Genomic DNA, 55,678 nt, shown 5'->3' with positions numbered 1-55,678 from the left:
TGCTGAGCGGGCAGAGCGGCAAGGTGATCCTGGACTGGGAGGCGGGGGCGTAGAAGTTGCTATGCTGACCCCCATGAGCGTGCAGAACGTGTGGTGGTGGCCCGGAAGTTGACCGGGTCATTGCCTCGTTCCTGCCCGCAGGCCGCGCCCGGAGTGATCTGGGCGCCTTTTCTTTTTTCCCTTTCGGAGGACATCATGACCAAGCCGCGCATCCTGACGGGCGACCGCCCCACCGGCCCCCTCCACATCGGACACTACGTCGGTTCGTTGCGAAACCGGGTCGCCTTGCAGCACGAGTACGAAACCTATGTTCTGCTCGCGGACGTACAGGCGTTGACCGACAATTTCGAGCATCCCCAGAAGGTGCGCGACAACGTGCTGGAGGTGGCGCTGGATTACCTCGCCGTCGGCCTGGACCCACGGGTGGCGACCTTCGTCATTCAGTCCCAGGTGCCCGAGATCGCCGAGCTGACCGTCTTCTACCTCAACCTCGTCACCGTGTCGCACCTGCGGCAGAACCCGACCGTCAAGACCGAGATCGCGCAGAAGGGGTACGGGGAGGCCGTTCCTGCCGGATTCTTCGTGTATCCCGTGTCGCAGGCGGCCGACATCACCGCGTTCGGGGCCAACCTCGTCCCTGTGGGAGACGATCAACTCCCGATGATCGAGCAGACGCGCGAGATCGTGCGCCGCTTCAATTACCTCTATGCCCCGGTACTCGTCGAGCCGCAGGCGTTAGTGGGGGAGACCGCGCGCCTGCCCGGACTGGATGGCCGTGCCAAGATGAGCAAGTCGCTCGGCAACGCGATCTTTCTCTCCGACAGCGCCGATGAGGTGGCCCGCAAGGTGCGCGGCATGTACACCGACCCGAACCACCTGCGGGTGGAGGACCCCGGCACGGTGGAGGGGAATCCCGTTTTCGCCTATCTCGACGCCTTCGACCCGGACAGGGAGCGGGTACAGGCGTTGAAGGAGCATTATCAACGGGGCGGCCTGGGTGACGTGAAGGTCAAGCGGCACCTGCTGGAGGTGCTGGAGGCGACCCTCGCGCCCATCCGTGCTCGCCGGGCCGAGTTCGCGCGGAACCGGGGAGCCGTAGAAGCCATGGTCCGGGAGGGCACTGGGCGGGGCCGGGAGGTAGCGGCCGCAACCATGCGGGCGGTGCGGCAGGCGATGCACCTGGACTACTTCACCCAGGCGCCCGGGCTTTCCCCCACCCCACCCGCCACAGCCTAGATGCACCCACGTTTCTTGAGTCCGGTCGTGTTAACCTGAGCGGTGGAGGTCGGGCCGCGCCCGCCGAACACGTCACCTATGGATTACTACGAACTGTTAAGTGTCTCGCGCACCGCGAGCGCCGAAGAGATCAAGAGTTCCTACCGCAAGCTGGCCCTGAAATTCCACCCCGACCGCAACAAGGAGCCGGGGGCCGCTGAGCAGTTCGCGCGCATCAACGAGGCGTACGCGGTCCTCAGCGACCCCGAGAAGCGTGCCCACTACGACCGCTTCGGCAGCGCGCCGGGCGCGGGGATGCCGGGGGGCGACCCCTTCGGCGGGATGGGCGGCGTGGGCTTCGACCCGATGGACATCTTCGAACAGCTCTTCGGTGGGCTGGGCGGGGCGCGCGGGGGTCGTCGGGGTCCGGCGCGCGGCGACGACATCGAGACCGAGGCGCGCGTGACGCTTCTCCAGGCCCGCGCGGGCGAGGAGATCGAGGTCGAGGTGGACCGCCTGACGACCTGCGAGCACTGCCACGGCAGCCGCACGGAGCCGGGCGGGAAGCCGCCCAAGACCTGCCCGACCTGTGGCGGCATGGGAGCGGTGCGCGCCCAGGCCCGCACGATCTTCGGCGTCGTGGAGACCCAGCAGCCCTGCCCGACCTGCCGTGGCGAGGGTCAGACCATCGAGGACCCCTGCACGGTCTGCAAGGGCCGGGGCCGCACGCTGAAGGCCGAGCGGGTCAGCGTCAAGCTCCCGCGTGGCATCGACGAGGGGTACCGCATCCGGGTGGCGGGCAAGGGGAACGAGGGGCCGGGCGGCAACGGCGACCTGTACGTGCATATCGAGATGGAGCCGCACCCCGACCTGCGCCGTGAGCAGGAACACCTGATTCACACGGCGAAGATAGGATTTGCCAAGGCCACATTAGGTGGCGAGGTCACGGTGCCCACCCTCGACGGCCCCCAGACGGTCGAGGTCAAACCCGGCACCCAGCATGGCGAACTCCACCGCCTGCGCGGCCAGGGCCTGCCCCGATTGCAGGGCGCCGGAGTGGGCGACCTGATCGTCGAGTACGAGATCGCGGTCCCCAAGCCCGGCCAGCTCACCCCCGAGGCCCGCGAGGCCCTGCACGCCTACGCCCGCGCCGTCGGTGACGAGGTGAACGAGCACCGCGAGGGCTTCCTGGGCAAGGTGGGCAAGATTTTCCGCGGCGAGTAAGGCGTTGAGAGGGGAGGGGGCGTGGCGAGGTGGGCCGCGCCCCCTCTTCCTTTAAAACCTCCGGACCAGCACGATCCCCACCACCACCAACGCGAGCCCCAATACCCGCCCCGGCGTCAGGGCGTGGTGCGGCAGACCCAGCCAGCCGAAATGTTCCATCACCCCCGCCGCCAGCAGTTGCCCCAGCACGGTCAGGCTGAACAGCGTGGCGGTGCCCAGGCGCGGGGCCAGCGCAGCGAGGCCCACCAGGTAGATCATCCCGAAGGCCCCGCCAATCCAGGTCCACCACGGCAGCCGCGCGCCCGCAAGCGCCGAGACGTGGCCGGGGCGCACGAGCAGGACGAAGGTGGTCAGCAGCAGCAGCGTGAGGATGACGCTGATCAGGGCGGCCCAGGTGGGATGCCCGGCCGCCAGCGCAAGGCGCGAGTTGGCGGCGGTCTGGAGGGGGACCGCGGTGCCCACGAGGATCGCCAGGAGCAGGAGAAGCCAGGCCACGGGTCATGCTACCTGTTCCCGGGCCCGGCGCTTCTGTCCCCACGCCGGAGACGGACGCACCCTTCAGCGCCGTGACAGTGACTCGCCGGGCCGGGTATGCTGCGGTGCGTTCGCCCCAGCGCGAGAAGTTCCACGCTCCCCTTTCCCGGAGGTTTCCCACCGTGACCGTGTCCCCCCGCCCCCAATTAGAGCGGCTGGCTCAGAGCCGCCGCCAGCCGCTGCTCGTGTTTGCCGGGCAGAGCAACCGCCCGCTCGCGCAGGCGATCTGCGACAACCTCGGCGTTTCCCTGGGCCACAGCAAGACTGAGAAGTTCACCAACGACAACCTGATCGTGCATTACGAGCAGTCGCTGCGCGAGGGCGACGTGTTCATCGTGCAGACCTTCTCCACGCCCGTCAGTGACGCGATCATGGAGCTGCTGCTGATGATCGACGCGGCCAAGAGCGCGTCGGCGGGGCGGGTCACGGCCGTTATCCCGTACTACTCGTACGCCCGCAGCGACAAGAAGGACAGCCCGCGCATCTCCATCGCCGCGCGCCTGGTCGCCGACCTCCTGCAGGAGGCGGGGGCCGACCGTGTCCTCACCATGACCCTGCATTCGCCGCAGGTCCACGGCTACTTCAAGGTGCCTGTCGATCACCTCTCGGCCGACCGGGTGCTCAGCCAGCACTTCAAGTCCTGTGTGCCGAACGCGCACGAGGGTGTGGTGCTCGCCCCCGACGCGGGCAGCATCAAGCGCGCCAGCCAGATCGCCCGCCGCCTCGACTCCGGCCTCGCGATGATCGACAAGGAACGGCTCTCGGACACCGAGGTTCGTCCCCGCGCCCTGATCGGTGAGGTGGAGGGCAAGACGGTCTTCATCGTGGACGACGAGATCAGCACCGCCGGGAGCCTCGTCGAGACGGTGAACATCGCCCGCAGCATGGGCGCCAAGGACGTGTATGTGGCCGTCACCCACGGCGTCTACACCGGCCCCGCCATCGAGCGTATCGCGACGCTGGACGTGACCCAGGTCGCCAGCACGAACACCGTGTACGTGCCACCCGAGAAGATCGCCGCCTCAAACGGCAAGCTCGCCGTCCTCGACGTGGCACCGCTCTTCGCCAACGCCATCGCCAACATCCACACGGGGGAAAGCGTCAGCACCCTGTTCGAGTAAGCGGGAGGCGGAAGGGGGAGGGCCGGAGCTGCACCCTCCCCCTCGTCGTTCTCTGGCCTCAGCGCAGCAATTTCAGCACGCCGCCATACAGGGCGATGAACTGACTGTCGTTCAGGGTGCGGGCGGCGTTCCAGGTCGCGCTGACGCAGTAGGTCTTCCCGGCCCTGTTCGTGAGCTGGGTCGTGAGGTTCAGCACCCCGCCCTCGCTGCCGCCCTTGTAGCTCACCCGGGCGAAGTCGGCGGGACTCGCCACACCGGGGTTCAGGGTCGTCTCGGGCAGGGCCGCCACGTCTGCCATCAGGGCGCAGAGCCGCTCGGTGCTCACGAACCATTCCACGTCGCGCGCCACCGGACCCTGGGCGAAGAGCGCGACGTTCGGGAGCGGTGCCGCGCCCGCCTGCGCGAGGACCCTCCTCCGCGCCTCCCGGTCCAGACCTGCCGAGCGGTAGGCGTGCAGCAGGCCAGGTTAGCGGGGTTTTTCAGGGCGAAGGCCTCGCGGGTGCTGGGCATCGCGGTCTGCCCCAGCTGCGCCTCCACCCCAGGGCGGCCCACCACACGGAGCAGCAGGTCGGTGGCGGTGTTGTCGCTATCCCGAATCATCCGCGCGGCGAGGTTCCGCAGGGTGTAGCGGCTGCCCACGGGGGCGTCCTGCAACGTGCCGCTGGGCAGGCTCCGGTCCGCGTCCGTCAGGGTCACCTCGTCCGTCCAGCGCCGCTCGCCGCGCCCCACCTGCGCCTGCAACTCGCCCAGGATCGCCAGCTTGAAGGTCGAGCCCACGGCCAGGGGTCGGGACGGGTTCAGGGCGGCCAGGGTCCGGCCCGTGTCCACCTCGCGCACGAGCAGGCTGACCTGGCCCGGTAGCGCGGCGAAGGCGGCCCGCGCCTCTTCCAGTGAGGAGAAGGTGACCTCCGGCGTGATGGTGAGCGCCGTGACGCGTCCCTGGGCATCCACCCGCAGCGACGTGACATTAAGGGCGCCGCGCTCGTAGATCACCTTCGGCACGTTCCCCGTCAGGTCCACCCGCACGAGGGCGCCGAACTGCTCCCGAATCGCCGAGAACTGCTCCCGGAGCTGCGCCTCGGGCACCGCCGCCAGGAACTCGGGGGCGAAGAGGGCGGGGTCCACCGTCTCCGGCTGGAATACCCGGGTCAGGGTCTGGAGGATGGTATCGCGTTCGGCCGGGCTGGGAGTCGTCCCCTGCGGAGCTGGACCCGGCACGGCCCCGAAGCCGGTCAGCCGTCCCTGAGCATCAAGCGAGGCCACCGTGATCAGCAGCGTCCCGCGCTCGTACACGGCGAGCGGGCGGCCCTCCAGCGTGTCCAGCCGCACTAAGGCGCCGTACGATTGACGGATGCCCGCGAGCTGCGCGGCGATGGTCGCAAAAGGCACTTGCGCGAGGAACTCGGGAGCGAACCACTCCGCCTGGGGCTGCTCGGCCCCCAGCAGGCGAGTGAGGGCCTCGGCCTGGGTGCGTACCTCACCGCTCTGAGCCGAGGCCGTGGCAAGCAGGGTCAGCGTCAGGGCAGTCAGCGGGTGGGCGCTCATACCCGACCGTATCAGAGAAAGGCTCGGAGGGAATCCGGGGACACGCGCCAGATCAAGTCGCCCGCCTCCCGACCGCCACGAACCCCTCCCGCGTCAGGAACAGGCCCCCCAGCGTGACCGCCGCCAGCAGCGTGAGCAGCAACCCCGCATGCCCGACGGCCAGGAACGTGAGCGGCACGAGGGCGGTCACGGCGAGGGGGAAGAGGTACGCGCGCCCCAGGACTATAACGCCGAAGGCCGCGCCGAGCAGTGCCCCGAGCGGGACGGCCACGACCGGGGGCAGATAGGCGGTCAGCACACCCCCGAGCGCGAACCCGACGCTCAACCCCAACACCGCGCCCGCCAGCCGCAGCGGGGGCAGGGGCAGGCGGCGCCGCCCCGCCCACAGCACGGCGAGCAGCGCGGCCAGCACGAGCGCGGGTGGCTGCACCAGGCCGATCTTGGCGAGCATCTCGCGCACGCTGCCCTGGGCAAACACGACCGCCACGTTCTGTGCGGTGATCACGTCCTGAAGCTGCCAGTGCAGGGTCTGTGGACCGCCGAACGCGGCGCGCTCCGTCGACGTTGGATACAGGCTGTACCGCTCGAACTTGGCGGGCCGGTTGGCCGTCACGGTGAGGTCGAGATTCCGCAGCGGCTCCCGGCGGTCGGCGAGGCGGTAGCTCCAGCCGCGCGAGCCCTGGTGCTGGTAGGTCACGTTCACGCGCACGGTCTGCCCGGCACCCACCACGCCCTCCCACACGCTGCCGCCCTGCAGGTCGCTCGCGCGGTAGGCCCGGCCGTTAACGGTCAGCCGAAAGCCGCTCAGGGTGCCGCTGCCGTACGGGAGGGGAAATACGAAGCGCACGGGGCTCGCCTTCTCGCGCGGGTTGGTGAAGGTGTAGTCGGCGGTGAAGGTCGCGTTGTAGTACGTGCCGCGCCCGCCCGCCGGGTTCACGAAGCGCAGGTCGGCGTGGGCGCGGGTGGTATCCAGCCCCAGGGGTTCTTCCGTTTGCAGGGTGAGGTCGCGGGTATAGACCAGATTGCGGCCCCGCCGCGTGAAGCCCTCGCGCAGGTCCTGCACGCTCTGGCCTCCGGCGCCGCTGAGATACGGCAGCAGCGTCTCCCAGCCGCCATTCAGGTTGAGCCGGGCATACACGTCGGCGGGGAGAACCAGCGTGCGCGTGTACGTCCGCGTCGTCAGCAGCGAGACGTGCGGCGCCGTCTGCACCGTCTCCCCGCCCGCCGGGTCCGCCGCATTGGCGTAGCGGGCGTTCAATTGCGCCCCCATCCGGGCGTCCACCGCCCGGCGCGTCACATAGGTAGCGAGCGCCCCCGCACCGACTGCGAGCGCCACCAATCCCCAACGGGTCAGGAAGGGCAGTCGGGCCCCCGCCCAGTTCAGCCCCGCCCGGAAGCGTTCGCGGTCCAGCAGGCCGACGAGCAGGAGCGCCAGCAGCAGCGCTCCCAGCGTGACGGCCAGCGGCACCGCCAGGGCCGCCAGCTGGAAGAGGGCGTCATACAGGGCATGGAGTGCGGTCTGAACCATAGAGACCTCCGGGAAGAGCAGCATTGAAGAGGTTGGTACTGATTAGAGTATGTACCTCAAAGGAGGTTCTTGCTCATCCACCTTTGGGTGGAGCGGATTCTGAGCGGGCACACGGCCCTATAGTAGATGGGATTATCAATCAATTGATTTTTTAAAGTATTTAGCGCAAAATGAGGCATGGCCTCCGCGCGCCCCGTCCTCTCCGCGTCCACCCACATCGGCCCGGTCACGCTCCTCGCCCGCGACCTGCCGCGACTGTCCACGTTCTATGCCCGGTTGCTGGGCCTCACCCTCATCTCGGAGGGAGAAGACCGCGTCACGCTGGGGGCGCACGGCACGCCGCTGCTGCACCTGGTTGCCCGACCGGACCTTCCCGCGCCCGCCGTGAGCCGTCCCGGCCTCTACCACATCGCCTTCCTGCTGCCGACCCGCGCCGACCTGGGGCGCTGGCTGACGCACGCGGCCACGCTGGGCCTGCGGCTGGGGACGGGCGACCACCTCGTCAGCGAGGCGATCTACCTGAATGATCCCGAGGGCAACGGCGTCGAGGTCTACCGCGACCGCCCCCGGAACGAGTGGACCTGGGAAAACGGCCTGGTGCGGATGGACACCCTGCCGGTGGACGTTCGGGGGGTGATGGCGGAGGCGGAGGGAACCCCGTTTGAGGGTGCACCCGCCGGAACCGCTGTCGGCCACGTTCACCTGAAGGTGGGGGACGCTGGCGAGGCCGCCCGCTTCTACTCGGACGCGCTCGGGCTGGACGTGGTATCGCACTTTCCGGGTGCGGCGTTCCTGTCCTGGGGCGGTTACCACCATCACCTCGGGCTGAACGAGTGGCACTCGCGCGGGCAGGGGTGGCCCACGTCTCAAGCGGCGGGCCTGGGCGGCATTGAGCTCATCACGCCTGAGCTGGAGCCGCTGCGGACACACCTCGCCGTCCGCGGCCTGTCCGTGGAGGATGGCGGTAATGCCCTCTCCTTCAATGACCCCTGGGGAAACCGGGTGACCGTCCGGGCGGGGGACTGACCCCTCTCACCCGCGCGGGCAGGGGTGGGCTGAAACTGGCCGTATGGTTCGCCCGTCCCTGTCCGCCCTGGCCCTGCTGGCCTGCGCCTCGCTGGCGGCGCCCGCTCCCGCCCCTCTGCGGCCCGCGCTGGTGCTGCTTCCCGGCGAGACGAGGCCGATCCTGCTGGGAGCGTGGGACGGCGGGCGGTGGCTTTCCCCGGCGGCCACAGTTCCGCGCCTGGGTGCCGACGACCGCTACCGAGTACAGGACCTGCGGGGTCAGGCGACCACAGTACGCGGCACTCGGGCGGCCTCCCTCGGCGTCCCCTGCGAGGACAGCTTTGATCTGGGGTTGAACCCCGCTACGGCTAGCCCCGCCTTCCGGGTCGTCACGACCGCCGCCACGAACACCCGCCCGCGCCCGGTCACCGTCCTCCCGACCTCCAACCAGGCTTACCGGGGGCTCGTCCGTGATGAACTGGTGCGCCGGGGTCTGAAGAATCCCCAGGTGGACCTGCTCGGCCTCACCCGCGCCGACCTCGACGGCGACGGGACGGATGAGGTGATTGTGGAGGCCGCTTATTACACCGGGCGGTCCGGCCTGTATCCCCCACCCGTCGGAGAGCCCGGCGACTACAGCCTGCTCCTGCTGCGCTCGGTGCGAAATGGGAAGGTCAAAACCACAGTCCTGGGCGCGTCGCTTGCCCCCCGCCTGCCCTACGACCCGGGGAGCGGCGCCCCCATGCCGATGGCGAGCTTCTACCGTCTGGCGGGGCTGGCCGACCTGAACGGCGACGGCCGAATGGAGGTTCTCACCTTCAGCTCGTACTACGAGGGCTTCAGCGTGACGGTGGGCGAGTGGACGCCGCAGGGGGGGCTGCGGCTGCGGCTGGAGACGGGGTGCGGGGCTTAGCCCTGCTGGGAACGGGAGGGAGGCGTACGCTGCGGCATGTTTCGGTGTGTCCTCCTGCCCGGCCTCCTCCTGGCGACGGTTGCCACTTTTGCTGAAAGAACGGCGTTCACGGTCTGGAAGGCGAATTGGGGCGAGGTCAGGGTATCGGGAGCAGGCGTGCGGACGTTGGGTGGTCTGGCACTTGACGGTGGAGTGCAGAGGTTGATGCCGCCCACTTCGTCCGTCTGGAGTCGGATGAGCACTGGGAAAAATTCACGCTGGCGGTCATGAAGGGCACGGGGCAGATTGAGGCTCAGCGGAGCTTACCCGGACCCTCCCCAACCGTCTGGGGCACGGTGCGTAGTCCCTGTGTGCAGCAAGTGCGGCTAACTTGCTACGCACTCGATTTGAAGACCGTCTGGGCGAGTCTCCCCGGTCTCTTCACACTCGTCACGCGAGATGCCTGCACGGCTTTTATAGCAGCAAAGCCCTCGCGCGAGATATGGCTGAACGTCATACGGGTTGACCTCAGGAGTGGGAAGCGGGTGATCTGGCCCATCTCCACCCTCGCTCCTGGGGAAACTGCGGAGGGGCGCAAGAACCTCTTCTACGACGGAAATTTCGAGGCGAGCACTCCGCATGAGCTTCCCGGCAATCGCATTCTGGCCGCTGTGGCATTCTCGTTCTTCGGATGGGCGCCCCGGTACGATGTGCTGGATGCCCGCACCGGTAGACGCCTCACGTCTCTGGACGCACAGAGCCTCAACACGCAGCACATGAGTTTTCCTGAAGTCAGCCGCGCGGGCATGTACCTCGCCGCTTACGGTAACAGCCTCCACATGTGGGAAACAGCCAGCGGGCGCAGATTGCTCTCACTGCAAGACCCCGCTTGGGCCAAAACGTTGCCACCGGGTAAGTGGACTGGCCCCTTCAACGTGTTGTTTGCCCCGGACGAGAAACAGATCGTGGTGCTGGTGGAGGACACACGCACGTCCCGGCAACGCGCCTTCGTCTACGCTCTCCCTACCGGGCGGCGCGTCACGTCCTTTCCCCTCACGGCCCGCTAGACTCGCCCTCATGAGCGAGGCGGTCGGGGTCGAGCGGGTGCGGGTGGGGGCGGAGGCGGAACTGCCCGAGGGCAGTCAGACGGCGGTGACAGTGGGCGGCGTGAGCGTGGTCGTCATCCGGTACGAGGGCCAGTTCTACGCGCTGCGAAACAACTGCACCCACAAGGATTACCCCCTCCTGGGAGGTGAGGTGAGCCTGGGCCGCATCACCTGCGAGAAGCACGGCGCCAAATTTGAGCTGGCGACCGGCAAGGCCAAGACCCTCCCCGCCGTGAAACCGGTGAGGATTTACCGAACGCTCGTCGAGGACGGCGAGGTCTACGTCCTGCCGCTTTGAACGGGCATATTCCGCTCAACCTGCCGCGGACCCGGGCCAGAACAAGGGGACGACCCCTATTTCCCCCTCTTTGTCAGCCGCCAGAGCGTCACGCCGTTGGAGATCAGCAGGAGGGCGCACAGGAGGGCAAAGGGAACGTTCCCCTGCTGCACGAAGCGGATGGTCAGAATGCCCCACCCGCACATCAGCGCGACCACCAGCCAGATGCGCCACGCGGGGGCGTTCACGGGTTCCTCCAGGTCTTCATGGGGCTAGCGTAGCGTTCCGGTGGGGGCGGAGGGTCCCGGGGAGGTCAGCACGGCCCGCACCGCCGCCTCCGCATTCAGGGTGCCCCGTCCACAGAGCTTGCGCGGGTCGGAGTCGCAGCGGCCAGTGGGAAAGGGAGTCGCCGTGCGGGTCAGCAGGTCACGCACCTGTGCGGGCGTCAGCGTGGGCTTCAGGCCGAAGAGCAGGCTCGCCACGCCCGCCGCGTGGGGGGCGGCGAAGCTCGTGCCGTTCGGGGACCGCTCCCCGCCCGGGCCGCTCACGCTGCTCGCCGGAATGCCGTGGCCGGGCTCGCCCCCTGGTGCGGCCAGCGCGACGCTCGTGCCCCAGTTCGCGTAGCTCGGGCGCTGTCCGCCCTGGGTCACGCTGGTCACCGTCAGCACGTTGCGGCACCCGGCAGGCGAGTAGCCCCGGGCGTCGGCCCCGTCATTCGCTGCCCCGGCCACCACAAGCGCCCCTCGTGCTGTCACCGCGTCCACCGCCGCCTGAATCCGCGTATCGCAACCTGTCAGCGGGATAAAGTCCGCGAACAGGCTGAGGTTGAGGACCCGCGCCGGGTTGAGGTTGAGGGGTGTGCCCGGCACGCTCAGCCCCGCCGCCCAGCGCAGCCCGTCCGCGAGGTCCTGCGGATCGACCATGCCGTCCGTGCCCGCCACCCGCACCTGCACCACCCGCGCCTGGGGGTTGATGCCCGCCATACCCCGCCCGTCGTGCGCCGCCCCGATCAGGTTCCCGATGACCTCCGCGTGGTAGGCGAACTCGCCCACGCCGCTCGCGTCGCGGTCGCGCCCATTCCCGTCCCCTGCCCGCGCCGGGTCGGAGACGAAGTCGTACCCGTTCACCACCCGGCCCGCCAGCTCCGGCGAATTGACGAAGCCGGTGTCCAGGACGGCGACCGTGACCCGCGCGCCCCGGCCCGTCCCCGCCAGTTGCGCCCACGCCCCCGGGGCCCGGATCGCCTGGAGGTTCCACTGCCGGGCGAAGAGGGGATCGGAGGGCCGGTAGCTCGTGGACGGTGTGCTGGGCGAGGGCGAGAGGGGCACGAGCGGCGGCAGCGGTGCGGATCGGGTGGGCAGGGGGGCCAGTTCGGGCAGGGGCGTTCCCGACGACGGGGGCAGCGCCGGGACGGGGATGATCTGCGGGGCGGCAAAGGCCCCCGCACCCACGAGGGCGGCGGTGAGGAGGACGGACGGCAGCGCCTTCATCACCGCAGTCTCGCGTGCCCGCCTGACGGGCGGCTGAGGAGGGGTTGGGGAAAGAGGACGGCTCTCCCACCGTTTAGCATGGGCGCCATGACTTCCCTTCCAACCAAACCGCGCACGGTGATCCTCACGGGTGCGTCAAGCGGCATTGGGCGGGCGGCGGCCCATGAACTCGCATCCAGAGGGTATCGGCTGGTGTTGGCGGCCCGCCGTGAGGCCGAACTCGCCGCCCTCGCGCGCGAACTCGACCCGTCCGGCTCGCGCGTGATCGCCGTCCCGACCGACGTGACGGACGACGCCTCTCGCCGCGCGCTCGTGGACGCGGCCCGCGAGCATTTCGGCCCTACCGACGTGCTGATCAACAACGCGGGCATCACGGTTGAGCGCGGCTGGTGGTGGGACGACCCCGATCCTCTGCGCGTGCTACGGGTGAACCTGGAGGCGCCGGTCGAACTCACGCGTCTGGTGCTGCCGGGGATGCGCTCACGTCGCGCGGGGCACATCGTCAACATTGGCTCGGTGGCGGGGCGGGCAGCCACTCACGGCATGTACTCGGCGAGCAAGTTCGGTCTGCGCGGCTTCTCGCTGGGCCTGCGCCGCGAGCTCCAGGGCAGCGGGGTGGAGGTCAGCCTCATTGCGCCCGGCTTCGTGAGGAGCGAGATGACCGCCTCGGCCCGCCTCCCCATGCCGGGGCCTGAGGTCGTCGCCCACGCGATTGCCGACGTGCTGGAGCATCCGCGCCGGGAGGTGATCGTGCCGCGCTTCTACGCGCTGCTCGCCGCACTGGAGCACCTGCTGCCCAGCCTGGGGGACCGGGTGGCCGCCCGGATCATCCGCCGCCGCTACGACCACCGGTAGGACGGACCAGGCGCCCCGAACCTGGCCGCTCTCCATCTCTCAGCGTTCGCTTCAGGCGGGCGGGCTGCCTCCCCCGGCCCGACTTCCGTAGACTGGACCGCAGATGAACGCGGCCAAGATCGGCTTCAAGGCGGTGCAACCCGCGCTGGAACGGGCGTTGCGGGCGGTAGACCACGCGGTCAGTGGGTACGTGCAGCCCCGGCGCGCCCGCGGCAAGCTGATCCTGCAACCCTACGTGGGCTGGGGCACGCCACAGTTCGTGGAGCTGACCGGCCGCGTGCTGCTGCCCCGCGCGCTCGCCCCGGCGAAAAAGGGCGACCCGCGCTGGCGCAATTTCCGCTCCATCCTGCGCCGCCTGCTCTCGCGTGAGGTGGGCGGGGTCAAAGTGACCGGCACGCTGGGGAGCGTCACGGCCAGCGGCGTCAGCGACAGCGACGGCTACTTCACCCTGACGTTCGCGCCGGGTGAAGGCGGTACACCCTTCGCGGGCGGCTGGCACGAGGCGAGCCTGACCATCGGGGGCCGCGAGGGCATCACCCGGGCGCGGGTGCAAGTGGTGGCCGGGGCGCGCTTCGGCATCATCAGCGACCTGGACGACACGGTGCTCCAGTCGGACGTGACCAGCTTGCCGCGCATGCTGGTGACCAGCCTGACCGGCAACGCCCGCACCCGGCTGCCCTTTCCGGGCGTGGGCGCGCTCTACCGGGCGATGGTCCGGGACGGCGAGCTTCGCAACCCGATCTTCTACGTCTCCAGCAGCCCCTGGAACTTCTTCGACCTGCTGTGGCAGTTCCTGGACTACCGCCGCATCCCGCTGGGTCCGCTCTTTTTACGAAACTGGGGCTTCGACCTGCTGGGCGGGCACGGCGGGTACAAGCACGGCGTTATCGAGCGCATCTTCACCCGTTTCCCCGACCTGAAGTTCGTCCTGGTCGGCGACAGCGGCGAGAAGGACCCCGAGATTTACGCCGAGGTCGTTCACCGCCACCCGGGCCGGGTGCTCGCCGTCTACATCCGCGACGTGGCGGGGGCTGCGCGCGACGAGGGTGTCCTTAAGCTCCGCGAGGAAGTCCGCAAGGCCGGTGTGGACCTCGTTCTGGCGGCGGACAGCCTGAACGCCGCCAGCCACGCAATGGCGATGGGGCTGATCACACCGGGCGAGTTGCGCAGCGTGCTGACGAGCGTGGCGCGGGCATACGCGACGTAAGGTTCAAGAGGCGTGGCCCTTTCTAAGGAACCAGGCTGGGGATAAAGAGGCGTTTGGTTTCCCTGCCATCCATGTTGTGGCTACTTACCCCTGGCCTCATCCTGCCCGGAGCTGTTAGGCCACATGACCCATCCTGAACACCCCCGGGGGCTGATAGAACGCCTCCTATGGTAAATAGGGCTGCCCTCGCCTCACCCGCGAGCTTGACCACCGCCCGCCTGCGGCTCGTTCCCTTGAATATTGAACATCTCGAGCACGTGATGGACGGACTGAGGCACGAAGTATTTATGCGTCTGACTGGAACCCACGGGAAGTTTACCCGTGACGACGTCGCGCGCTTCTTGGGCCGTGTGGTGGAGTCGGATGATCGCGCCGACTGGGCCATTCTCCGGACGTCAGACGGTACGTACCTTGGCGAAGTGGTGCTCAACGCTCTGGATCAGAACAACAGCAGCATGAGTTTCCGCATCGCGTTGAATGACCCAGCCCAGGTGGGCCAGGGCTACGGCATCGAGGCGACTCGCGCCGCCGTTCAGTACGGCTTTGGCATGGTGGGTTTGCACCGCATCAGCCTGGGCGTATACGCCTTTAATCCTCGTGCTCGGCACGTGTACGAAAAATGCGGTTTTGTCCATGAGGGTATTGAGCGCGACGCCCTGTACTGGCAGGGCGAATGGGTGGATCAACACCGCATGTCGATACTGAGTACCGATCCCCGCCCGCAAGAAGGATAGTTCAAAGATAACGCCGCCCCTCCATTCTTAGGACGATTTCCAATGGAGCCGGGCTCGGGTAGTGCGCAACACCTGTTGTTGCAGGAGCTTCGGATTTTACAAATAACATCATCAATGTGGTGATCGATGAAATGCGGTGGGGTTGGCATGGGTGACGGTGGACGCCCAAGGAAGATCAGAAGAAACTCCGACAATTGAAGAGGCGGGCCAGAGGTTTCCCCCTGACCCGCCCCACTCGTGTCTGCTTTACCCCTGCGAGCCGTTGCCGTTCCCCCGGCGCCCGCGACGACGGCGGCGGCGCTTGGCGTCCGCGTCACCCCCCTGGCCGCCGTCCGTCTGGGCCGGAGCCTGGGCGGCCTGCGGGGCGCGGGGAGCACGGTTCCCGCCCTGACGCCCGTTCAGGTCCCGCACAGCGCCCCGGTCGTTCCCGCCGCGCGAGAAGCCCTGGCCACGGCCACCCCGGTCACTGCCACCGCGGCCATCCCGCCCGAAGCCGCGCCCGCCCCGGTCGCCGCCCTGGCCTTCCTCGGGGGGCATGTTGTCCACGGTCCAGTCGCCGAAGTACATGCGCTGCACGGTGATGTTCACCGGGCGCAGGTGTTCGTTGCGGGGCCGTTCGAGGGTGATGACGCGCCGCTTATAGCCGCCACCCTGGGGCCGCGCCGGGCCACGCCCCTCCTGGCCGCGTCCGTCCTGTCTGGGGCTGGAGCCACGTCCACCACGTTCCTGCCCTGCCGGACGGGGCGAACCGGGCGCGGCGACGGGCGCCGGGTCGTCCAGCGTGAACTTCCGGGGCGCGGCGGTGCTCACGCTCTGGAGCTTCTCGCGCCGTTCGGCCTCGCGGTCCTCGCGGCGCCGAGCGCGCGGCCGGGTCGTGTTGTCGTTGCCGTCCATGTCGTTCTCCTGCGTGAAATCGATTTGCCGCGCCAGCGGGTTGACCTGGCTGATCGTCACGGTCACTGGGTCGCCCAGGCGGAAGGTGCGCCCATTCGAGCGGCCCCGCAGCATCTGCGCGTCCTCCAGGTAGATGTAGTAGTCGTCGTCGAGGTTGGAGATGTGCAGCTTGCCCTCCACCCCGTTGTCAAGCGCCACGAAAAGCCCGCTCGACACCACGCCCGACACGTTCCCCGGGAAGGTCTCGCCCAGGTGTTCCTGCGCCCACTTCGCCTGGTAGTACTTCGTGAGGTCGCGCTCGGCCTCGGCGGCGGCCCGCTCCCGGTCGGAGGTGTGGTCGCCCATGCCGGGCAACTTCGCCCGCAGGTCGTTCACCAACCGGCCGTTCGCCCGCAGGTCGCCCGACAGCACACCCTTGAGGACCCGGTGGACGAGCAAATCGGGGTAACGCCGGATCGGCGAGGTGAAGTGCAGGTACTCCTCGAACGCAAGGCCGAAGTGCCCCAGGTTCTCGCCCGCGTACTTCGCCTGCTGCATCGAGCGCAGGAGCAGCGTGTTCACCACGCTCTCGCGCGGAGTGCCTCTGACGCCCTTCAGGACGGCCTGATATGCCTTTGGTGTCGGCTCCCCGCCGGGGAAGGACAGCCCCAGCCGGGCAATCGCGTTCGACGCCTCCTGGAACTTCTGGAGGGTGGGTTCCTCGTGGATGCGGAAGAGGGCCGGAATCTCGCGCTCGATCAGGTAGTGCGCGACCACCTTGTTGGCGAGCAGCATCAGGTCCTCAATCATCCCGCGCGCGGTCTCCTCGCGGATGGGGATGAGCTCCATGCGGCCGTTCGGCCCCACGTCCACCTTGACCTCGCGCAGCTTGAAGTCCAGCGAGCCCTCGCGCAGCCTCTTTTGCCGCAGCTTGGAGGTGATCTTCAGGAGGAGGTGGAGGTCGCCCTCCAGGTGCCGGGCGTGGTCGGGCAGCGTGGCGAGTGCCTCCGAGTACGCCTGCACCTCGTCGTAGGTCAGCCGCGCCTTGGAGCGGATCACGCTGGGCGCAAGCTTCACGTCGAGGATGTCACCCTCGGCGGAGAGTTGGACCATTGCCGTCATCGTCAGGCGGTCCTCGTACGGCACCAGGCTGCACACCCCGTTGCTGAGGTGCTCGGGGAGCATCGGCAGCACGCGGCCCGGCAGGTACACGCTCGTCGCGCGGGCGTACGCCTCCTTGTCGAGCGGCGAGGCTTCCGTGACGTAGTGGCTCACGTCGGCAATGTGAACGCCCACCACGAACGTTCCTTCCGGCGTGGGCTGGATGTGGATCGCGTCGTCGAAGTCCTTCGCGTCACGCCCGTCCACGGTGAAGATGTTGAACTCGCGCAGGTCGAGCCTTCCCACCAGGGCTTCTGCCGGAATCTGGGTGGGGATCGCGTTCGCCTGCTCCAGCACGTCCACCGGGAAGTCGCCGCGCAGGCCGTACTTGACGATGACGGCCTCGGTCTCGGTCTCGGGGTCGTCCTGCTCGCCCAGCACGCGGGTGACCTGGCCGAAGACCTCGTCCTCGCCGGTCTGCTCGGGCCAGAACAGCTCGACCACGACGCGGGCACCGCTCTCCAGCCCCTCCAGCCCCTCGGGGAGGAGCAGGATACGGTGGCGGGCACGGGGATCGTCCGGCTTCAGGATGGGGTGGCCCTTGCTGAATTCCAGCGTGCCCACGAGCTGCTTGTACGCGCGCTGCACGATGCGGGCGACCGAGGCACGGGGGCTGCCGTCGCCGCGCTGGCCCCGGCGGGGACCACTGCTCCGGCCATCCCGGCCTCCATCGCCCCGGCCCTCCATGCGGACCAGAACGGTGTCGCCGTTCCAGGCTTCCATTGTGTGCTCGGGCGCGACGTAGAAGTCCTCGCCGCCCGAATCGGGCACCACGAAGCCGAAGCCCGCCGCCGACGCCTGGAAGCGCCCGCGCACCAGGCTCATCGCCTCCGGCAGGCCGTAGGTGCGGCGCCGGGTGCGGATGACCTCGCCCGTGCGGGTCAGGTCGTCCAGCAGCGCCTCCAGGTCACGCCAGTTGCCCAGGCGGTCGAGCATCTGCCGGGTAAAGGTGCGCTCCAGGTCGCGCACGTGGATGGGTCGCCCCAGCTTGCGAAGCTGCGCGACGACGAGGGCGCGGGCCGGGTCGTCCTCGCCCTGACCGGCGTCCTCTCCGGCTTGTTCGGTCGCCCCGGGTTCGTCTTGGGCGAGCGTGGCGGGGGTATCTGCCGTCTGCTCGGCTTCCGGCTCCGCCCCTCGCCTGGACCTGCGATTACGGCGAGGCGTCGGCGCAGGCACGTCGTCTCCCGGCTCGACAAGCAGGGTGTCTACCACGGGATCGGGCGTGTCGGCCTGAGCATCCCCCGTGACGGTGATGGTCGCCTCGGCCAGGGGCATCGGCTCCTCGACCTCCACGGGCTCCACGCCGCCCAGAACAGCGTCCAGAGGCACGTCCTGGGCGATTGAGGTGGGCTCGACCACCGCCTCGGGTTCGGGTGCTTTTGCCTTCCGCCCCCGCCGCTTCTTGGGGACTTCCAGCAGGAGCGGGCCGGTCAGCTCGGCGACGGGCGGGATGACCTCCGGGATCGGGGCGGCCTCAGCCTCGGCCTTGGGCTTCCGGTTCCGCCGCGTCCTGGCCGGGGCAGGCTGCTCCTCGGCGGTCAGGGCGGTCTCCGCCATCACCGGCTCAGGAGCAGTCGGAGTGGGTTCCGCGACGGCCTGTTCCGTCTGAGTTTTCGCCTGACGCCCACGACGTGCGGGGCGGGGCGCGGCTTCCGGCGCGGGTGCCTGCTCAACGGGCGCCTCTTGGTCAGGCTGAGCCTTCGCCTTACGCCCGCGACGGGGTTTGGGGGCGGCTTCCGCGTCCGGCTGCTCCGTGTTCGCGGGAAGCTCGGCCACAGCGTTCTGTGCCGCGTTCCCGGCGGCTTTCGGCGTGCGAGAGGGGCGCTTACGTTGGGCGGCGCCCTGCTTAACGGCCGCGCTCGCCGGGGAAAGGGTTTCGTTGGTCTCGCTCGGGGCGGAAGTGGGGGCGGCATCGGTGCGCCCGCGCCTCGCCCGGCTGGCGGTCTTCGGTTGTTCCTGGGAGGGTGGCTGGACCTGTGAAACGTCCTGCTCCACGCGCTCCTTTTTCGCTCTCGGCATTCCTCACCTGTCAGGACACCCGTGGAGTGTTCTCGTAGAGGACGCGGCGGGCCACCTTCTGCACATGCACTCTGACTGGCATGGTCGTGGCCCTAAGGCGTGCCTCTCACCCACGGGGTAGAGGGGTCGCTTGTCTCGGGCCGCGCCCGGTCTGCCCATAGGGGGCGGTGTGGGGACGCTGTCCTGTTGCCCGGCAGCGAGGTCAGTCTATCACGTGTTCCCGGTTCCCGTTCCTGTGTAAATCCGTATTCATCTGTTGGGGGAGGTCAGTCCGCTCAGGTCCACTGTCCCCGTCAGCGGCGCATGATCGCTGAGGCGCACGTCCCGGTCCACCCGCAGGTCTCTCACCGGGACTCCGGCCGCCAGCAGGTAATCAATCCGCCAGCCCACGTCGTTCGCGTAGGCGTTCCCGCGGCTACTCCACCACGTGTACTCGGCGCGCTCGCCCAGGTGGGCGCGGTGCGTGTCCGTCAGGCCCGAGGCGAGGTGACCCGTCATCCACTCGCGTTCGTGGGGCAGGAAACCACTGTTCTTCACGTTGCCGCGCCAGTTCTTCAGATCCACCTCGTGGTGCGCCACGTTGTAGTCGCCGCCGATCACCAGCGGCAGGCCCTCGGCGAGCGTGGCGACCGTCCAGGTGTGGTAGTTGCCCAGCACGCGGTCCTTGAACGCCTGCCGCTCCGGGCCACTGGAGCCGCTGGGAAGGTACACGCTCGCAAAGCGCACTCCCCGCACCACGGCGCTCAGCACCCGGCCCTCGCCGTCCATCTCCGCGTGCCCCATGCCCACCCGCACGCCCTCCAAGGGATGACGGCTGAGCAGCGCGACCCCGCTGTAGCCCGCCTTCTGGGCCGGGAACCACACACCCGCGTAGCCCAGGTGGGCCAGCGCTTCCGGCATGGGGTCGGACCGCACCTCCTGAAGGAGCAGCACGTCGGGCTCCGTGCGCGCGGCCCAGTCCACCAGGCCTTTACGCAACCCACTCCGCAGGCCGTTCACATTCAGGGTGGTGACCTTCAGGGTGGACGGGGCAGACACTTTCGGGAGGATAGCGTGCCCGCCCGGTCACCGCTCAAGGAACCCTCAGCCGATTTGTGTGCGGGCCCATCCGGCGTCCGGTACGCTGACTCTACTATGGTTGACATCCAGTTCCGCGATGAGAAGGACGGCAGCGAATTCCAGATGACTCACCCCCGGGCGGGCCGCGTCCTCGCCGACGTGCGCGCCTGGGCGGACCAGAACGGCTTTACTCACCTCACCTTCTGGCGCGACCGCGAGGACATGCACAAGCTCTGGGTGCAGCTCGGCGACAACCGCCTGAACTACTGGATTCACGACAGCACCTTCATCGAGGGCAAGCACGAGTCGGTGGAGATGCAGCTCGACTACGCCCGGGGCGCCCAGCGCCGCAGCGCCGCCGGATACGACAAGTTCGACAAGTAAACGCAGAGGGACGGGCTGGGGCGACCTCAAGTGCCAAGGGGACTATTAGTTGACCTCGACAACGAGATGCAGGCAGTCGTGGATGGGAAAGCCCTTCCCCTCGCCGTCTACAACCAAGCCGTAACTCTTCGCAAGGATGCCCGCTTCCGCCGCTGAGACGATCACGGGGACGCGGAGGTGTCTGGCGTCCGGCTGAGGGCTGGACCGCACCGCCTCCTCCTTCCCAGTCAGCACTCGCCACGTTTCCCGCAGGTGGTCCGGCCCGTGCGCCGCCACCACGAGTTGCCCGGCCGGCCGGAGGACCCGCCGCGCCTCGGCCAGCGCCGTCATCGGGTTTGCCAAGTGGGCGAGAACCCGGATGAGCAGCACGGCATCGAACGAGGCATCCGGGAAGGGGAGAGCCTCCGCCGTTCCTGCGACAAGGCCCGGGCCTGGTGCCGGGTCCATCCCGACGCGTCGCCCCCGGTGGCCCCGCTCCCGCAACAGCGAGAGGAGTCGGCCGTCGCCTGCCCCAATGTCGAGAACATCGGCTCCAGGCGGCAGCTCAAGCGTGTCCAGCAGGAGTCCAAAAGGCCAGCTCACTCCGGAGAGGCGGGAGAGAAGCGTGTCCCGGTGGCGGAGAGTCATGGGGACAGCCTAAGTTCCTCTGGCAAGGCGGTGAATTGGTCTCCGTCGGGGAAGGAGAAAGGCGTCGTCAACGCCGCAACGCACGCTTTTTGCCCTTCTGAAGCCCCGACTCACCGTTCCGTAGCCAAGCCTCCACGCAACCTTTACAACGGGGCCGGGGTTACGTTTCAGCCCTGCTGGGCGGGACAGAGTTGGCCTGTGTCGGTTCAGGGGAGTTCGGTCCGCCCACAATGGTGTTCCCCGTTCGCCCCACGTTTATAGGCCCCTTTTTTAAGGAAGCAGGTGCTCTATGAAACTCTCGAACATCATGTATGTCCTCGGCTTCGTCTCCATCCTGGCCTCGGCGGCCAGCTTTGCCGGTGGTAAGGCTGAAGGTGGTCCTGGCAATAAGGGTGGTGAGGAGAAGCAGCGCAGCGGCCTCTTTGTCGGCTTCTGGCCCCCCACGTTCTTCATCCTGGGCAAGATCATCGAGGACCGTGAGAACGCGGGCAAGAGCATCATCACTGGCGAGTAAAGCAAATACAAGAGAAGGGGGTGTGGTGTGAAAGCCATACCCCTTCTCTTTGCCGATCTTCTCAGCGGTGCAACCCTGTAATGTTGAACGAAGCAAAGCATCTCCAGGACCGCCGGAGACCCTTCACTTCGTTCAGGGTGACACGTCTTTTTTGTTAACTGTTTACACTTCCAGCCGCGTCTTCAGGAAGTTCGTCATCACGGCGCCCCGCTTGTAAAAGGGGTTGTCCATGATCTTGACGTAGAGCGGGATAGTCGTCTTGGGGCCGTGGACCACGGTCTCTTCGAGCGCCCGTTTCATCCGCGCGATGGCTTCCTCACGCGTGTCGTGGTGGACGATCAGCTTGCCGATCAGCGAGTCGTAGTGGGGCGGGATGACGTAACCCGCGTAGGCGTGGCTGTCTACCCGAACCCCAGGACCACCCGCGAAATGCACATCGTCGATCTTGCCCGCCGCCGGGCGGAAGTCCTTGTCGGGGTCCTCGGCATTGATGCGGCACTCGATGGAATGACCGCGCAATTTCACGTCCTCCTGCCGGAGGTGCAGCCCCTCGCCCGCCGCGATCTGGAGTTGCAGCTTCACGAAGTCCAAACCGGAGATCATCTCGGAAACGCAGTGCTCGACCTGGATGCGGGTGTTCATCTCCATGAAGTAGTAGTTGCCGTCGCGGTCCACGATGAACTCCAGCGTGCCCGCGCCCGCGTAGTTCACGTGTTTGGCGAGCCGCACGCCCGCGTCCAGAATCTCCTGCCGCAGCGACTCGGGGAGCGTCGAGGGCGCCTCCTCGATCAGCTTCTGGTTACGCCGCTGGATGGAGCAGTCGCGCTCGCCGATGTGGATCACGTGGCCCTGGCCGTCACCCATGACCTGCACCTCGACGTGCCGGAACTCCTCCAGGAACTTCTCCATGATGATCGCGGGGTCGCCGAAGTACAGCCGCGCCTCCTCCTGCGCCTGCCCGAAGGCCGACCGCAGTTCCTCCTGCGTCCGCACGACCTTCTGCCCGCGCCCGCCGCCGCCCGCCGACGCCTTGAGCAGCACCGGGTAGCCGATCTGCTTGGCGGCCAGCAGCGCGGCGTCCACGTCCTCCAGCACGCCCGTGCCGGGAACAACGGGCACCTTGCTCTGGGTGGCGATGTCACGCCCGCCCGCCTTGGAGCCCAGCGCCCGCATGGATTCCGGCGTCGGCCCGATGAAGAGGATGCCGTGCTCGCGGCACATCTCGGCGAAGTCGGGGTTTTCGGCCATGAAGCCGTAGCCGGGGTGGATGGCCTCCGCGCCCGTCATCAGCGCCGCGGAGAGGATGTTGGGGATATTGAGATACGAGGCGTTGGAGGCGGGCGGCCCCACGCACACCGACTCGTCGGCGAGCAGCACGGGGAGGCTCTTCTCGTCGGCGGTGGAGTACACCACGACCGTCTTCACGCCCATCTCGCGCGCGGTGCGGATGACGCGCAGGGCGATCTCACCCCGGTTGGCGATCAGGATTTTCTTGAACACAGCTTTCAGCCCTCAGCTTTCAATGTTCAGCGGGAGCGGGAGCCTCAGCCCTTGCATCTGACGGCTGACCGCTCACTCGATGATGAATAGCGTCTGTCCGTACTCCACCGGCTCGGCGTTCTTCACCAGAACCTCGCGCACGGTGCCGCCCACCTCGGCCTCGATCTCGTTCATCAGCTTCATCGCTTCGATGATGCACAGCACCTGGCCGGGCTGCACCTGGTCCCCCACCTTGACGTAAGCCGGGGCGTCTGGCGAGGACGCCGAGTAGAAGGTGCCCACGATGGGCGCCTTGACGGGCGTTCCGGCGCTGGCGCTCTTCGTTGGGGCAGCGGGTGCGGGGTCGGCGGCGGGAGTCGGCGTGGGAGCGGCCTCACTGACGACCGGCGACTGAACGCTGGCGGCTTCCGGGCTTACCGCGGACGGTTGGAAGCTGGGGGTTGGGGCGGACATCGGCACGGCGGGCGCACTCAGCGCGAAGGCCGGGCCGCTCACGGCCTGCGGCCCCCGCTTGAGGTCTAGGGCGAAGCTGCCGGTCTTCAGGCTGAACTCGCGCACGTCGGCGACGCTGAGGGCGTCGAGAATCTTCTTGAGGTCGTCTGGGTTCATGGCCCCTCCTGTAACTGGAAATCTGCTGCGCCCATCATGACCCGCATTCGGCGGGCGAGGCTGTCACCCATATCCGAACGGTCGTTAGGCTGGACCGAGTCTAACCGCAAAGGGAAGCGCCGCCCCCATTGCGGCGGGAGCGGCGGCTTCGGTGAGCATCAGGCGCGGCTGAGGTACTGGCCGGTGCGGGTGTCGACGCGCACGTCCGTGCCCTGCTCGACGAAGAGCGGCACCTGCACGACGGCGCCCGTCTCCAGCGTGGCGGGCTTGGTGCCGCCCGAGACCGTGTCTCCGCGCACGCCGGGGTCGGTCTGCGTGATCTTGAGGATCACCTGGTTGGGCAGCGTGATGCTCAGCGGCTTGTCGCCGTACATCGCCACCTCGACCTCGGTGTTCTCCTTCATGAATTTGGGGGCGTCGCCCAGGAGAGCGGGGGGCAGGTGGACCTGGTCGTAGGTGTCGAGGTCCATGAACACGAAGTCGCTCCCATCCTTGTAGAGGTACTGCATCTTCTTGCCCTCCACGTAGATGTCCTGGAGCTTTTCACCGCTGTTGAAGGTGCGGTCCACGATGGAGCCCGTCTCCATGTTGCGGAACTTGGTGACGACCTTGGCGCCGCCGCGCCCCATCTTCAGGTGGGAATACTCCAGGCACTCCCACAGTCCGCCGTCCATCTCCACCTTCGTGCCGTTACGCAGTTCAGTCACGCTGATCATGTGTACTTCTCCTTTTGGTTCGGTCCGGGGCGCTCGCCCCACTGGGGCAGGGGGTCGGCCGCGCGGCAACAGGCAAGATTCTAGCAGAGCCCCCCGGGCGGCGGAACCCACACCCGGCGGAAGTTTTGCTACACTGCCAGGGTTGCTTGGCCCCCGCCCCCGATTCCCATACGGACGCGGCGCGAAAGAGGCGGCCAAAGCCTTCCCGGAGGAAAAGCGCACATGGAACTGAGAGCAACCGCCCGCACGAGCCAGGAGAAGCTGGCGCCCGGCATGATCCCCGCCGTCGCCTACAACAAGGAGCACAACGTCTCGTTCGCCATCGAGCGCAAGGCCTTTGACCGCGCCTTCCGTCAGCAGGGCACCACGGGCCTGTTCGACATCACCATTGAGGGCGGCGAGACCTTCCCCGCGCTCGTGAAGACCGTGCAGATGGACAAGCGCCGCCGCGAGGCCATCCACGCCGACTTCTACATGGTGACCTACGGTCAGCCCATCGAGGTCAGCGTGCCCGTCCATACCACGGGCAAGAGCCAGGGTGAGATTCAGGGCGGCCTGGTGGACACCGTCGTCCACAACCTCGCCGTGATCGCCCCCGGCCCGCGCCGCATCCCGCAGGAGATCACGGTCGACGTGACTCGCCTGAACATCGGTGATCACGTCACCGCCGGGCAGATCAAGCTCCCCGAGGGCGTGAAGCTCGCCGCCGACGCCGACCTCGTGGTGCTCAGCGTGCTGCCGCCCCGCCTCAGCGCCGAGGAGCTGGAAGCCGAGCAGCAGGCCGCCCAGGTCGCCGGTCTGGTCGCTGCGGGTGCCCTGTCCGAGGAGGCCGCCGCCGCCGTGCTGGAGGGCGACGCCACCATCGAGGAGGTCAAGGCGGACGCCGTCGAGTCCCAGGACCAGGGCAACACCGACGTCGAAGACCTCACCAACACCCCCGAGGGCGACAAGCAGTAAGCCCGCGTGGACAGGGAGGGCCGGAATTCCCGAGAGGGTTTCCGGCCCTCTTCCTTTGGCACAGCGTTACCGTGAGGCATGACACCCGAGCTGATAACTTTCCGCGGGGTGGCCCAGTGCCCAACAACGTCCTGCCCGTTCACCTCTCCCGCGCCGCCTTGAGAGGCCGCACGCCCGCCCAGATCGAACAGCATCTCGCCGAATGCGGCTGGACGAACGCCTGGCGAAACGGCATCTACCGCTTTCATCACTACCACTCCACGGCCCATGAAGTGCTCGTCATCGCCTGCGGCCAGGCCCATCTCACCCTCGGCGGCGAGGGCGGTTCGCGGATGCAGGTGGGGGAGGGGGACGTGCTGCTCCTGCCCGCCGGAACGGGGCACAGGAACGACGGCAGCAGCGCCGACCTGCTGGTCATCGGCGCCTATGCCGGGGGACGGGAGTGGGACCTGTGCCGCCCAGGGGGGACGGATGTGGAGGAGGCGAGGCAGAGGATTGCCCGGGTGCCGGGATGGGACCGGGGGCCGGTGGGGTGAGGAGAAGAGCAGCTCAGACCGGCCGGGCGCCTCAGGAGGCCCGCTCACTTGCCAGCACGCGCTCGATCCGCCGGTCCGGAATCAGCCACATCAGCGCGACGGCGGCGAGCATGGCGCCCGAGACGGCGACGCCCGCAGGCCCAAAAAAGGGTGTCCCCATCGCGACCAGGTAAGCCGCGATGGACAGGTTGCCCTTCAGGTCGCGTCCCGTTGCCTCAGCCAGCAGGTGATTGCTGACGTCGGCGCGGATGATGGTCCGGACGAGGATGGTGTAGGCGACTGCGCTCATAAGTGCCACAAAGGCGTAGCAGGTCATGGGCACCGCCGCAAAATGGCTCTCGCCCGCCCACCCGGTCACGAACGGGAACAGGGACAGCCAGAAGAGCAGGTGCAGGTTCGCCCACAGGATGCCGCCGCTGACGCGGTGGACCGTATGCATCAGGTGATGGTGGTTGTTCCAGTAGATCCCCACGTATACGAAGCTGATCACGTAGCTGAGCAGCACGGGCCAGAGCCGGAGAACCTCACGCCACTCGTGTCCCTCCGGCGTCCTCAGCTCCAGCACCATGATCGTGATGATGATCGCCAGCACGCCGTCCGAGAAGGCTTCCATGCGGGACTTGTTCATCATACGTAGGTCTTTTGTACCACCTGTTCAGGGGATAAAAAAGCGGCCAGCCCCTTCCCAGGACTGACCGCTGGCGGCTGAACGCCGACCGTCTCCCTTACGCCGCCCCGACCTTCTCCGCGATGATGCCCTCGATGTACTTCACGACGCTGCCCAGCGGCACGCGAGACAGCACATCCTCCAGGAAGGCGGTGACGAGCATCTTCTCGGCGAGTTCCTTGTGGATGCCGCGCGAGCGCAGGAAGAACAGCGCTTCCTGGTTGACGGGGCCGGTGGTCGAGCCGTGCGAGCAGCGCACGTCGTTCGCGTTGATCTCAAGCTGGGGCACCGAGAAGTTCTGCGCCTCGCTGCTTAGCATCAGTGTGCGGTGCTTCTGGTAGGCGTCGGTCTTCTGGGCGCCCAGGTCCACCTTGATCATGCCGCTGAACACGCCCACCGACTGATCGGCATTCACGCCCTTGTACAGCAGGTCGGAGTGCGCGTGCGGCGCGGCGTGGTGCTGGAGCGTGTAGTGGTCGAAATGCTGGTCCTCGTTGGCGAAGTACAGCGCCAGCATCTCGGAGTCGCTGCCCTGCCCGCGCAGGTAGGACTGCATCTCAGTCCGGCTCAGCGTCCCGCCCATCGTCACGACAAGGCTGTTCAGCGTCGCGTCGCGGTGAACGTCGCCGCGCTGGCGCTGGATGTGCGTGACACCCTTGCCCCAGTTCTGGATGGAGACGTAGCGGAGCCGAGCGCCCTGCTTGACCACCAGTTCGACCGCGCCGATGGCGTAGGTGCCCGGCAGCTCCTCGCTGTCCTGCTCGTCGATGAAGGTGACCTGCGCGTTCTCCTCCGCCACAACGAGGGTGCGGGTGGCCGTGTAGGTGCCCGCCTCGCTCATCACGCGGAAGGAGCCGAGGGGAAGCTCCACTTCGACTCCGCGCGGCACGTATACGAAGGCGCCATTCGTCCACAGGGCCGCCGCCAGGGCGCTGAACTTGCCCTCGCTGGGGTCGGGGCTCTTGCTGGGCGTGGTGCCCGGCGCGGCGATGGTGGTGTCGTCGGGCACTTCTGCCGGGACCACCGAGTAGAGGTACTGCTGCACCTTGTCCACGTGCTGCTCCACCGCCGTCTTCAGGTCGGTGAAGATCACGCCCTTCTCACGCAGTTCGGCAGGCAGTTCGGTTGCGTACACCACGTCCGGCCCGTCGAGCACGAGGTAGGCGCCCACATCGGTGCTCGTCAGGCGCTTCTGCACGCTCTCCGGCAAGGCCGCGATGTCCGTCACGCGCTCGCGCTTGGGATGAGGACGTAACTCGCCGAAGTCCACGTCCACGCGGGTGTACTTCCAGGCCTCCACGCCCTCAGATGGCACTTCGAGCTGGTTGAAGAGATCCAGCGACTCGCGGCGCTTGGCGGTCAGCCACTCGGGGCCGCCGACCTGGACCAGTTGATCAGTGAAGGGTTGGGTCATAGAACCTCCAGACAGGGAAAGGGTCAGCCCAAGAAGGACTCGACCTCGATGACGACACCGATAGGTGCGTTGAAGTAAAAGGTCAGCCGCCCGTGGTTCTCGTGGGGGGCCGGAATCTCGAAGCCGCCCTCGGTGAGCTGGCGGTGAATGGCACGCACCTGCTCGGGCGTGTCCTGCAGGAACCCAATGTGAAAGACCTTAGGGTATTGCAGGTCTTTCACCCGGAACATCGAGAGCAGCGCCCCCACATCATCGCGCAGGAAGGCCATCTGCTCATTGATGGGCATGCCGCCCCCTGCAGGCACCAGTCCGAAGTAGCGTTGGAAGAGATCCACTGCTTGCGGCACATCGGTCACGCCGAGGTTGATGTGGTTGAGCTTCATGGCACGGCTCCTGGGGCGAAACAAGGCGGCGAACGGAGGCCCCCACGCCGGACTGAGCCGGAACGCGGGGGCGAGGGGTGACGCTCAGCCGACGCTGCCTTCCATCTCCAGCTCGATCAGGCGGTTGAGCTCCACCGCGTACTCCAGCGGGAGTTCCTTGGCGATGGGCTCGATGAAGCCGCGCACGATCAGGCCCGCCGCCTCGTCCTCGCTCAGGCCGCGGCTCTGGAGGTACAGGATCTGCTCGTCGTTGATCTTGGAGACGGTCGCCTCGTGGCCCACGCTGGCGTCCTTCTCCTCGATCTCGATGTAGGGGTAGGTGTCGGTGCGGGCTTCCTCGTCGAGGAGCAGGGCGTCACACTCGACGTTCGTCTTGCTGCCGCGCGCCCCCTCGTAGATCTTGACGAGGCCGCGGTAGCTGCTGCGCCCACTGTCCTTGGAGATCGACTTGGAGACGATGGTGCCGCTGGTGTACGGCGCGAAGTGGACGATCTTCGCCCCGGCGTCCTGGTGCTGGCCGCGGCCCGCCATGGCGATGCTCAGCACTTCACCGCGCGCACCTTCCTCCAGCAGGTAGCAGGCGGGGTACTTCATGGTGACCTTGGAGCCCAGGTTGCCGTCCACCCACTCCATCACGCCGTGGCCGTACACGGCGGCGCGCTGGGTCACGAGGTTGTAGACGTTGTGGCTCCAGTTCTGGATCGTGGAGTAGCGGAAGCGGGCGCCTTCCTTGACGATGATCTCGATCACGCCGGAGTGGAAGGAGTCGCTGGCGTAGGTCGGCGCCGTGCAGCCCTCGATGTAGTGGGCCTGCGCGCCCTCGTCCACGATAATCAGCGTGCGCTCGAACTGGCCGCTGCTCTCCGCGTTGATGCGGAAGTACGTCTGAAGGGGGATGTCCACCTTCACGCCCTTGGGCACGTACACGAAGGACCCGCCCGACCACACGGCGGAGTTGATCGCCGCGAACTTGTTGTCCTCGGGCGGCACGACGGTGGCGAAGTACTCGCGGAAGAGGTCGGGGTACTGCTTCAGGCCGTCCTCGATGGAGAGGAACACGACGCCGAGCTTCTCCCACTCCTCCTTGAGGTTGTGGTACACCATCTCGGACTCGTACTGGGCGCCCACGCCCGCGAGCGCCTTGCGCTCGGCCTCGGGAATGCCCAGCCGCTCGAAGGTCTGCTTCACGTCGTCGGGCACGTCGTCCCAGGAGCGGGCGTTATAGCCCTCGGGCTTGATGTAGTAGTAGATCTCGTCGAGGTTCAGGCCGCTCAGGTCCGCGCCCCACTGCGGCATGGGCTTGCTCAGGAAGATGTCGAGCGCCTTGAGGCGGAAGTCGAGCATCCACTGGGGCTCGTCCTTGGCCTTGGAGATCATCTCGACGACCTCACGGCTCAGGCCCTTGGGTGCCTTGACGGCGTACCGCTCGGGGTTGCTCCAGCCGTACTCGTACTGCGCGTTGATGTTGGCAACTTCGGGGTTGGTCATGTCATGGCTCCTGGGAGAGGAGAGGGGCTCAGGCGCCCGCGACGGCGAGCTGCTTGACCCAGTCGTAGCCCTCGGCGTCGAGCTTCTGCGCGAGCTCGGGGCCGCCCGTCTGCACGACGCGCCCGTCCACGATGATGTGGACCTTGTCGGGCACGATGTAGTTCAGCAGGCGCTGGTAGTGGGTGATGATCAGGCCGCCGAGGTCCGGACCACGCAGGGCGTTCACGCCGCGGGCGACGATCTTCAGGGCGTCCACGTCGAGGCCGGAGTCAGTCTCGTCCATGATGATGTAGTTCGGCTCCAGCATCAGCATCTGGAGGATCTCGTTGCGCTTCTTCTCGCCGCCGGAGAAGCCGTCGTTGAGGTACCGCTCGACGATGCTCTCGTCCCACTCCAGCACCTTGAGGGCGTTCTGGAGCTTGCCGTAGAACTCCATGAAGCCCACCTCCTCGCCCTCCGGCTTGCGGGCCTGCATGGCGAGGCGCAGGAAGTTGGCGATGGTTACGCCGGGAATCTCGACCGGGTACTGGAAGGCCAGGAAGACGCCCAGGCGGGCGCGCTCGTCGGGCTCCATCTCCAGGATGTTCTGGCCGTCCACCAGCACCTCGCCGTCCGTCACGGTGTACTCGGGGTCACCCACGATCACCTTGGCGAGGGTGCTCTTGCCGTTGCCGTTCGGCCCCATGATCGCGTGCAGTTCGCCGCGTGGCACGACGAGGTTCACGCCCTTGAGGATGGGCTGGTCACCGACAGAGGCGTGGAGGTTGCGGATTTCGAGCTGGTGAGGCTGGTTGGTCATGGGGCTCCTTGGGCTGGGGGTCCTGCGTCTCAGGTCATTCTCTCGGTCGAGCTTTTTGAGAATGATTCCTACTTACTGGGTCATTGTACCGAGTCGGGGGGCTAAAGTCGAGTGCTTTGCTGAGGATTAGAGCGGGGGCAGAGTGCGTGTACGTCGTACAGGAACAGGAGATTGAGCGGAAGGGCGGGCTTGTGCTGAGCGCCGCCTCCAGCCCCCGCCCACCCCACCGGATGAGTTCCTGACGAAACTTTTTCACCCTTGCCACGCCCGCCCGTGCTACCCGTGAGGACAATGAATCTTCTGGCGCTGATCCAGGCCGCCGGTCCCCTGCTGTGGGTGCTGCTGGCCCTGTCCGTGTACGTCGTCTATACCGCTGCCGTGCGGGCCCAGATCCTTGCCCGGCTGGGCCGCGACCCCTCCGCCCTGATTGAGCGGACGCGGGCCGTGACCGCCGAGAGTGGCCCCGCTGCCGCGCTCGCGGAGGTGGACCGGGCCGCCGACCCCACGCCCGCCGCCACCGTGCTGCGGGCGGGCCTTAGCCGGGCGGACCGGGGCACGGACGCCGCGCAGGCCGCCATGAACGCCGCCGTTCTTGCCGAAGACGCACGGTTGTACGCGGGGCTCTCGGCCCTCGGCACCGCCGCGCAGGTCGCGCCGCTGCTGGGCCTGCTGGGAACGGTGATCGGCATGGTGCGCTCGTTCCTGGTGTTCTCGCAAACGTCCTCGCCCACGCCCGCGCAGCTCGCCACCGGCATCAGCGAGGCGCTGGTGAACACCGCTGCGGGGCTGATCGTGGCGATCATCGCCTATGTGGCCCGCAACGCGCTGCGGGCCCGAGCCGACCGCATCGCCACCCAGGCCGAGCGCGTGCGCGAGGAACTGCCCGCCTGGCTCTCGCCGCGCGGCCTGACCCCGGCAACCCGGCAGGCGGTCCCGGAGGTCGCCCTGAACTTCGAGGCTGTCCCGGCGGGCGGGGCCTCCCGGTGAGGCGGCGATTGCGCGACGGGGAGGGCAGCGGTGTGACCTTCGACTTCGCCCCCATGGTGGACATCGTTCTGCTGCTGCTGATCTTCTTCTTCCTGACGAGCAGCCTGGGCGCGCGGCAAAATGCCCTCCCCCTCGACCTGCCCCGCGCGAGCACGACGGTGCAGGAGACGCCCGCCCTGCCCATCGTGAGCGTGGACCAGAAGGGGAAGGTCTTCCTGAATGGCAAAGAAACGACGCTGACCAAACTCGGTGGACAACTCAAACCCTTGCTGAGAACGTCCGGTGGGGTGGTCGGGTTGCGCGGTGACGAGCGCGGCAACTACGGCACGGTCGTGCAGGTGATGGACGTGATCAAGCGGGCGGGCGGCGAGCGACTGGCGCTGGGCACGCGCTCCGCCCGGAGCAGCGAACGGTGAAGCCCACATGACGACGCTGCCCAATCCTCGTCCGCCCTCCAAGCCCGAACAGCGGGAACGTCTGCGCGCCGCTGGGGTCACAGTCGCGCTGCACGCCGCCCTGCTCCTGGGCCTGCTCGCCGCGCGGCCGGATCTGCGCCCCCCGGCACTGAGTTCGCCGCCCGATCCCAGGCGCGTCCCGTTGGAAGTGGTGACGCTCGCTCCGCCACCGGAGGAGACGCCGACCTCGTCCCTGACGCCCCCGGTTCGCGAGCGGGTGACGACTCCGGTCAAGCCTGCCGTCGCGGCCGCACCCCGAGCCCAGCCCACTCCTCCAGCCCGGACGCCGACCCGGACTCCAACCCCACCCAGGCCTGCTGCCCCGGCGCCACGCCAGGCGACTCCTCCGACACCCCGGCCCATCCCCGCAGTTCGGCAGCCCACGGTGCGGGAAAGAGCCCCGGCCGCATCTGCCGCCCCCGCCCCCACTCCTCGCCCTGAGGCAGAGACCTCAGGTGGGCCAGCCACCCCCGCCCCGTCAGCCGCCGCACCGATCCGGCCCCTCCCCCAGACTTCCGAGCAGGTGAGGGTCGAGTCGGCCGTACCGCAAGACGCGGCGCCCTTCCCACAGCCGCAGGCGCCGGAAGCGGCCGCCCCCGCACCCGAGAGGACGGCCACCCCGGCCCAGGAGGCCCCGGCGGAGGCCCGCGCCCCCGAGCCGGAACCGCAGGCGGAGGCCGCAGACACATCTGCCGAACCGGTGGCTGCCGCCGCGGCCCCGGCCCCTGACCCCGAGCCCGTGACTGCCCTCCCGCGCCGCGAGGACGCCGTGCCCACGAGCGCGGCGGAAAGCGCCTCGCCCGCCCGGGGAACGGCGACTGCGACCGAGGAACCCGCCCCGGCCCGGAGTGCCGCGGCTGCCGCGCCTTCCGGGCCGGGTGAGACTGCCGAGGCCCGCGCTCCCGTCCGCTCCCCGGGCGCCCCGCAGGGGAGTGTTCCTGAAACGCCGACCGCGACGCGCGGAACCCTGGCCCCCGCTGAGACCGAGGCGGTCGCGGGACGGGAGGGGACTGTCAGCCGCACTCCCCAGACTGCGGCCCCAGACGCCCCGGTGGCCTCGCGCAGCCCGGTGCCGACCTCCACTCCCACTGCTGAGGCTCCAGCAGCGACCCGGCCCACCACTTCGTCCACCCCCCAGGCCGCCCCTGTCAGTCCGGCGACCCGAATGGGCACCGCGCCCGACTCCATCGCCAACGAGACCACCCCGGCCCCCACGACGACGCGGGGGAACGGACAGGGCAGCTCCAGCGCGCCCGTCGCCGAGACGGCCCGGCCTGCCCCCACGCCTGGAGCCCCGACCGGAATGGGGGAGGGCACGGCCAGCCCAGCGTCCCGCCCCGAAAGCACACCGGGTGACGCGAGCCCCGGCACCCAGGCGGAAGCTCCCTCGCGCGGCGCGGCGGGCAGCAGTGGGACGACCCCGGATGCCCCGGCGTCCGCACGGGAGACCTCCAGTGGGGGGACGGGCAGTGGTGCGGGCAGCGCGCCCGACCCTGCTCCGGCAGCGGGTGGTCGGGGTGACACGGGCGGCTCGGGCACTGCGCCCGACGCCGGAACGGCCTCCACCCCCGCTGGAGGACGCGGAGACGGCACGGGTGGAGGTGGGAACGGCGGCAGTTCCTCCGGCGACGGTGGCGCTCCGGCCTCCGGGCGACCGGGAGCGGGCGGGGGCTCTGGGGCCGGGACCACCCCCGGGGGCGGCTCGGGCGGCGGCGAGACGGCCCGCGCGGGTGGTGGGGGCACGGCAACGTCCGGCGACGAGAACCGCCCGCTGAACTGCACGGTCGTGGTGGACGTGCGGGGGCTGGGGAATTTTCAGCGCGACATGACCAGCTTTCTCTATAACGAGAGCGGCCAACAGCTCTGGCCGGACGCCGCCCTCGTCAAGGGTGTGAGTTCCCAGCTCGTGCAGGAGGGCGCCCTCCACACCTACATCACCGCCGAGAGCCAGATCGGGGGATTCAAGAACGTCACCCGCGTGAAGGCCGCCCGTGTCCAGCAGCCCCGGATCGCGCCCAACTCGACCGTCTACACCGACGCCGTCCTGAGCGCCGCCGCCGCCACCCAGTTCCGTTCAGCGGGGGCCGCCTGCCGCGTCGTCTATCTCAAGGACTGAGCGCGTCAGCCTCCCGTCATCCCTCCCTGCTAATTGAGGTGCAACATGCGTAAACCTGTTCTCCTGGCCCTGACCGTCCTGCTCTCCGCCCCGGCCTTCGCCTGGGTGCCCAAACTGGAGGAGACGACCGCCAAGAACGTCATCGACGGCGCGTACGGCCGCCGCAACCCGGTCCCCACCTACCAGACCATCGACCTGAACGTGAAGGATGGCAATTTCGCCGCTGGGGAGGGGATCGTCAAGGCCTTTGACGGGGGCGACCAGTGCGTGGCCGACTGGCTCGCGAAGCCCACCGACTTTACCGGGGGCAGCCGCCCCGCCACGGTCACCGTCAGCGGGCAGGCCGACCAACTGTACTTTCAAGCGGTGGCGGCCCGTGACAGCTTCAAAAATCTCAGTGTAAAAGATGCTCTTGATGCCTTTAATGCAGGATTTCTCCCTAACACTGCTTCTAATTCGACCAACAGTTCCGGTGCGAAGGCTGTTGCTACGACCCAAACGACACAGGCGGGAAATACAACTACCTCGACCACCACAGTCACAGTAACTCCTACATCACCGGCCCGTATTCCTGCCCTACCTGAAGGCCAACTTCGCGTGGACATCAACGTGCGCGGCCTCCCCACCGAGAAGGCGCGCGACGCCTACCTCGTGCGGCTGCGGGGCAAGGACGGCAAGATGGTCGCGCCCGCCCGCCGCAGCTTTGTGAACGACTTCAAGCAGGACGCGGGGACCTGGACGGGTACCCTCGTCTACTACTTCGAGCCGCTGAAGGCCGGAATCGGCGCCAGCGACAAGGTGGAAATGCTGCTCCGCACCGAGGCGGACACGAACTGCGCCTACAGCGTGACGCTGGACCTGGGCAGCTTTCAGTAAGGGACGGTGAGTTCTGGCCGTCCGTTAACGGTGAGAAGCCGGGGCGGATGGCCGAGAGCTTTTCCTCCTGATGCCCGCGTAACTGCGCCACCCCGAAGTCGGGGGCGGTCAGGTTTTGCAAGTTTCGACCAGGCCTGTCTCTCCAGGTCGTACCAGCTCTGGAAGCTGGCCTGATGGGCTGAGGTCGTCGGTGGCGCGTCCCCTCACTCCTGGCTGCGCCAGGCCCTCTCCCGCGAAGAGGATCAGAGAGAGGGAAGGGCACGAGAGCCTTGTCCTCGGTGGAGAGACAGGCCCGGGTTTCGACAACTTGCGAGAACCTGGTGAAGGGACCAGAACCTTCAGGCCTGGTCGTTGTCGGTGATGTCACCCGCCCGCCCAGTCTCCTGAGAGTTACTGTCCGCATCCCCCAGCCCGTCGTCGGGGATCAGGGCCGCGCCCACGGCACCCACCATCGCGCCGCTACCCACTCCCAGCCCGGCCACGGTGGTTGCTGCCAATCCCACGGGCACGCCCCCGTCCTCCCGGCGCTCTTCCCCAGGGGTCGAGGCGTTGGCCCTGTTCTGGGTTGCCGCCTCAATCTCCTCCACCGACTTGCCCAGCGGCGTCGTGTCCTTGAGATTGTCACTCATGCCCCACCTTGACAGCAGGCGCGTGAGGGAGGGCGACAACCCCGTGAAGCGTCGTTCATCAGACCTTCCCGCAAAGAGTTCGGGCAAGCGACCGAAACCCGCATGACTTCGCCCAGATAACGCCGGGGGCGATTCCATGCCGACCCGGATGCTAGAGGTGGAGAAGGTTGGAGGCAGAAGGCGAAGGCACGCGTGGCTGGCCTTCTGCTTTCTACCTGCCGCGGCTTTCGCAGGAAGTCTAAGAGCTCCCCGCAACCCTCTCCCGGACCACCTCGATGGCGTCGGGGTTTTCCAGGCTGGTCAGGTCGCCCTTCACGTCCCCGCTCACGAGCAGGTCGCGGAGTAACCTTCGCATGATCTTCCCGCTGCGGGTGCGCGGTACGGTGGGCGTCACGATCACGCGGGCGGGCCGGGCGATAGGACCCACACCCCGCACGATGGCGTCCGCGAGTTCGGCTTCGAGCGTCGGGCCGGGCTCTGCGCCTCCCCTGGGCACCACGAACGCCACCGGCACCGCCCCCTTCACCTCGTCCGGCTGCGCGACCACGGCCGCCTCGCTGACGGCGGGGTGGGTGATCAGGGCGGCCTCCATTTCCATCGTGCCGATGCGGTGCCCGGCGACGTTCATCACGTCGTCCAGACGGCCCGTCACCCAGAGCTGGCCGTCGGCGTCGAGCAGCGCGGCGTCCGAGGCGGCGTAGCTGCCGGGGAAGTCCGAGAGGTACGTCGCCACGTAGCGGTCGTGGTCGCCCCACACCGTCCGCGCCAGGCAGGGGAACGGCTCGGTGAGGGTGAGGGCGCCGAGTTCGCCTGCCTCCGCCTCCGTCCCGTCGTCCCGCACCACCCGGGCGCGGTAGCCGGGCAGGGGATGGCCGCAACTGCCCGGCCGGGTGGGCGTGAGGCCTACCATGCTGCTCGCCCAAGCCGTGCCCGTCTCCGTCTGCCCATAGGTGTTGTTCACGAAGATGCGGCCCTCGCCCAGTTTCCCATGGGTCCAGTGCCATGTTTCCGGGTCAAGGGGCTCGCCGACCAGGCTGATCAGTTCCAGGCGGCTCAGGTCGTGCCCGGCCAGGGGCTGGTCCCCGGCGCGGCGCAGCATCCGCAGGGCGGTCGGCGCGGTGAAGACCTTGTTCACCCCGTAGCGCTCGATGATCTCGTACGGGCGGGCGGGGGTGGGCGTGTCGATGCCGCCCTCGTAGATCACGTGCGTCGCCCCATGCGCCAACCCGCCGACCAGGGCGAAGATCGGGAAGGTCAGCCAGCCCACGTCCGCCGTGCACCAGTACACGTCCCTCGGCCCGAGGTTCAGCGCCCACTTGACGTTCGCGTAGGCGCCCGCCAGAAACCCGATCCCCGCGTGAACGAGTCCCTTGGGCTTGGAGGTCGTCCCCGAGGTGTAGATGATGAAGCCCGGCTCGTTCGCCTCCAGGGGGACGGGGTCGGCCCGGCGGGTGGTGGAGGTCAGCAACGCATGGAAGTCGTGTTCGCCCTCGCGCAACTCGTACTCCCGGTCCACCCGGCGGGCGACGACCACGTGCCCGATCTCCAGCCCCGCCAGCGCCTCGTCGAGCGTCGCCTTGAGGGGCACAACCTTGCCCCGCCGCAGCGTCGCGTCCGTGCAGACGACGACCTTGGGGCGCGCGTCCTCCAGCCGGTCACGCACCGCCGAGGCGCTGAAGCCCGCGAAGATCACCGAGTAGATCGCGCCGATGCGGTAGCAGGCGTGGATGGCGATAAAGGCTTCCGGGACGTTGCCGAGGTAGATCGCCACCCGGTCGCCCTTCTCCACGCCGAGGTCTTGCAGCGCGGCGGCAAAACGGGCCGTTGCGTCCGTCAGTTCCCCGTACGTCCACGTCTCACGCAGGCCGTCCTCGCGCTCGTACAGCAGGGCCGTGCGCTCCGGCGGGTGGCGGTCCAGGCAGTTCGCGCTGACGTTCCCGGTGGCACCGGGGTAATAGCGGAAGTCGCCCAGGCCGCCTTCGAGGGCTGTGGTCGGTAGCGTGAACCAGGTCAATTCCCGGGCGATCTCCAACCAGTATGCGGGTGGGTCGAGGGCGAGCAGCCGGGCGGCGGCCTCCCCAGACACCGGGGCGGCGGCTTTCAGGGATTCGGTGGGGGGAACGAGCGGCTGCTCCAGCAGCGATTTCTCCACGGGGAACCTCCAGGGACAGGGCGAATTGTGCTTCGCCCCACCCTAGCGCCTTCACGTGAGGGCTGTCAGCCCGGGCCGCCGTACAATCCCCCCGTGCCCGCCTCCTCTTTCCCCCTCCTCGCCGTGGACATCGGCAACACGAGCACCGTGCTGGGCCTCGCGGACGAGAGCCTGACCCTGACCCACACCTGGCGCGTCCGCACCAACCGGGACATGCTGCCCGACGACGTGGCGCTGCAACTGCACGGCCTCTTTGCCCTCGCGGGCGCCGCCGTTCCACGTTCAGCCGTGCTGAGCAGCGTCGCGCCACCCGTGGGGCAGAACTACGCGCTGGCGTTGTGGCGGCACTTCGGGGTCGAGCCCTTCGAGGTGAGCGCCGAGAATCTTCCCGACGTGACCGTCGAACTCGACCAGCCGGGCAGCGTGGGTGCGGACCGCCTGTGCAACCTCTTCGGGGCGGAGCGGTACCTGGACGCCCACGAGTACGCCGTCGTCGTGGATTTCGGCACGAGCACCAACTTCGACGTGATCGGGCGCGGAAGGCGGTTTATCGGGGGCATTCTCGCCACGGGGGCACAGGTCAGTGCCGACGCCCTATTCGCCCGCGCTGCCAAGCTGCCGCGCATCGCGCTGGAGGCCCCGCGCACCGCCATCGGCAAGAACACGGTCCATGCCCTCCAGTCCGGCCTCGTCTTCGGCTACGCCGAGATGGTGGACGGCCTGCTGCGCCGCATTCGCGCCGAACTGCCAGGTCCCGCGGTCGCCGTCGCCACCGGGGGTTTTGCCCGCACGGTCGAGGGCATCTGCCGCGAGATCGACCACTACGACGAGACCCTGACCCTGCGCGGATTGGTGGAGCTGTGGGCCAGCCGCGGCCCCCAGACTTCGGCGGTTCAGGAACGGAGCAACCCGTGAAGGCCCTCACCTTCAGCCGTTTCGGCGGCCCCGAGGTGCTGGAGTACCGTGACCTTCCCGACCCGAAGCCCGCTGGCGGCGAGGTGCTCGTGCGGACCCGCGCGATTGGCCTCAACTTCGCGGACGTGTACCGCCGTCAGGGCCGGTACCACCTCGTGGGAACGCCGCCCTACATCGCCGGGTACGAGGCGGCGGGCGTGGTGGAGACGGCCCCGGCGGACAGCCCCTTCCGCGCCGGGGACCGGGTGGCCTTCGCCGACAGCCCCCACGCGAACGCCGAACTCGTGGCGGTGCCCGGGGACAGGCTGATCCCGCTGCCGGGGGACATCTCCTTCGAGACGGCGGCGGCCCTGCTGCTCCAGGGGCTCACGGCGCAGTTCCTCACCCGGGACAGCCACGGGGTTCGGGAGGGGGAGACCGTGCTCGTCCACGCGGCGGCTGGGGGTGTGGGGCTGCTCCTCGTCCAGCTCGCCCGGGCAGCCGGGGCGAGGGTGGTGGGCGTGACCTCCTCCCCGGACAAGGCGGCCCTGGCGCGTGAGGCGGGTGCCGAGGCGGTGCTCACCTACGAGGAGGACTGGGTGGCGGCGGCCCGCCGTTTCGGGGGAGAGGGCGTGGACGTGGTCTACGACTCGGTGGGCCGCACTCTGCCGCTCAGCTTCGAGGCAGCGCGGGTGGGCGGACACGTCGTGTTCTACGGCATGGCCGGGGGAGACCCGCCCCTCGTGGACCCCCGCATGCTGATGGACACCTCCAGGACCCTCACGGGGGGCGACCTGTGGAATGTCCTGAGAACGGCGGAGGACCGCCGGACCTGGGCCGCCGCCCTGTTTGAGCGGGTGCGTTCGGGGGACCTCCGGGTCCGCATCGCGGGGCGCTTTCCTCTGGCCGAGGGGGCGCGGGCGCACGCCTTCCTGGAAAGCCGACAGAGCAGCGGCAAGGTGCTGTTGCTCCCGTAGGGCCGTTGTTGGTCACCGGTTCAGGTCGTGGACGGCTCACGAGCGGTTTCGGTCCCGCATGTACTCGTCGTGGACCATCTCCAGCAACTCGGCCCGTGAAGCGTGGGGGTACTTCTGGCGCCTAGCGGTTAGCGCCCGTTCCAGCGCTCCCCGGTTGCCGCGCGTCTGCCTCAGGATTTTCTCCTCCCAGTACCGCTCGGCGTTCCTGCCCGCGGGGGGGCCCTTCGGGGCACCGGGCCGGGTCGCCACCAGCAGGGCAAGCAGCGCCAGGGCCAGCACGATCAGGAGGACAGCAGCAGACACGCCGCCAGTCTAGAGACGGGGTAGCCTGGAAGGATGACGGACGTTCGCCCTTCCCCCCGCATCGCCAGCCTGCTTCCCAGCGCCACCGACCTGCTGTTCGACCTCGGTCTGGGGGAGAGTGTCGTCGCCGTCAGTCATTCCTGCGACCACCCCGGCGCGGCGGGGCTCCACGTCCTGACCCGCTCCATCGTGGACCCCTCGGCGCCGCAGGCGGAGATCGACCGCGCCGTGAGCGAGGCGGTGCGGGAGGGCCGCGCCCTATATCAGGTGGACGGCGAGCTGCTCGACCGCCTGAATCCGGACCTCGTGGTCACGCAGGGAGTGTGTGAGGTCTGCGCGGTCACGCCGGGGACCATCGAGACGGCCGTCCGTTACCTGCCCGGCTGCCTGCCCGCCGCACAGGTGCTGAGCTTGGAGGGCCGTAGCGTTGCCGGAGTTCTGGAGGACCTGCGCTCACTCGCCCGCGCCGCCGGGGTGGGGGAGAGGGGAGATGCCCTCGCCGGGGAGGCGCAGGCCCGCTGGGAGGCCCTTCAGCCCGTCCCCCATGCCCCGCGCGTCCTGACGCTGGAGTGGGTGGACCCGCCCTTCTACGGCGGCCACTGGGTGCCCGAGCAGGTGGCGCGCGTGGGCGGCGTGAACGTGCTGGGCGCGGCGGGCACCGATTCGGGGCGCACCTCCTGGGCACAGGTGACGGCCCTCGATCCGGACGTGATCGTGGTGATGTGTTGCGGCTACGGCCTGGCCGAGAATGCCGAGTTTGCCCGCACCCTGCTGGACCGAAGTGACCTGCGGGCCGTGCGCGGGGGGCAGGTCTGGGCCGTGGACGCCAACGCCCTGTTCAGCCGACCCAGCCTGGGCGTGGTGCGCGGCGCGGAGGTGCTGGCCGCTCTCCTGCGGGGCCAGGCGTGCGAGGGCGAGAGCGTGCGCCTGGGCTGAAGACAAAAAACGCCCCAGCTCAGGTCGGGGCATTCTTGTTTGAGCAGTCGCGGCGCGTTATACGCCGGTCATCAGGATCAGCTTGTGAATCGCCCAGCCCAGCGCGATGCACACCGGAATGGTGAACACCCACGCCTGCACGATGCGCCCGGCGACCTGCCACTTCACCTTGCGAAAGCCCTTGGTGGTGCCCACGCCCATGATCGCGGTGCTGATCGTGTGCGTGGTGCTGACCGGAATGCCCAGTCGGCTGGCGGTCTCGATAATCAGCGCCGCACTTGTTTCGGCCACGAAGCCGTCCACGGGTTTCAGGTCCACGACCTTGAAGCCCATCGTGCGGATGATGCGCCAGCCGCCGACGGCGGTGCCCAGGCCCATCGCGGTCGCGGCCGAGAGGATCACCCACAGGGGCACCGTCTCGAATGCGGTGCCAAAATAGGCGCTTAGGGCGAAGGTCATGATGCCCATGGTCTTTTGCGCGTCGTTGCCGCCGTGCGAGAAGGCCATGAAGGCGGCGCTGAAGATCTGCGCCCAGCGGAAGGTGCGCGTCACCGTGCGGGGCCGCATCCGGCGCAGGATCAGCCAGGAGAGCAGGAACATCAGCACGATGGGCACGAGGAACCCCAGGACCGGACTGGTCACCAGACCCGCCAGCGTCTTGGTCACGCCCTTGGGGATGATGATGCCCCAGCCGCCCGCCGCGACGCCCGCCCCAACCAGGCTGAAGATCAGCGCGTGGCTGGAGGAGGAGGGCAGCCCTTTCCACCAGGTGTAGAGGTTCCAGATGATGGCGCTCAGAACCGCCGCGCCGACAAGTTCCAGCGTGGCGAACTGCTGCGGCACAATATCGCTGCTCACGGTCTTGGCAACGGCGGTGCCGGTGAGCGCCCCGACGATGTTCAGCACGGCCGACATGGCGATGGCCTGGGCGGGCGTGAGCACCTTGGTGGCGACCGAGGTGGCGATGGCGTTGGCGGTGTCGTGAAATCCGTTGATGAAATCGAACGCGAGGGCGAGCGCGAGAATGACGATCAGGCCGAGAAGGGCAGGTTCCATCGGTCAGAGGCCCCCGCTCACGCGTTCTTGAGCAGGATGCTCTCGACGGTCTTCGCCACCCGCTGCGCCTGGTCGGAGGCGTCCTCGATCAGGTTCACGATCTCGCCGCCGCGCATCGCCCGGATCATGCCCGGCACGTCGGTCACGCCCTGGTAGAGGGTGCGTTGCACCTCGTCGCTGATGGTGTCGCCCTCGTCTTCCAGGGTGCGAATCTGGCGGGCCAGAGCGGCGAGTTCCTGAATGCGCCCGGTGTCCTCGATCAGCGGCATGCCCTGGGCCAGCAGCGCGCACTGCTGCTCGACCACCCGGGCCAGTTGCGCCATCTGCGGAAGGGGGCGCTCCACCCCGTACAGGCTGAGCTTGCGCGCCGCGTCCTCCATATCGTCCACCAGGTCGTCGAGTTCATTGTTCAGCGCGATGATGTCCTCGCGGTCGAACGGCACGATGAACGACGAGGCGAGCATGTTCGTGATCTCGCCGGTAATCCGGTCCCCCTCGTGTTCCAGGTCGCGCACGCGCTGCACCTTGGCCTCCACGTCGGTGTAGTTCTCCAGCAGGTCCACCAGGGCCTGGGCGGTGGCGTGCGCGTTGCGGGCGGCTTCAGCGAACTTCGCGCTGAACTGCGGGTTTTTCGGCATGAATCTTGACAGCACCATGACAATCCTCTCGATTCTCCGCCTTTATGTCAGCCCCGTGTCAGGCTGCGGCGCAGCGGAAACGGGAGGCCCCAGGGTCGGAAGCCTCCCGCGCCGCCTAGAGTGTAGGCGCTTACTTGACGTTGAGGGGCGCGGTGAACGTGGCCCGGCGCTGCTCCGCGTCCGAACCGATAGTGTTCCCACCGGGAGGTGTGCTGGTGGCGTTGGGCACGATGTCCCCCGCGCCATAGCCGTCCCCACCGAAAATGCCGCCCACCACGTTCACGCCGTTCGCGGGGGCACCGCTCAGGCCCAGGGCGGACCAGGGAATGGCGAGCTCAACGGTCTGATTAGGGAGGGCGCCGGAAGTAGCGACCGTGTAATTGCTAGCGGAGACTTGAGGTGTTGCCGTGTCGCTGTTTACGAGCCGGAGTTCAGCGGATTGATCCTTGTACCGGGCAACAAAGGCGTCCACGCCCCCCATACTCCCGCTGAAGGTCGCCGCCCGTTTCCAGGCCTCGAAGTTATCGGCCTGTGCGGCGCCCGCGCCTGCCTTCGTGTCGAGATAGAGGATGGCGCTGTTGTCCCCCTCGACCAGATACGTGTACGCCAGGTACAGGTAGTTGGCATCACTGTCTGCCTGAAGGGTCAACCAGTTGTTGTTCGCACCGAACTCTCCGGCGTTCGGGCTCTGTAAGCTGACCTTAGGGGTCTTCCAGTCGCTCAGATTGCCGTCAACGGTGTACTTGGGAGCTGCGGCGACTCGCGTGAGGGTGAAGTCTGCGCCCGTGCCCGGAGAGGTTGCCTGCCGCTCCGCCGTCTGATAACCGTTTGCCGTGGCCCGCAGAGTTTGGGTGCCTGCCGGGACGAACATCGTATACGTGCCGTCCGGGAAGGTGATCGCGTAGTTCAAGTCGGGGTTGGCGGTCGTGGCCTCGACCAGCGCGTTTGCCAGCGGCGTGCCCGCCCCCGTCACCTTGCCCTCGATGGTGGGCGGCACGGGCTGGTTGATGAAGTCGTACGTGCCGCTGTAGGCGTTGTTATTGGTTCCCACCACGTAGCTGCGGTCGGGCTGTCCGGGTCCCTCGTAGCCGCTGTTCTTGGCGGCCGGGCCGTCGTTGCCGAACTTGAACTTGATCTCGCGGAAGAGGGGGAGATCAATCTCCGTCTTCCAGACGCCCCGGCTGACCTGCGTCATGGGGTACTCGACCTGCGAGCCGGTATCGAAGCGGCGCAACTCAATCGGGCCGTTGCCCTGGCTGCGCGCGTCCACCGTGAAGGTCACCTTGACCGTGTTCTTGCTGCTCGGCGTGGCCTTCACGCTGACGCCCTTGCTCTCGGCGCCCTGCGTGTCCACCGTGACCACCCGGAACGTTGTCTCCTGGTCGTTGGGAATGCCCGAGGCGAGGTAGCTCGTCTGATCTTTGGGCAGCGGGGCGAAGTTCAGCAGCCGCTCCTGCCCATTTCCAGTGCGCGCGTAGATGCGGTAGCCGGTGACGTTGGCGTCTGTGGAAGCCATCCACGTGAGCTGCACGGCACTGTCCCCGGCCTTCGCGCTCAGCCCCGTCACCTCCGGCAGGCTGGGGTTCACCGTGCCCGTGCTGCCGCTGCCCGCCGGGGCCGTTACTACGAGGGCGGAGCGGGCCGGGACCGTACCCACCACCTTCCCGCCGCTGATGCTCAGGCCACTGGTCCGCCCGGTGATCTCCGTCAGCGTCGTCCCACCGAAAGTGCCCAGCAGCGGGATGCCGCCCCCGCTCAGGGTGGCGAGGTCCACGGGCGTGTCACCGTTGTTCATCACGACGACGACGGGCTGCCCGCCCTTGCCGTCCGTCACGACCCGGCGGTAGGCGAAGATGGGCGCCCCGCCGTTCGGCCGCCACAGTTCCTGCTGCGCGCCGCGTGTCAGCGCCCGGTACTTCGCGCGGGCCGCGGCGAGAGCCGCCAGCCGCTCGTCGATGGTGCTCTGCGAGAGGGCCGCGAAGTTCATATCCTCGCGGTTACCCTGCCCCAGCGGGTAGTCGTAGGGGTCACCCAGCCCGGGCTGCGCGATCTCGGTGCCCTGGTACACGCTCGGCGTGCCGCGCGAGGTGTAGATCAGGCTTAGGGCCAGGTCGAGCCGTTCGCTCGCCTGCGCCGCCGTCCTGCCGCGTTCCTCCACCTCGCTCACGAAGCGGCGCACGTCGTGGTTGTCCACGAAGGTCGTCAGCCGTGTGGGGTCCCGGTACGCGCCGTCCCGCGCGAACACGTCTGCCACGGCGCCCAGGTTGCCGCCCGCGCTCGACAACTGGTCCTTGATGGCGAAGTACAGCGCGAAGTCGAACACGCTGGGCGAACCCAGGTCGTTCATGTAGTGGGCCAGGAAGCTGGGGTCACCGTTGAACACCTCACCCACCGACCAGATTTTGGAGGGGTCGCCCGGCCCGCCCGCTGCGAAGAACTGCTGCCAGTAGCTGTCGGGCACGTGCTGCATGGTGTCGATCCGCAGCCCGTCGATGCCGGTTTCCTTCCGCCAGTAGTTCACGAAGTCGTTGAGGTACTTCGTGACCTCGGGCAGTTCCTGCTTGAAGTCGGGCAGGCCCGCTAGCGGACAGTCCACCCGCTTGTTGGTGCTGGCATCGCACTCGGCCTGCGTGTGGAACCAGTCAGGATGGGACTTTGTGAGCGTCGAGTCGTACCCCGCGTGGTTCACCACGATGTCCTGAATGATCCTGATGTTGTTCCGGTGCGCGGTCTGGATCAACGACTTGTACTCGTCCAAGGTTCCGAAGTGCGGGTCTACCTTCAAGAAGTCCTCGGCCCAGTAGCCGTGGTAGCCCGCGAAGAGCTTGCCTGTGTTCGGTCCGCTCGTCGGCCCGGCGATGGCCGGAACCTGCAAGACCACCGGGCTGATCCAGATCGCGGTAAACCCCATCCGCTTGAAATAGCCCTCCTCGATCTTCGCCTTCAGCCCCGCGAAGTCCCCGCCGTGCCAACCGAGCGGATTGGTCCTGTCCGCGCGGTCGCCCTCATTGCGGTTGGGGCCATTGTCGTTCGCCGTGTTCCCGTTGGCGAAGCGGTCAGTCATGGCGAAATAGATCACCTCGTCCTGCCAGGCGCGGGTGTTGCCCCCCGGCTCGGGGGCCTTGAAGACACCGCAGGCGGACAGGGACAGCGTCAGGACGGCCATGGCGCCGATGTGCCCCATCTTCTGGAAACGTTTCATTTCCTGCTCATTGGAAGCCCACTCGTACTTGCCTGTCAATTGACTGACGGTTCATTTCTGATCTTTGCCTGTACAGTGGGGTATGAAAGCCATCTGGAACAGCCAGGTCATCGCCGAGTCGGACGACACGGTAGTTGTGGAGGGCAACCATTACTTCCCCCTGGGGAGCGTGAGGTCGGAGTACCTGCAAGCGAGCCAGACCCACACCGTCTGCCCGTGGAAGGGCACCGCCTCGTACTACACCCTGCGCGTGGACGGCCAAGAGAATCCCGACGCTGCCTGGTTCTACCCCGAGCCCAGTGAGGCCGCGCGGCAGATCGCCGGACGGGTTGCCTTCTGGCGTGGGGTGCAGGTCACGGCGGACTGAACGAATCGGGTCCAGGCGTTGACACTCCGGGGTCCCCCTGCTAGATTGACTCCCGCCCGCTCCGGCGGTGCGTCAACAAGGACACGGGAGTAGCTCAGTTGGTTAGAGCGCACGCCTGATAAGCGTGAGGTCGGCAGTTCAAATCTGCCCTTCCGTACCAGATACGAAAACCCTGTCTACGACGGGGTTTTCTGCTTTTAGAGACGCTTATCAGGCTTGGTTTGGACACCAACGTTACACGTTGTTGTGCGCTCCCCAACTTCGCCAAAACACTGTCGGAAAGGAGCTCGTGCATGAGCACAGACGCCCTCTGGCAGCAGTTCGCCTACCACCTGAAGGTCAAGCGCCGCAGCAAGAACACCCTCGCCAACTACGACGTCACCCGCCGTACCCTCTCCCGTTTCCTCCAGGAGCAGGGCATAGAGGCCGAGGTCGCTACGTTGACGGTCAGCCACCTCCGAGCCTTCCTTCTATGGCTGGAGGAGCAGGGGTTAGGCCCAGGAGGGATTCATGCCCATGCTCGGGCTGTTAAGGCTGTGTTCAACTGGGCGGAGAAGGAAGAGCTCATCCAGCGGAATCCGGCGAAGCGTCTGGAACTCCCTAGCCTTCCCAAGGAGCGGCAGCCTACGGTCACCACTGTCACCGCTCAGGCCCTCCAGAAAGCGTGCAAGAAGAGCGAGCAGCCCCTCCGGGACCTGGCTATCGTCCTCACCCTGTTCGACACCGGCGTGCGGGTGCATGAGCTGATCGGGTTGAGGCTGGAGGACTTGCAGTTTGAGCGAGGCTTGATCCGAGTGATGGGCAAGGGTGCTAAGGAGCGGTTCGTGCCTGTTGGGTCTAAGGCTATGACGGCGATTACCGGGTATATCCGGCGGGAGAGACGGCAGAAGCATGCGGGAGTCCGTCATGTCTTCCTCAGTCGCTGCGGGCAGCCATTGACCCGAGAAGGCGTAGGGATACGACTGGCAAAGCTGGCCAAGAGCGTGGGTATAGCCCGTGAGGCCTGTGCCCCTCATGCCTTCCGCCGAGGGTTCGCCGTGGAGTTCCTGCGCAATGGGGGAGACGTGTTCACCCTCCAGCAGATCATGGGCCACAGCAGCCTGGACATGACCCGGAGGTACGTGACCTTTCTGGACGATGACCTAAAAGCCGCACATCTGCGCTTCTCGCCAGTGGACCGGCTCTAGGCCGTGTAGGCCAGAGGTGCTGAGGCAGGGTTACGAGAGGCGCCGCCTCATCACCCACAAGCCCGGGCGCGGCTCGAACCCCAGGCGCCGGTTCACCGCCAGCATCGGTGCATTCACACTGAGGTTGTTGGTGAACATCCCCGTGAACCCCGCCGCCCGTGCCCGCCGGATCACCTCCACCTTCAACGCCCGTGCCACCCCCATCCCCCGCGCTTCCGGCACCACCCCCGTGAAGTAGTTGTACGCCCCACGTGGATGCCGCGCCATCACGCTCATCCCCAGCCAGTCCTCGCCCCGCGTCGCCAGCACGATCCCCCCCGGCTGCACGGTCGGATTCTTTCGCAGCATGTGCCGGGCCTGCTCGACCGTCAATCGCGGCTCCCCCTGCATATCCGGTGAATCGTAGTCTCGCTCAGCGAAGAAGGTGTACAGCCGCGTCCAGTTCGCCTCGTCACGGCCCAGCACGTCCATGTCCTGCCAGGTGATGTCCGCACTCGCCAGACGCCCTTGGAGGTCAGTGTGGGCGGCTTCGTCGAAGGTGGTGAGGTCGAGGGCGGACTCGAAGCGGTGGAAGTGCAGGGAGAAGCCACGTCGCTCCGCCCAGGCGCGTGACGCTGGATTCGTCTCACGCACCTCGGTCTCGAGGCGTTCGGCACCCTGAGCGCGTGCAGAATCGAGAACGCGGGCCAGCAGAGCCGAACCGTACCCACGTTCACGGGCGTTGGGGGCCACGACAAGCTGGAAGCCGAATTCCTGGGTGGGGAGCGGTGGGCTGTGCAGCCGGACGGTTCCGGTGATGCGGTCGCGGTCGTTTTCGATCACCCACTCCTGGAAGAAGCCGCACTGTTGTCGGATCTCTTGTGTCCGCTGGGCGAAGGCTTCGGGGGTGTAGGGCTTGGCCTCTTCGGTGTTGATGATGGCGACGATGGCCGGGAGGTCGTCCGGGGTGGGTTCGCGAATGGTGAAGGGCGCGGGGGAGGCCGTCATGACTCATCATGCCGGACGGATAACGTCAGCGCACCCTGGCCTACACGCCCTAGTGATCGCTTGATGCAAGCTGCAGTGACAGGAGATGAGCCCAGGAGGCAGTGGAAGGTTGGACCAACGCACGCTTTACGTTGGAATAGGGCCTCGACTAGACTGTAGTTCTTCCTGCATTCGGTTCCTGGGACGTTGAGTCTAAAGGGGATTTATGGAGAAGAGGCCCAGGGTGTGGGCTCCACCATTGGAGGGGACCAGATGAAACGAGGGCTGTTCTTGGCAACCGTTTTGCTCCTGGGAGTTGGGGCTCCCACGGCTGCGCAGACCGTCCCATCCTCCCCTGAAGCCACCATCGCGCATCTGTCTGCGATGACGTACTTGGACAAGGCTCTTGCGTTCATCGAGCAGAATGCCCTCAAGCGGAACACGCTTGACTGGCCTCAGGTGCGGGCACAAGCGGCCGAGCAGGCCAAGGACGCCATGAGTACCGCGGACACCTACCCCGTGATTCGCCTCGTCCTGGACAAGCTGAATGACCATCACAGCCGGTTCTACACGCCTGAAGAAGCTCGTGCCCTTGAGCGGGGCCAACGTGCTGGTCTGGGGATCACCGTTCTGTATCCGGAAGGCACCGTGGCGATTGTTCGCCCCAACAGTCCCGCCGCGACCGCCGGAATTCAGGTGGGGGACACGATCGAGGCGATGAATGGTCAGCCCCTCCGGGCCGACGTTCTGGGACTGATTGTCGAGTTCGGAGGGGACTCCTGGCAATTGAGGGTCAAGAAGTCCGGCCAGCAGGCGTCGATCACCATGAATCTGGGTGCCGCCTCTGTGTCAGAAAACACGCCGCCAGAGGGACGAAGGTTGCCTGGCGATGTCGGGTACCTCCAACTGCCTATGCATATCGGTGACGGAACCATCGCAGGTCAGGGCTCCTACGCGGAGCTGGCGCAAGGCCTTATTCGGCGAATTGACGAGACCCCGACCTGTGGCTGGATCGTGGACTTGCGGCGGAATCGCGGCGGGAACATGTGGACAATGCTGGCGGGGGTGGGACCCATCCTTGGTGAGGGCAAGCTCGGGTCCTTCATCGACGCACAGGGGACATCCGAGTGGACGTACCAGAAGGGCACGTCGCAGCTTGGAGGGGAGACACTTTCCTCCGTAAGTCATCCGTACCAGCTTAAACGGCCCTCCCCACCCGTCGCGGTCCTCACGAGCCGGTTGACGGCCAGTTCGGGAGAGATGACCACCATTGCGTTCAGGGGCCGTCCGGACACCCGGAGCTTTGGTGAGGCGACCCGAGGTATCCCTACCGGAAATGTGTCTCAGCCGCTCAGCGATGGAGCCTTATTGGTGCTGACAGGGGCACTCTCTCAGGACCGTAGCGGACGCACGTACGAGGGACGCATACAACCCGATCAAACGGTAGGCACTGACTGGTCCCAATTCGGTTCGGAGCAAGACCCTGCCGTGCGGGCTGCAAGGGATTGGTTGTCACAACAACCGGGGTGTCGGTCTTGAGTCGCTTCACGAGGCTGGCGAGCCAACATCCCTTAAGAGATGGATGAGTCCCCCCTTGACATCACCTTCATGATCTGTCACCGTGGGTGCCACAGCGGGGACAGTTGTCCTGCCGCGAGTTGACAATCAGGGCTGTTTCAGCTGGAGAAGGGGTAATCGGTCAGCTCGACATGGCAAGTGGACGCTTCCTCGTTTGAGGGTGCCACAGGCTATGGCTCACCCTTCAGCTTTTGGCGGAGCATATCAGTGCCCACATTTTGGGTGCCTACTGGTGGATCCTATAAGGGCTGACACACAGAGTACCCACTCATGTGTAAGACGGGGAGATTTTGGAGCGAGTACTTACTGCCCTCGCTGGAGCGTGAAACGGCGAGAGTTGGTGTGGGGGTAAATGATGGGCGCAGTTAAGTCGTCACGGCACCTTAGGTGCTGAGAGGACACTTGAGTAGCCTATAGACCATTTTTTGGTGTCGTAGCTCAAGCTCGACACAGTTGGCCATTTTCGGATACGTTTTCAATTCTGCCGCATCGAGAGGGCGGTAACCATTTCGAGAGGAATACATGAAAAAGAGAATAACCATTTCGGTGAACCAGTCTGTTCGAGACAAGGATCACCTAGAGAGAGATTTCAACAACCATTTCGAGACGCAGTGTTTGAGTGTTGAGGAGATTGCACAGGCTGTCCAGAGCGGGCATGCCATCTCTGCCGACTATGTCGGTAGAGCGCGCAACAAGGGCAACTTCAACTCAAGCGGTTTTGTCGCACTCGATTTCGATGGCGGCTTTACTCTGGCCGATGCCTTAGACGACACGTACATTACGGAGCAGGCCTGCCTGATCTACACAAGCGTTAACCACCGCAAGGATGGGACGACGGACAAGTTCAGGGTTCTATGGGCTCTCCCACGGGACCTGACGGACCGGAAGCAGGTGGAGACGGTCCTCTGTAACCTGCTGAGGAAGTATCCCGCGGCAGACGCGAGCTGCAAGGACGCTTGCCGGATGTTCTACGGCAACACGCAGGCCGAGGTTCCACTCCAGCAGGACGTTCAGCTCTCAGAGCTTGCCCTGGATGAGCTCCTGGTCGAGGAGGTCAAGCCCATCAAGCCTAAGCCAGCTGGTAAGGCGGGCAAGTCCTCGCTCAACGCGGCGGCTCCCTCGAACGTGGATGAGGCGGAAGTGGTGGAGGCGCTCAAGTGCATCCCCCAGAGAGCTCCGGGGACCGGCAACTACAACCAGTGCCTGACTGTCCTCATGGCTCTTTGGTCCCAGTTCGGGGCTGCCAAGGCGATAGAGCTTGCCGAGGCATGGAGCCCCAGTACGGACGGCTGGAACATTCCACAGAAGGTCCACAGCTTCACGAGCCGGGACGTGACGATTGCAAGCCTGTTCTACCTTGCCAGGGAGCACGGGTATGTTCGTGCCCCCAAGATGTCTGCGGTACAGCGCGTTCATCGTCCCACGGAAACGATTGAGGCTAGGCACCTCCCGGACATCACGAGCTCGGACAAGCTGGTGATTCTGAAGAGCTACCAGGGGACGGGGAAGACCACCGCCATCGAGAAGCTGGTCAGAAAGCACACCGAGGCAAAGGGGAAAGTGCTGGTGATCGCTCACCGCCGAACCCTCCTGAAGCAGATCAGTGCTCGCTTCGGAATCGACAACTACGAAAGCGTCGCGGACCTGTCCAGCTGCACGCGAAGTCTCGCCGTCACATACGACAGCCTGTACAAGCTCACACCGGGCAACTATAGGGACGCTTTGGTGATCCTGGACGAATTCACCCAGGGGTTGAACCACCTCGCGGGGGACACCTGCAAGGAGAACCGCTCCTCAATCCTCTCGACCTTCGGGTGGGTCCTGAAGAACGCCAAGCAGGTGATTGCCAGTGATGCGGACGCTGGGGATCCGGATATCACCTACCTGATGAACCGGATGAACGTGAGCGACTACTACTTCCTGGAGAACACTTGGCGCCCGAAGGGGCGAGCCATGCAGCTGTTCAAGAGCAAGCTCACGCTGCAAGCCGAGCTGTTTGACGCTGTGCGGAACGGACGTAACGTCGTGGTCGCCTGTGACAGCCGGAGCCTTACGGAAGCCCTGGAGCGAGCCCTTAAGGAGAAACACTCCGACCTGAAGCTCCTCAAGGTGAACTCCAAGAACAGCCAGACGGCCTTGGTGCAGGACTTCATCACCAACATCCCAACTCAGGTGCAGAACTACTAGGTCCTGGTGTACTCACCGACCCTCTTCACGGGTGTTGACATCAGTGTGAAGCACTTCGAGGAGGTGTACCTCTTTGCCGACGGTGGAAGTCAGAACCACAAGGACCTGATGCAGGCCGTAAACCGTGTCAGGGACGAGAAGGCCCTCATCAAAGTATGGGTCACCCCAAAGACGGAAGAACGGGAAACGGATCCTGCGGTGCTGTACCAGCGGTACTTCAAGACCAAGGACGACTACAGGAACCTGATGACCTTGAACGAGGTGACGGGCAAATGGGCGTTCGACGCGAAGTGGAACACGTACCTCACTCTCGTCAGCGAGCAGGAGGCCGCCAACAACGTCAGCCACTCAGAGCTGAAGGCTCACTTCGTTTCGATGGCCCAGCAACTCGGGTTTACTCTCACCCAGAACAACGTTCAGGATGTCGAGAGGGCGGAGGAAACGAAGCAAGCTCTGGCGAAGGCGAATGCGGAGTTTGAAGCGGAACGTGTGAAAGGCGTCACGAACGCTGAAGACATCAGCCGACCGGAGGCGGAGGCCGTGCAGAAGGAGAAGGGGAGCCTGACAACGGAGCAGGAGTACAAGCTCGAACGCTTCTACTACAGGCAGTTGAATGGAAACTCTGCCGAGGACCTCGGGGAGCTGATCAAGACACCTCTGAAGAGGCTGTCCTCTCAGATTCGGGCGTTCGAGGCACTCGCTGTGTCCACTGAACAGTTGATTCACCGGGACCAGACGTTTGCCACCGAAATCATCCCAGACAAGGAAATTCTGGCCCTCCAGACGGACCTTCGGAAGAGGATTGAGGCCACGTACGGTGGATATAAGCAGGACGGGCCTCTCAGTGCAGACGTTTTGGCCGCGTTTGCTGAGTTCATGCAATCGGAAGCAGACCAGGTAGTGAAGGACCTGGGGTTTGCTGTTCCCGAGAACGTGGGTGAGCAGCCGATCAAGACCCTGAACAAGTACCTGAAGCAACTAGGGCTCGTTGCCAAGGAGACATCAAGAATCAGGGATGACGGCGGCACGCAGGAGAGGAAGTACCAAATCGATCCTGTTGCACGGGAGTTGATGCAGCGACTAGCGGAGCGACGCAAGCCTGAGAGTGAGCGAGAGCTGGCTCAGACCAAGGAGGACACCTTAGCAGCCTAACAGGCACCCCCTCCTACGTGAGAGTTGTATGAGTCAGGACATCTGGAGTCTGGTTGCTATACGAGATCCCAGAAGTCCTGGCTCACTTCTACCACCCCGAGTTTTGAAGCGTGGGGAGGAGATAGAGGAAGCGAAGGTGAGAGAGGGCCACGGTTTTTGAGCCTTTTGAGCACGCTTTCCCTTACCCGCACCAAAATGAACCTGTGTAGGGGAGGTAGCGCTTCGCCGATCAGCAGCCCCGATATCTCCTACACCTAAGTTTTCCTTTTCCGCCTCAAATTTCAGTGTGGCTAAAAAATGTGTGGGTGCCTACCAGCGCCTGTACTGCCTTCCGCCAGGAAAAGTACCCCCCACCCCTATTCAACAGAAGCAGAGGCCATCCGAGCAACTGGGACAGCCTCTGTCTTTTCCTATCTGTTTAGGCAGCGTAGAAGCTGCGGAGGGCGAAGGCGGCCACGACCTCAGCCTCATAGTTCTGGCCCATGCGGATGCCGACCTCTCCAAGCTTGATCTCGGGGAGAAGCCCAACCAGCGCGTTGAAGCAGTCCACTTGCCAGGAGAGCCACTGTTCATAGCTGGGGATGAGGGTGGTGCAGAGCCCTTCTCGCTCCACAGTTACTGAGATGTCCGGGTTGAGGATGACTCGCTCCCCCTCAGCAGTACGTTCGAAGACGACTCCGGGCTTGGGGTTGCCTCTAACTACGGTGCTAAACTCATCCACGATCTCACCTCAACTGGGATTCCTGCGAGGGGCAGAGTTTCCTAGGCCCGTCCCTCTCAGGTGACGTTATATTACCATCTTCTTGGTACTAGTGTCAAGATTGTGGTATTATCACTTGAATGCGTATAGTGGTGACATGATCGAGTGGCAGTTGAAGCACTTGTTGGAGCAGGAAGGCATTACTCCATACCGACTTTCACAGTTGCTTGATGGTCAAGTCAGTAGAAATACTATATACGCCCTTGCCCGTGGAAAATCCGAACGAGTTGATCTTTCTGTATTGAATGCCGTGATTAGTCAGTTGAGAAGGATGACTGGGCGCCAAATAGACGTTTCTGATCTACTCTATTACAAAGAGTAGCGCGGCTTAATTGCCAAACGTTCTAATAAAGTTGTAGCTATGCCATACCAAAAAATTTGATACAATGCTGGTTATGCGTATCAAGGGAATCCATATAGAAAATTTCCGTGCCATAACCCGTCTCTCTGTGAGAGATTTGTCTGATGTTGTTGTTATAGCTGGACCAAACGGGTGTGGAAAGTCATGCATATTTGACGCAATACGCATGTTGAAGTCCATATACGGTGGTTACCAGCCAAATGAATGGCAACATTGGTTCTCTGAATTTCAAATAAGCGTCAACCAGACTCAAGAGTTGTTGAGTCAATTTCAAAATCGCAATTTACCAATGATAATTCAAATAGAGATAGAAATTTCACAAGAGGAAAAACAATGGTTAAGAGACAATGTTGGCCACAGTTTGGAGAAATCCGCTTGGAGACGATATGTACCGGACCTCTCTAGGGGTCAAAAGGAGCGAGGAAGAGGGGAAACGCCCGCCCAAAGCCACTTCTCGGCTTGCTCAGCACGGCACGAAGGGCATCGAGGCCACGCCTGAAGAGGCTTTTGGGGGGATAGCCGTGTCTGAGGCAGCGTGACGGGTCACGCTGCTGCTCGAACTCCCCGATCAGACAGCACCACACAAAGGCCAGCGCGACGACGGCCAAGAGGGTGGAGACCCGGGCGGGATTGGTGAGGTGAGTGCTCTCCAGAAAAAAGCCCCTGGACTTCAGGGCCTGGTGCATGTTCTCCGCGGTCCAGCGCAGGGCGTAGCGTTTCAGGGCGGGTCCGGCGTGTCCCTGGTAGGCCAGGAAGAGGGTCTCTCGGGAGGCGTTCTGGCATGCCAGAACGCGCAGCGTCACGCCATAGACCTGAACGGGCTTGTACCAGACCCGCAACTCGCCCGGCCGCATCTTCTTGAACCTCACCCAGACGGGTGAGCCTTCGACCACACTGTCGGCTCGCAGACGAATGACTGGGGAGAGGTTCATGCGGCGCAGGGCCACGAACCACTCGCTGCCGATGAACTCCCGGTCGGCGGTCAGGAACACTCTCCGGCCCTGGAGCAGGGGAAGCAGGCGCTCGACCAGGGCAATGCGGGTGGTCATGGTGCTGTTCCCGCTGTGCGGCAGCAGCGTCCAGACCAGCGGGAAGCTGAAACTCTGCCAGCGCACGCTGAGTAAGAGGATATTGATGTCGTGCTGGCCCAGCTTCCAGTTGGTCCGGTCGAGGACGAGCAGCCAGTGCTGCTCGTCGTGCAGGTGGGCCAGGACGAAGCGGGCGACCAGCAGGTCGGGGAGGGCGAACTGCACGAAGCGCCTCAGGCGCTGGTACACCGTCTCGTCCGAGCCTGGGAGATCGATGAGCTGGACGAGCTGGTACAAGACGACGCTGCGCGCCTGAATGACCGCGAGGATCAGGGCACTCAGGACGGTGAGCCGACGGGGATCGAGCGGAAAGTGCTGAGCCAGCAGGGCACAGAGGCTAGACTGAGGGGGTCGGCTCCGGGTGTTCTTCAT

56 protein-coding genes and 1 tRNA gene (1 of these 57 cut by a window edge) are annotated in these 55,678 nt (G+C 66.4%); 30 read left to right on the top strand and 27 right to left on the bottom strand.

The genetic code is table 11. The features are described 5' to 3' along the window. The 3 genes from tdh to dnaJ form a co-directional block, all read left to right on the top strand. Window positions 1-53, top strand: the 3' end of a protein-coding gene (gene tdh / locus F784_RS0118185) for an L-threonine 3-dehydrogenase (RefSeq protein ID WP_026332576.1). It extends 985 nt beyond the left edge of the window; the window shows 53 of its 1,038 coding nt (coding positions 986-1,038); the start codon falls outside the window, past its left edge; the stop codon is at window positions 51-53. Between the two features lie 142 nt (window positions 54-195). Continuing rightward, window positions 196-1,236, top strand: a complete 1,041-nt coding sequence (trpS, locus tag F784_RS0118180; RefSeq protein WP_019588161.1) for a tryptophan--tRNA ligase — start codon at window positions 196-198, stop codon at window positions 1,234-1,236. Window positions 1,237-1,314: 78 nt separating this feature from the next. Further along, the gene (gene dnaJ, locus F784_RS0118175; protein WP_019588160.1) at window positions 1,315-2,439 is read left to right on the top strand and encodes a molecular chaperone DnaJ; all 1,125 of its coding nucleotides are present in this window, start codon (window positions 1,315-1,317) and stop codon (window positions 2,437-2,439) included. A gap of 51 nt (window positions 2,440-2,490) precedes the next feature. On the opposite strand, the gene F784_RS0118170 is transcribed toward dnaJ, so the two are convergent. After that, window positions 2,491-2,934: a DMT family transporter gene (locus F784_RS0118170; RefSeq protein WP_019588159.1), complete on the bottom strand. Its 444-nt coding sequence runs from the start codon at window positions 2,932-2,934 to the stop codon at window positions 2,491-2,493. Window positions 2,935-3,095: 161 nt separating this feature from the next. Between F784_RS0118170 and F784_RS0118165 the strand changes: the two genes are divergently transcribed. Next, window positions 3,096-4,094, top strand: a complete 999-nt coding sequence (locus tag F784_RS0118165) for a ribose-phosphate diphosphokinase (RefSeq protein ID WP_019588158.1) — start codon at window positions 3,096-3,098, stop codon at window positions 4,092-4,094. Window positions 4,095-4,152: 58 nt separating this feature from the next. On the opposite strand, the gene F784_RS27340 is transcribed toward F784_RS0118165, so the two are convergent. From F784_RS27340 to F784_RS0118155, 3 genes are read right to left on the bottom strand one after another with little or no spacing between them, the layout of a single operon-like run. After that, window positions 4,153-4,431, bottom strand: a complete 279-nt coding sequence (locus F784_RS27340; protein WP_245557944.1) for a serine hydrolase — start codon at window positions 4,429-4,431, stop codon at window positions 4,153-4,155. Then, window positions 4,416-5,639 carry a serine hydrolase gene (locus tag F784_RS23775; RefSeq protein WP_051087003.1) on the bottom strand — a complete coding sequence of 408 codons (1,224 nt, stop codon included), beginning with the start codon at window positions 5,637-5,639 and terminating at the stop codon, window positions 4,416-4,418. Before F784_RS23775 ends, F784_RS27340 begins: the two co-directional genes overlap by 16 nt. Window positions 5,640-5,691: 52 nt before the next feature. Next, window positions 5,692-7,167, bottom strand: a complete 1,476-nt coding sequence (locus F784_RS0118155) for a hypothetical protein (RefSeq protein ID WP_040383539.1) — start codon at window positions 7,165-7,167, stop codon at window positions 5,692-5,694. A gap of 177 nt (window positions 7,168-7,344) precedes the next feature. On the opposite strand from F784_RS0118155, the gene F784_RS0118150 reads away from it, so the two are divergent. The 4 genes from F784_RS0118150 to F784_RS0118135 all read left to right on the top strand — a co-directional run bounded on the left by F784_RS0118150 (window position 7,345) and on the right by F784_RS0118135 (window position 10,468). Continuing rightward, window positions 7,345-8,193, top strand: a complete 849-nt coding sequence (locus F784_RS0118150) for a VOC family protein (protein ID WP_019588156.1) — start codon at window positions 7,345-7,347, stop codon at window positions 8,191-8,193. A gap of 43 nt (window positions 8,194-8,236) precedes the next feature. Further along, a complete protein-coding gene (locus F784_RS0118145; protein WP_019588155.1) occupies window positions 8,237-9,085 on the top strand; it encodes a hypothetical protein in 849 nt (282 codons plus the stop codon). A 524-nt stretch (window positions 9,086-9,609) separates the two neighbouring features. Beyond that, window positions 9,610-10,131 carry a hypothetical protein gene (locus F784_RS0118140; RefSeq protein WP_019588154.1) on the top strand — a complete coding sequence of 174 codons (522 nt, stop codon included), beginning with the start codon at window positions 9,610-9,612 and terminating at the stop codon, window positions 10,129-10,131. A gap of 10 nt (window positions 10,132-10,141) precedes the next feature. Then, entirely contained in the window at window positions 10,142-10,468 is a 327-nt protein-coding gene (locus F784_RS0118135) for a non-heme iron oxygenase ferredoxin subunit (RefSeq protein WP_019588153.1), read from the top strand. Window positions 10,469-10,524: 56 nt separating this feature from the next. Here the strand turns inward: F784_RS0118135 and F784_RS26665 are convergent, their stop codons facing one another. Together F784_RS26665 and F784_RS0118125 are read right to left on the bottom strand one after the other, a co-directional pair. Beyond that, on the bottom strand, window positions 10,525-10,695 hold the full coding sequence (locus F784_RS26665; RefSeq protein ID WP_019588152.1) for a hypothetical protein: 171 nt from the start codon (window positions 10,693-10,695) through the stop codon (window positions 10,525-10,527). A 24-nt stretch (window positions 10,696-10,719) separates the two neighbouring features. Continuing rightward, the gene (locus F784_RS0118125; protein ID WP_019588151.1) at window positions 10,720-11,937 is read right to left on the bottom strand and encodes a S8 family serine peptidase; all 1,218 of its coding nucleotides are present in this window, start codon (window positions 11,935-11,937) and stop codon (window positions 10,720-10,722) included. A gap of 87 nt (window positions 11,938-12,024) precedes the next feature. Here F784_RS0118125 and F784_RS0118120 point away from each other — a divergent pair, with 87 nt between their 5' ends. The 3 genes from F784_RS0118120 (at window position 12,025) to F784_RS0118110 (ending at window position 14,733) form a co-directional block, all read left to right on the top strand. Next, window positions 12,025-12,792, top strand: coding sequence for an SDR family NAD(P)-dependent oxidoreductase (locus F784_RS0118120; RefSeq protein ID WP_026332574.1), 768 nt, complete (start codon window positions 12,025-12,027; stop codon window positions 12,790-12,792). Between the two features lie 103 nt (window positions 12,793-12,895). Next, the gene (locus tag F784_RS0118115) at window positions 12,896-13,999 is read left to right on the top strand and encodes an App1 family protein phosphatidate phosphatase (protein WP_019588149.1); all 1,104 of its coding nucleotides are present in this window, start codon (window positions 12,896-12,898) and stop codon (window positions 13,997-13,999) included. Window positions 14,000-14,202: 203 nt separating this feature from the next. Continuing rightward, entirely contained in the window at window positions 14,203-14,733 is a 531-nt protein-coding gene (locus tag F784_RS0118110; RefSeq protein ID WP_245557942.1) for a GNAT family N-acetyltransferase, read from the top strand. A 246-nt stretch (window positions 14,734-14,979) separates the two neighbouring features. Here F784_RS0118110 and rnr read toward each other — a convergent pair whose 3' ends face one another. Next, window positions 14,980-18,324, bottom strand: coding sequence for a ribonuclease R (gene rnr / locus F784_RS0118105; protein ID WP_019588147.1), 3,345 nt, complete (start codon window positions 18,322-18,324; stop codon window positions 14,980-14,982). Between the two features lie 711 nt (window positions 18,325-19,035). After that, window positions 19,036-19,824 carry an exodeoxyribonuclease III gene (locus F784_RS0118100; protein ID WP_019588146.1) on the bottom strand — a complete coding sequence of 263 codons (789 nt, stop codon included), beginning with the start codon at window positions 19,822-19,824 and terminating at the stop codon, window positions 19,036-19,038. 96 nt (window positions 19,825-19,920) lie between these two features. Between F784_RS0118100 and F784_RS0118095 the strand changes: the two genes are divergently transcribed. Continuing rightward, window positions 19,921-20,229, top strand: coding sequence for a hypothetical protein (locus tag F784_RS0118095; protein WP_019588145.1), 309 nt, complete (start codon window positions 19,921-19,923; stop codon window positions 20,227-20,229). A gap of 45 nt (window positions 20,230-20,274) precedes the next feature. Here F784_RS0118095 and F784_RS0118090 read toward each other — a convergent pair whose 3' ends face one another. Next, a complete protein-coding gene (locus tag F784_RS0118090) occupies window positions 20,275-20,856 on the bottom strand; it encodes a class I SAM-dependent methyltransferase (RefSeq protein ID WP_019588144.1) in 582 nt (193 codons plus the stop codon). Between the two features lie 289 nt (window positions 20,857-21,145). Here F784_RS0118090 and F784_RS0118085 point away from each other — a divergent pair, with 289 nt between their 5' ends. Further along, window positions 21,146-21,370 (top strand): hypothetical protein, encoded by a 225-nt coding sequence (locus tag F784_RS0118085; RefSeq protein ID WP_019588143.1) that lies wholly within the window; start codon window positions 21,146-21,148, stop codon window positions 21,368-21,370. Between the two features lie 162 nt (window positions 21,371-21,532). Here F784_RS0118085 and accC read toward each other — a convergent pair whose 3' ends face one another. The 3 genes from accC to efp all read right to left on the bottom strand — a co-directional run bounded on the left by accC (window position 21,533) and on the right by efp (window position 24,195). After that, on the bottom strand, window positions 21,533-22,870 hold the full coding sequence (gene accC / locus F784_RS0118080; protein ID WP_019588142.1) for an acetyl-CoA carboxylase biotin carboxylase subunit: 1,338 nt from the start codon (window positions 22,868-22,870) through the stop codon (window positions 21,533-21,535). Between the two features lie 72 nt (window positions 22,871-22,942). Then, window positions 22,943-23,479, bottom strand: a complete 537-nt coding sequence (gene accB, locus F784_RS0118075) for an acetyl-CoA carboxylase biotin carboxyl carrier protein (RefSeq protein WP_019588141.1) — start codon at window positions 23,477-23,479, stop codon at window positions 22,943-22,945. A gap of 158 nt (window positions 23,480-23,637) precedes the next feature. Then, on the bottom strand, window positions 23,638-24,195 hold the full coding sequence (gene efp, locus F784_RS0118070; RefSeq protein ID WP_019588140.1) for an elongation factor P: 558 nt from the start codon (window positions 24,193-24,195) through the stop codon (window positions 23,638-23,640). 222 nt (window positions 24,196-24,417) lie between these two features. Between efp and F784_RS0118065 the strand changes: the two genes are divergently transcribed. Beyond that, window positions 24,418-25,152, top strand: a complete 735-nt coding sequence (locus tag F784_RS0118065; protein WP_019588139.1) for a 50S ribosomal protein L25/general stress protein Ctc — start codon at window positions 24,418-24,420, stop codon at window positions 25,150-25,152. Between the two features lie 116 nt (window positions 25,153-25,268). Next, complete coding sequence (locus tag F784_RS0118060) at window positions 25,269-25,688, top strand: cupin domain-containing protein (RefSeq protein WP_019588138.1); 420 nt, start codon at window positions 25,269-25,271, stop codon at window positions 25,686-25,688. Window positions 25,689-25,719: 31 nt separating this feature from the next. Here F784_RS0118060 and F784_RS0118055 read toward each other — a convergent pair whose 3' ends face one another. The 5 genes from F784_RS0118055 to sufC all read right to left on the bottom strand — a co-directional run bounded on the left by F784_RS0118055 (window position 25,720) and on the right by sufC (window position 30,439). Continuing rightward, window positions 25,720-26,319 carry a TMEM175 family protein gene (locus F784_RS0118055; protein ID WP_019588137.1) on the bottom strand — a complete coding sequence of 200 codons (600 nt, stop codon included), beginning with the start codon at window positions 26,317-26,319 and terminating at the stop codon, window positions 25,720-25,722. Window positions 26,320-26,413: 94 nt separating this feature from the next. Further along, complete coding sequence (gene sufD, locus F784_RS0118050) at window positions 26,414-27,769, bottom strand: Fe-S cluster assembly protein SufD (protein ID WP_019588136.1); 1,356 nt, start codon at window positions 27,767-27,769, stop codon at window positions 26,414-26,416. Window positions 27,770-27,792: 23 nt separating this feature from the next. Beyond that, complete coding sequence (locus F784_RS0118045; RefSeq protein ID WP_019588135.1) at window positions 27,793-28,152, bottom strand: VOC family protein; 360 nt, start codon at window positions 28,150-28,152, stop codon at window positions 27,793-27,795. A gap of 84 nt (window positions 28,153-28,236) precedes the next feature. Next, a complete protein-coding gene (gene sufB, locus F784_RS0118040) occupies window positions 28,237-29,640 on the bottom strand; it encodes a Fe-S cluster assembly protein SufB (RefSeq protein ID WP_019588134.1) in 1,404 nt (467 codons plus the stop codon). A gap of 28 nt (window positions 29,641-29,668) precedes the next feature. Continuing rightward, entirely contained in the window at window positions 29,669-30,439 is a 771-nt protein-coding gene (sufC, locus tag F784_RS0118035) for a Fe-S cluster assembly ATPase SufC (protein WP_019588133.1), read from the bottom strand. Between the two features lie 291 nt (window positions 30,440-30,730). On the opposite strand from sufC, the gene F784_RS0118030 reads away from it, so the two are divergent. Together F784_RS0118030 and F784_RS0118025 are read left to right on the top strand one after the other, a co-directional pair. After that, window positions 30,731-31,426 (top strand): MotA/TolQ/ExbB proton channel family protein, encoded by a 696-nt coding sequence (locus tag F784_RS0118030; protein ID WP_019588132.1) that lies wholly within the window; start codon window positions 30,731-30,733, stop codon window positions 31,424-31,426. After that, window positions 31,423-31,842, top strand: a complete 420-nt coding sequence (locus F784_RS0118025; protein ID WP_040383535.1) for an ExbD/TolR family protein — start codon at window positions 31,423-31,425, stop codon at window positions 31,840-31,842. Before F784_RS0118030 ends, F784_RS0118025 begins: the two co-directional genes overlap by 4 nt. A gap of 269 nt (window positions 31,843-32,111) precedes the next feature. On the opposite strand, the gene F784_RS24845 is transcribed toward F784_RS0118025, so the two are convergent. Next, window positions 32,112-32,372: a hypothetical protein gene (locus F784_RS24845; RefSeq protein ID WP_019588130.1), complete on the bottom strand. Its 261-nt coding sequence runs from the start codon at window positions 32,370-32,372 to the stop codon at window positions 32,112-32,114. A 32-nt stretch (window positions 32,373-32,404) separates the two neighbouring features. Between F784_RS24845 and F784_RS26375 the strand changes: the two genes are divergently transcribed. Continuing rightward, complete coding sequence (locus tag F784_RS26375; RefSeq protein ID WP_157465354.1) at window positions 32,405-33,997, top strand: hypothetical protein; 1,593 nt, start codon at window positions 32,405-32,407, stop codon at window positions 33,995-33,997. Between the two features lie 45 nt (window positions 33,998-34,042). Beyond that, window positions 34,043-34,873 carry a hypothetical protein gene (locus tag F784_RS27335; protein WP_019588128.1) on the top strand — a complete coding sequence of 277 codons (831 nt, stop codon included), beginning with the start codon at window positions 34,043-34,045 and terminating at the stop codon, window positions 34,871-34,873. A gap of 338 nt (window positions 34,874-35,211) precedes the next feature. Here the strand turns inward: F784_RS27335 and F784_RS23765 are convergent, their stop codons facing one another. Then, window positions 35,212-35,502 carry a hypothetical protein gene (locus F784_RS23765; protein WP_019588127.1) on the bottom strand — a complete coding sequence of 97 codons (291 nt, stop codon included), beginning with the start codon at window positions 35,500-35,502 and terminating at the stop codon, window positions 35,212-35,214. Between the two features lie 238 nt (window positions 35,503-35,740). Further along, window positions 35,741-37,654, bottom strand: a complete 1,914-nt coding sequence (locus F784_RS0118000; RefSeq protein ID WP_019588126.1) for an acetate--CoA ligase — start codon at window positions 37,652-37,654, stop codon at window positions 35,741-35,743. A gap of 93 nt (window positions 37,655-37,747) precedes the next feature. On the opposite strand from F784_RS0118000, the gene F784_RS0117995 reads away from it, so the two are divergent. Both F784_RS0117995 and F784_RS0117990 read left to right on the top strand, forming a co-directional pair. Further along, window positions 37,748-38,569: a type III pantothenate kinase gene (locus F784_RS0117995; RefSeq protein ID WP_019588125.1), complete on the top strand. Its 822-nt coding sequence runs from the start codon at window positions 37,748-37,750 to the stop codon at window positions 38,567-38,569. Then, window positions 38,566-39,525: a quinone oxidoreductase family protein gene (locus F784_RS0117990; protein WP_019588124.1), complete on the top strand. Its 960-nt coding sequence runs from the start codon at window positions 38,566-38,568 to the stop codon at window positions 39,523-39,525. Before F784_RS0117995 ends, F784_RS0117990 begins: the two co-directional genes overlap by 4 nt. A gap of 36 nt (window positions 39,526-39,561) precedes the next feature. Here the strand turns inward: F784_RS0117990 and F784_RS23760 are convergent, their stop codons facing one another. Then, entirely contained in the window at window positions 39,562-39,828 is a 267-nt protein-coding gene (locus F784_RS23760; RefSeq protein ID WP_019588123.1) for a hypothetical protein, read from the bottom strand. Window positions 39,829-39,861: 33 nt separating this feature from the next. Between F784_RS23760 and F784_RS0117980 the strand changes: the two genes are divergently transcribed. Continuing rightward, window positions 39,862-40,764 carry a cobalamin-binding protein gene (locus tag F784_RS0117980; protein ID WP_019588122.1) on the top strand — a complete coding sequence of 301 codons (903 nt, stop codon included), beginning with the start codon at window positions 39,862-39,864 and terminating at the stop codon, window positions 40,762-40,764. Between the two features lie 57 nt (window positions 40,765-40,821). On the opposite strand, the gene F784_RS0117975 is transcribed toward F784_RS0117980, so the two are convergent. The 3 genes from F784_RS0117975 to F784_RS0117965 all read right to left on the bottom strand — a co-directional run bounded on the left by F784_RS0117975 (window position 40,822) and on the right by F784_RS0117965 (window position 45,660). Next, the gene (locus F784_RS0117975; RefSeq protein WP_019588121.1) at window positions 40,822-41,820 is read right to left on the bottom strand and encodes an inorganic phosphate transporter; all 999 of its coding nucleotides are present in this window, start codon (window positions 41,818-41,820) and stop codon (window positions 40,822-40,824) included. A 17-nt stretch (window positions 41,821-41,837) separates the two neighbouring features. Continuing rightward, window positions 41,838-42,476: a DUF47 domain-containing protein gene (locus tag F784_RS0117970; protein ID WP_026332570.1), complete on the bottom strand. Its 639-nt coding sequence runs from the start codon at window positions 42,474-42,476 to the stop codon at window positions 41,838-41,840. Between the two features lie 112 nt (window positions 42,477-42,588). Beyond that, window positions 42,589-45,660, bottom strand: coding sequence for an alpha-amylase family glycosyl hydrolase (locus tag F784_RS0117965; RefSeq protein ID WP_019588119.1), 3,072 nt, complete (start codon window positions 45,658-45,660; stop codon window positions 42,589-42,591). 82 nt (window positions 45,661-45,742) lie between these two features. On the opposite strand from F784_RS0117965, the gene F784_RS0117960 reads away from it, so the two are divergent. The 3 genes from F784_RS0117960 (at window position 45,743) to F784_RS0117950 (ending at window position 47,214) form a co-directional block, all read left to right on the top strand. Then, a complete protein-coding gene (locus F784_RS0117960; RefSeq protein ID WP_019588118.1) occupies window positions 45,743-46,027 on the top strand; it encodes a DUF427 domain-containing protein in 285 nt (94 codons plus the stop codon). Window positions 46,028-46,110: 83 nt separating this feature from the next. Further along, window positions 46,111-46,187 (top strand) — tRNA-Ile (locus tag F784_RS0117955). A gap of 61 nt (window positions 46,188-46,248) precedes the next feature. Further along, entirely contained in the window at window positions 46,249-47,214 is a 966-nt protein-coding gene (locus tag F784_RS0117950) for a tyrosine-type recombinase/integrase (RefSeq protein ID WP_245557940.1), read from the top strand. A 30-nt stretch (window positions 47,215-47,244) separates the two neighbouring features. Here F784_RS0117950 and F784_RS23755 read toward each other — a convergent pair whose 3' ends face one another. Continuing rightward, the gene (locus F784_RS23755; RefSeq protein ID WP_019588116.1) at window positions 47,245-48,201 is read right to left on the bottom strand and encodes a GNAT family N-acetyltransferase; all 957 of its coding nucleotides are present in this window, start codon (window positions 48,199-48,201) and stop codon (window positions 47,245-47,247) included. A 252-nt stretch (window positions 48,202-48,453) separates the two neighbouring features. On the opposite strand from F784_RS23755, the gene F784_RS24840 reads away from it, so the two are divergent. The 3 genes from F784_RS24840 to F784_RS0117930 all read left to right on the top strand — a co-directional run bounded on the left by F784_RS24840 (window position 48,454) and on the right by F784_RS0117930 (window position 53,097). Next, window positions 48,454-49,719: a S41 family peptidase gene (locus F784_RS24840; protein WP_019588115.1), complete on the top strand. Its 1,266-nt coding sequence runs from the start codon at window positions 48,454-48,456 to the stop codon at window positions 49,717-49,719. Window positions 49,720-50,280: 561 nt separating this feature from the next. Continuing rightward, the gene (locus tag F784_RS0117935) at window positions 50,281-51,945 is read left to right on the top strand and encodes a PriCT-2 domain-containing protein (RefSeq protein WP_019588114.1); all 1,665 of its coding nucleotides are present in this window, start codon (window positions 50,281-50,283) and stop codon (window positions 51,943-51,945) included. A 6-nt stretch (window positions 51,946-51,951) separates the two neighbouring features. Further along, the gene (locus F784_RS0117930; protein ID WP_040383533.1) at window positions 51,952-53,097 is read left to right on the top strand and encodes a hypothetical protein; all 1,146 of its coding nucleotides are present in this window, start codon (window positions 51,952-51,954) and stop codon (window positions 53,095-53,097) included. 418 nt (window positions 53,098-53,515) lie between these two features. Here the strand turns inward: F784_RS0117930 and F784_RS0117925 are convergent, their stop codons facing one another. Then, entirely contained in the window at window positions 53,516-53,818 is a 303-nt protein-coding gene (locus tag F784_RS0117925) for a hypothetical protein (protein WP_019588112.1), read from the bottom strand. 136 nt (window positions 53,819-53,954) lie between these two features. Here F784_RS0117925 and F784_RS25560 point away from each other — a divergent pair, with 136 nt between their 5' ends. Then, window positions 53,955-54,179, top strand: coding sequence for a helix-turn-helix domain-containing protein (locus F784_RS25560; protein ID WP_083939272.1), 225 nt, complete (start codon window positions 53,955-53,957; stop codon window positions 54,177-54,179). A gap of 64 nt (window positions 54,180-54,243) precedes the next feature. Beyond that, window positions 54,244-54,717 (top strand): ATP-binding cassette domain-containing protein, encoded by a 474-nt coding sequence (locus F784_RS27905; protein WP_083939271.1) that lies wholly within the window; start codon window positions 54,244-54,246, stop codon window positions 54,715-54,717. On the opposite strand, the gene F784_RS0117920 is transcribed toward F784_RS27905, so the two are convergent. Further along, complete coding sequence (locus F784_RS0117920; RefSeq protein WP_019588111.1) at window positions 54,620-55,678, bottom strand: IS4 family transposase; 1,059 nt, start codon at window positions 55,676-55,678, stop codon at window positions 54,620-54,622. The genes F784_RS27905 and F784_RS0117920 overlap by 98 nt on opposite strands.

This window comes from Deinococcus apachensis DSM 19763 (assembly GCF_000381345.1).
Classification (GTDB): Bacteria; Deinococcota; Deinococci; order Deinococcales; family Deinococcaceae; genus Deinococcus; species Deinococcus apachensis.
This window is presented reverse-complemented; position numbering and strand designations above follow the sequence as displayed.

Bases quoted from the DNA above. Each gene is read 5' to 3' on its own strand.
- trpS (WP_019588161.1), top strand. From the start codon at position 196: ATGACCAAGCCGCGCATCCTGACGGGCGACCGCCCCACCGGCCCCCTC.
- dnaJ (WP_019588160.1), top strand. From the start codon at position 1,315: ATGGATTACTACGAACTGTTAAGTGTCTCGCGCACCGCGAGCGCCGAA.
- F784_RS23775 (WP_051087003.1), bottom strand. From the start codon at position 5,639: ATGAGCGCCCACCCGCTGACTGCCCTGACGCTGACCCTGCTTGCCACG.
- F784_RS0118155 (WP_040383539.1), bottom strand. From the start codon at position 7,167: ATGGTTCAGACCGCACTCCATGCCCTGTATGACGCCCTCTTCCAGCTG.
- F784_RS0118150 (WP_019588156.1), top strand. From the start codon at position 7,345: ATGGCCTCCGCGCGCCCCGTCCTCTCCGCGTCCACCCACATCGGCCCG.
- F784_RS0118145 (WP_019588155.1), top strand. From the start codon at position 8,237: ATGGTTCGCCCGTCCCTGTCCGCCCTGGCCCTGCTGGCCTGCGCCTCG.
- F784_RS0118135 (WP_019588153.1), top strand. From the start codon at position 10,142: ATGAGCGAGGCGGTCGGGGTCGAGCGGGTGCGGGTGGGGGCGGAGGCG.
- F784_RS0118125 (WP_019588151.1), bottom strand. From the start codon at position 11,937: ATGAAGGCGCTGCCGTCCGTCCTCCTCACCGCCGCCCTCGTGGGTGCG.
- F784_RS0118120 (WP_026332574.1), top strand. From the start codon at position 12,025: ATGACTTCCCTTCCAACCAAACCGCGCACGGTGATCCTCACGGGTGCG.
- F784_RS0118115 (WP_019588149.1), top strand. From the start codon at position 12,896: ATGAACGCGGCCAAGATCGGCTTCAAGGCGGTGCAACCCGCGCTGGAA.
- rnr (WP_019588147.1), bottom strand. From the start codon at position 18,324: ATGGCGGAGACCGCCCTGACCGCCGAGGAGCAGCCTGCCCCGGCCAGG.
- F784_RS0118095 (WP_019588145.1), top strand. From the start codon at position 19,921: ATGGTTGACATCCAGTTCCGCGATGAGAAGGACGGCAGCGAATTCCAG.
- F784_RS0118090 (WP_019588144.1), bottom strand. From the start codon at position 20,856: ATGACTCTCCGCCACCGGGACACGCTTCTCTCCCGCCTCTCCGGAGTG.
- F784_RS0118085 (WP_019588143.1), top strand. From the start codon at position 21,146: ATGAAACTCTCGAACATCATGTATGTCCTCGGCTTCGTCTCCATCCTG.
- accB (WP_019588141.1), bottom strand. From the start codon at position 23,479: ATGAACCCAGACGACCTCAAGAAGATTCTCGACGCCCTCAGCGTCGCC.
- efp (WP_019588140.1), bottom strand. From the start codon at position 24,195: ATGATCAGCGTGACTGAACTGCGTAACGGCACGAAGGTGGAGATGGAC.
- F784_RS0118065 (WP_019588139.1), top strand. From the start codon at position 24,418: ATGGAACTGAGAGCAACCGCCCGCACGAGCCAGGAGAAGCTGGCGCCC.
- F784_RS0118055 (WP_019588137.1), bottom strand. From the start codon at position 26,319: ATGATGAACAAGTCCCGCATGGAAGCCTTCTCGGACGGCGTGCTGGCG.
- sufD (WP_019588136.1), bottom strand. From the start codon at position 27,769: ATGACCCAACCCTTCACTGATCAACTGGTCCAGGTCGGCGGCCCCGAG.
- F784_RS0118045 (WP_019588135.1), bottom strand. From the start codon at position 28,152: ATGAAGCTCAACCACATCAACCTCGGCGTGACCGATGTGCCGCAAGCA.
- sufB (WP_019588134.1), bottom strand. From the start codon at position 29,640: ATGACCAACCCCGAAGTTGCCAACATCAACGCGCAGTACGAGTACGGC.
- sufC (WP_019588133.1), bottom strand. From the start codon at position 30,439: ATGACCAACCAGCCTCACCAGCTCGAAATCCGCAACCTCCACGCCTCT.
- F784_RS0118030 (WP_019588132.1), top strand. From the start codon at position 30,731: ATGAATCTTCTGGCGCTGATCCAGGCCGCCGGTCCCCTGCTGTGGGTG.
- F784_RS27335 (WP_019588128.1), top strand. From the start codon at position 34,043: ATGCGTAAACCTGTTCTCCTGGCCCTGACCGTCCTGCTCTCCGCCCCG.
- F784_RS23765 (WP_019588127.1), bottom strand. From the start codon at position 35,502: ATGAGTGACAATCTCAAGGACACGACGCCGCTGGGCAAGTCGGTGGAG.
- F784_RS0117980 (WP_019588122.1), top strand. From the start codon at position 39,862: ATGACGGACGTTCGCCCTTCCCCCCGCATCGCCAGCCTGCTTCCCAGC.
- F784_RS0117975 (WP_019588121.1), bottom strand. From the start codon at position 41,820: ATGGAACCTGCCCTTCTCGGCCTGATCGTCATTCTCGCGCTCGCCCTC.
- F784_RS0117970 (WP_026332570.1), bottom strand. From the start codon at position 42,476: ATGGTGCTGTCAAGATTCATGCCGAAAAACCCGCAGTTCAGCGCGAAG.
- F784_RS0117965 (WP_019588119.1), bottom strand. From the start codon at position 45,660: ATGAAACGTTTCCAGAAGATGGGGCACATCGGCGCCATGGCCGTCCTG.
- F784_RS0117960 (WP_019588118.1), top strand. From the start codon at position 45,743: ATGAAAGCCATCTGGAACAGCCAGGTCATCGCCGAGTCGGACGACACG.
- F784_RS23755 (WP_019588116.1), bottom strand. From the start codon at position 48,201: ATGACGGCCTCCCCCGCGCCCTTCACCATTCGCGAACCCACCCCGGAC.
- F784_RS24840 (WP_019588115.1), top strand. From the start codon at position 48,454: ATGAAACGAGGGCTGTTCTTGGCAACCGTTTTGCTCCTGGGAGTTGGG.
- F784_RS0117935 (WP_019588114.1), top strand. From the start codon at position 50,281: ATGAAAAAGAGAATAACCATTTCGGTGAACCAGTCTGTTCGAGACAAG.
- F784_RS25560 (WP_083939272.1), top strand. From the start codon at position 53,955: ATGATCGAGTGGCAGTTGAAGCACTTGTTGGAGCAGGAAGGCATTACT.
- F784_RS27905 (WP_083939271.1), top strand. From the start codon at position 54,244: ATGCTGGTTATGCGTATCAAGGGAATCCATATAGAAAATTTCCGTGCC.
- F784_RS0117920 (WP_019588111.1), bottom strand. From the start codon at position 55,678: ATGAAGAACACCCGGAGCCGACCCCCTCAGTCTAGCCTCTGTGCCCTG.